Origin of the sequence: Limnohabitans sp. MMS-10A-178, assembly GCF_003063375.1 — a bacterium.
Classification (GTDB): Bacteria; Pseudomonadota; Gammaproteobacteria; order Burkholderiales; family Burkholderiaceae_C; genus Limnohabitans_A.
In genome coordinates this window covers 113,026-170,231 of record NZ_NERY01000004.1, presented here as the reverse complement: position 1 = coordinate 170,231, position 57,206 = coordinate 113,026, and the positions used below count along the sequence as shown (strand labels likewise).

Annotated in this window: 55 protein-coding genes, 1 tRNA gene, 1 other RNA gene and 1 pseudogene (2 of these 58 only partly in view); 38 read left to right on the top strand and 20 right to left on the bottom strand. The window is 48.9% G+C overall.

Annotation, left to right across the window (positions count from 1 at the left end; translation table 11 throughout):
- A protein-coding gene (locus B9Z32_RS13995; protein ID WP_108422045.1) for a hypothetical protein crosses the window boundary here: on the top strand, positions 1-721 show its 3' portion. Its footprint begins 2 nt before the window's first position; the window shows 721 of its 723 coding nt (coding positions 3-723); only part of the start codon is in view: it crosses the left edge, with 1 base visible at position 1; it ends in the stop codon at positions 719-721.
- Positions 722-854: 133 nt separating this feature from the next.
- Here the strand turns inward: B9Z32_RS13995 and B9Z32_RS13990 are convergent, their stop codons facing one another.
- The 6 genes from B9Z32_RS13990 to B9Z32_RS13960 all read right to left on the bottom strand — a co-directional run bounded on the left by B9Z32_RS13990 (position 855) and on the right by B9Z32_RS13960 (position 6,892).
- A complete protein-coding gene (locus tag B9Z32_RS13990; RefSeq protein WP_146179505.1) occupies positions 855-1,382 on the bottom strand; it encodes a hypothetical protein in 528 nt (175 codons plus the stop codon).
- Positions 1,383-1,394: 12 nt separating this feature from the next.
- A complete protein-coding gene (locus tag B9Z32_RS13985) occupies positions 1,395-2,423 on the bottom strand; it encodes an ADP-ribosylglycohydrolase family protein (RefSeq protein WP_158268233.1) in 1,029 nt (342 codons plus the stop codon).
- 149 nt (positions 2,424-2,572) lie between these two features.
- Entirely contained in the window at positions 2,573-3,196 is a 624-nt protein-coding gene (locus tag B9Z32_RS13980) for a hypothetical protein (RefSeq protein ID WP_146179503.1), read from the bottom strand.
- Positions 3,197-4,149: 953 nt separating this feature from the next.
- Complete coding sequence (locus B9Z32_RS13970; RefSeq protein WP_108422040.1) at positions 4,150-4,344, bottom strand: hypothetical protein; 195 nt, start codon at positions 4,342-4,344, stop codon at positions 4,150-4,152.
- Positions 4,345-4,728: 384 nt separating this feature from the next.
- The gene (locus B9Z32_RS13965) at positions 4,729-5,316 is read right to left on the bottom strand and encodes a response regulator transcription factor (protein ID WP_108422039.1); all 588 of its coding nucleotides are present in this window, start codon (positions 5,314-5,316) and stop codon (positions 4,729-4,731) included.
- Positions 5,309-6,892 carry an ATP-binding protein gene (locus B9Z32_RS13960; RefSeq protein WP_108422038.1) on the bottom strand — a complete coding sequence of 528 codons (1,584 nt, stop codon included), beginning with the start codon at positions 6,890-6,892 and terminating at the stop codon, positions 5,309-5,311. Before B9Z32_RS13960 ends, B9Z32_RS13965 begins: the two co-directional genes overlap by 8 nt.
- Positions 6,893-7,228: 336 nt before the next feature.
- Here B9Z32_RS13960 and B9Z32_RS13955 point away from each other — a divergent pair, with 336 nt between their 5' ends.
- From B9Z32_RS13955 to B9Z32_RS13945, 3 genes are all read left to right on the top strand, one after another.
- Entirely contained in the window at positions 7,229-8,584 is a 1,356-nt protein-coding gene (locus B9Z32_RS13955) for a site-specific integrase (RefSeq protein WP_233248334.1), read from the top strand.
- Positions 8,585-8,642: 58 nt separating this feature from the next.
- Positions 8,643-9,434: a hypothetical protein gene (locus B9Z32_RS13950; protein ID WP_146179502.1), complete on the top strand. Its 792-nt coding sequence runs from the start codon at positions 8,643-8,645 to the stop codon at positions 9,432-9,434.
- A 641-nt stretch (positions 9,435-10,075) separates the two neighbouring features.
- Positions 10,076-10,495, top strand: a complete 420-nt coding sequence (locus tag B9Z32_RS13945) for a hypothetical protein (RefSeq protein ID WP_108422036.1) — start codon at positions 10,076-10,078, stop codon at positions 10,493-10,495.
- Here B9Z32_RS13945 and B9Z32_RS14155 read toward each other — a convergent pair.
- Both B9Z32_RS14155 and B9Z32_RS13940 read right to left on the bottom strand, forming a co-directional pair.
- Complete coding sequence (locus B9Z32_RS14155) at positions 10,492-10,650, bottom strand: hypothetical protein (protein WP_158268232.1); 159 nt, start codon at positions 10,648-10,650, stop codon at positions 10,492-10,494. The genes B9Z32_RS13945 and B9Z32_RS14155 overlap by 4 nt on opposite strands.
- A gap of 81 nt (positions 10,651-10,731) precedes the next feature.
- Entirely contained in the window at positions 10,732-11,742 is a 1,011-nt protein-coding gene (locus B9Z32_RS13940) for a hypothetical protein (RefSeq protein ID WP_108422035.1), read from the bottom strand.
- Between the two features lie 166 nt (positions 11,743-11,908).
- Here B9Z32_RS13940 and B9Z32_RS13935 point away from each other — a divergent pair, with 166 nt between their 5' ends.
- Entirely contained in the window at positions 11,909-12,937 is a 1,029-nt protein-coding gene (locus tag B9Z32_RS13935) for a hypothetical protein (RefSeq protein WP_146179501.1), read from the top strand.
- A 12-nt stretch (positions 12,938-12,949) separates the two neighbouring features.
- On the opposite strand, the gene B9Z32_RS13930 is transcribed toward B9Z32_RS13935, so the two are convergent.
- Positions 12,950-13,513 (bottom strand): site-specific integrase, encoded by a 564-nt coding sequence (locus tag B9Z32_RS13930; RefSeq protein ID WP_108422033.1) that lies wholly within the window; start codon positions 13,511-13,513, stop codon positions 12,950-12,952.
- Between the two features lie 842 nt (positions 13,514-14,355).
- Between B9Z32_RS13930 and B9Z32_RS14115 the strand changes: the two genes are divergently transcribed.
- From B9Z32_RS14115 to B9Z32_RS13920, 3 genes are all read left to right on the top strand, one after another.
- A complete protein-coding gene (locus B9Z32_RS14115; protein WP_146179500.1) occupies positions 14,356-14,718 on the top strand; it encodes a hypothetical protein in 363 nt (120 codons plus the stop codon).
- 320 nt (positions 14,719-15,038) lie between these two features.
- Positions 15,039-15,479 (top strand): DUF6641 family protein, encoded by a 441-nt coding sequence (locus tag B9Z32_RS13925; RefSeq protein ID WP_108422032.1) that lies wholly within the window; start codon positions 15,039-15,041, stop codon positions 15,477-15,479.
- 365 nt (positions 15,480-15,844) lie between these two features.
- Entirely contained in the window at positions 15,845-17,038 is a 1,194-nt protein-coding gene (locus tag B9Z32_RS13920) for a hypothetical protein (protein WP_108422031.1), read from the top strand.
- A 200-nt stretch (positions 17,039-17,238) separates the two neighbouring features.
- On the opposite strand, the gene B9Z32_RS13915 is transcribed toward B9Z32_RS13920, so the two are convergent.
- Positions 17,239-17,790 carry a GNAT family N-acetyltransferase gene (locus tag B9Z32_RS13915; RefSeq protein ID WP_158268231.1) on the bottom strand — a complete coding sequence of 184 codons (552 nt, stop codon included), beginning with the start codon at positions 17,788-17,790 and terminating at the stop codon, positions 17,239-17,241.
- Positions 17,791-17,803: 13 nt separating this feature from the next.
- Entirely contained in the window at positions 17,804-18,325 is a 522-nt protein-coding gene (locus tag B9Z32_RS13910; RefSeq protein WP_158268230.1) for a GNAT family N-acetyltransferase, read from the bottom strand.
- Between the two features lie 403 nt (positions 18,326-18,728).
- Between B9Z32_RS13910 and B9Z32_RS13905 the strand changes: the two genes are divergently transcribed.
- The 6 genes from B9Z32_RS13905 to B9Z32_RS13880 all read left to right on the top strand — a co-directional run bounded on the left by B9Z32_RS13905 (position 18,729) and on the right by B9Z32_RS13880 (position 23,727).
- Positions 18,729-18,805: transfer RNA gene (locus B9Z32_RS13905), tRNA-Met, on the top strand.
- A 71-nt stretch (positions 18,806-18,876) separates the two neighbouring features.
- Complete coding sequence (locus B9Z32_RS13900) at positions 18,877-19,743, top strand: DMT family transporter (protein ID WP_108422028.1); 867 nt, start codon at positions 18,877-18,879, stop codon at positions 19,741-19,743.
- Positions 19,744-19,828: 85 nt separating this feature from the next.
- On the top strand, positions 19,829-20,842 hold the full coding sequence (locus B9Z32_RS13895; protein WP_108422027.1) for a tripartite tricarboxylate transporter substrate binding protein: 1,014 nt from the start codon (positions 19,829-19,831) through the stop codon (positions 20,840-20,842).
- Positions 20,843-21,724 (top strand): oxaloacetate decarboxylase, encoded by an 882-nt coding sequence (locus B9Z32_RS13890; protein WP_108422026.1) that lies wholly within the window; start codon positions 20,843-20,845, stop codon positions 21,722-21,724.
- Between the two features lie 53 nt (positions 21,725-21,777).
- Positions 21,778-22,671: a dioxygenase gene (locus B9Z32_RS13885; RefSeq protein WP_108422025.1), complete on the top strand. Its 894-nt coding sequence runs from the start codon at positions 21,778-21,780 to the stop codon at positions 22,669-22,671.
- A gap of 60 nt (positions 22,672-22,731) precedes the next feature.
- Positions 22,732-23,727: a zinc-binding alcohol dehydrogenase family protein gene (locus B9Z32_RS13880; protein WP_108422024.1), complete on the top strand. Its 996-nt coding sequence runs from the start codon at positions 22,732-22,734 to the stop codon at positions 23,725-23,727.
- 30 nt (positions 23,728-23,757) lie between these two features.
- Here B9Z32_RS13880 and B9Z32_RS13875 read toward each other — a convergent pair whose 3' ends face one another.
- Entirely contained in the window at positions 23,758-24,243 is a 486-nt protein-coding gene (locus tag B9Z32_RS13875) for an aminoacyl-tRNA deacylase (RefSeq protein WP_108422023.1), read from the bottom strand.
- A gap of 265 nt (positions 24,244-24,508) precedes the next feature.
- On the opposite strand from B9Z32_RS13875, the gene B9Z32_RS13870 reads away from it, so the two are divergent.
- The 4 genes from B9Z32_RS13870 (at position 24,509) to B9Z32_RS13855 (ending at position 28,691) form a co-directional block, all read left to right on the top strand.
- Positions 24,509-25,537, top strand: a complete 1,029-nt coding sequence (locus B9Z32_RS13870) for an amino acid ABC transporter substrate-binding protein (RefSeq protein ID WP_108422022.1) — start codon at positions 24,509-24,511, stop codon at positions 25,535-25,537.
- 83 nt (positions 25,538-25,620) lie between these two features.
- Positions 25,621-26,820 carry an amino acid ABC transporter permease gene (locus B9Z32_RS13865; protein ID WP_233248333.1) on the top strand — a complete coding sequence of 400 codons (1,200 nt, stop codon included), beginning with the start codon at positions 25,621-25,623 and terminating at the stop codon, positions 26,818-26,820.
- A 1-nt stretch (position 26,821) separates the two neighbouring features.
- Complete coding sequence (locus tag B9Z32_RS13860; RefSeq protein ID WP_369909976.1) at positions 26,822-27,922, top strand: amino acid ABC transporter permease; 1,101 nt, start codon at positions 26,822-26,824, stop codon at positions 27,920-27,922.
- 13 nt (positions 27,923-27,935) lie between these two features.
- Complete coding sequence (locus B9Z32_RS13855; RefSeq protein WP_108422020.1) at positions 27,936-28,691, top strand: amino acid ABC transporter ATP-binding protein; 756 nt, start codon at positions 27,936-27,938, stop codon at positions 28,689-28,691.
- A gap of 22 nt (positions 28,692-28,713) precedes the next feature.
- Here the strand turns inward: B9Z32_RS13855 and B9Z32_RS13850 are convergent.
- A pseudogene (locus tag B9Z32_RS13850) lies at positions 28,714-30,336 on the bottom strand (long-chain-fatty-acid--CoA ligase).
- Positions 30,337-30,381: 45 nt separating this feature from the next.
- On the bottom strand, positions 30,382-31,146 hold the full coding sequence (locus B9Z32_RS13845) for a trans-aconitate 2-methyltransferase (protein ID WP_108422019.1): 765 nt from the start codon (positions 31,144-31,146) through the stop codon (positions 30,382-30,384).
- A 27-nt stretch (positions 31,147-31,173) separates the two neighbouring features.
- On the opposite strand from B9Z32_RS13845, the gene B9Z32_RS13840 reads away from it, so the two are divergent.
- The 7 genes from B9Z32_RS13840 (at position 31,174) to B9Z32_RS13810 (ending at position 36,205) form a co-directional block, all read left to right on the top strand.
- Positions 31,174-31,497, top strand: a complete 324-nt coding sequence (locus B9Z32_RS13840) for a hypothetical protein (RefSeq protein WP_108422018.1) — start codon at positions 31,174-31,176, stop codon at positions 31,495-31,497.
- Positions 31,497-32,483 (top strand): succinylglutamate desuccinylase/aspartoacylase family protein, encoded by a 987-nt coding sequence (locus tag B9Z32_RS13835; RefSeq protein ID WP_108422017.1) that lies wholly within the window; start codon positions 31,497-31,499, stop codon positions 32,481-32,483. Before B9Z32_RS13840 ends, B9Z32_RS13835 begins: the two co-directional genes overlap by 1 nt.
- 34 nt (positions 32,484-32,517) lie before the next feature.
- Positions 32,518-32,906, top strand: a transfer-messenger RNA (tmRNA) gene (ssrA, locus tag B9Z32_RS13830).
- Positions 32,907-33,248: 342 nt separating this feature from the next.
- A complete protein-coding gene (locus tag B9Z32_RS13825; RefSeq protein WP_233248332.1) occupies positions 33,249-33,584 on the top strand; it encodes a DUF1924 domain-containing protein in 336 nt (111 codons plus the stop codon).
- A gap of 7 nt (positions 33,585-33,591) precedes the next feature.
- Positions 33,592-34,050 (top strand): diheme cytochrome c, encoded by a 459-nt coding sequence (locus B9Z32_RS13820; RefSeq protein WP_233248331.1) that lies wholly within the window; start codon positions 33,592-33,594, stop codon positions 34,048-34,050.
- A complete protein-coding gene (locus tag B9Z32_RS13815; RefSeq protein WP_108422015.1) occupies positions 34,047-34,706 on the top strand; it encodes a cytochrome b/b6 domain-containing protein in 660 nt (219 codons plus the stop codon). The genes B9Z32_RS13820 and B9Z32_RS13815 overlap by 4 nt, the downstream gene beginning before the upstream one ends.
- 143 nt (positions 34,707-34,849) lie before the next feature.
- Entirely contained in the window at positions 34,850-36,205 is a 1,356-nt protein-coding gene (locus B9Z32_RS13810; protein WP_108422082.1) for a Fic family protein, read from the top strand.
- Here B9Z32_RS13810 and B9Z32_RS13805 read toward each other — a convergent pair.
- The gene (locus B9Z32_RS13805; RefSeq protein ID WP_108422014.1) at positions 36,202-38,397 is read right to left on the bottom strand and encodes an OsmC domain/YcaO domain-containing protein; all 2,196 of its coding nucleotides are present in this window, start codon (positions 38,395-38,397) and stop codon (positions 36,202-36,204) included. The genes B9Z32_RS13810 and B9Z32_RS13805 overlap by 4 nt on opposite strands.
- 126 nt (positions 38,398-38,523) lie before the next feature.
- Here B9Z32_RS13805 and chrA point away from each other — a divergent pair, with 126 nt between their 5' ends.
- The 4 genes from chrA (at position 38,524) to B9Z32_RS13785 (ending at position 41,763) form a co-directional block, all read left to right on the top strand.
- The gene (chrA, locus tag B9Z32_RS13800) at positions 38,524-39,861 is read left to right on the top strand and encodes a chromate efflux transporter (RefSeq protein ID WP_108422013.1); all 1,338 of its coding nucleotides are present in this window, start codon (positions 38,524-38,526) and stop codon (positions 39,859-39,861) included.
- 75 nt (positions 39,862-39,936) lie between these two features.
- Positions 39,937-40,188, top strand: coding sequence for a type II toxin-antitoxin system Phd/YefM family antitoxin (locus B9Z32_RS13795; RefSeq protein ID WP_108422012.1), 252 nt, complete (start codon positions 39,937-39,939; stop codon positions 40,186-40,188).
- Complete coding sequence (locus B9Z32_RS13790) at positions 40,185-40,598, top strand: type II toxin-antitoxin system VapC family toxin (protein WP_108422011.1); 414 nt, start codon at positions 40,185-40,187, stop codon at positions 40,596-40,598. The genes B9Z32_RS13795 and B9Z32_RS13790 overlap by 4 nt, the downstream gene beginning before the upstream one ends.
- Positions 40,599-40,602: 4 nt before the next feature.
- Positions 40,603-41,763 carry a trans-acting enoyl reductase family protein gene (locus B9Z32_RS13785; RefSeq protein ID WP_108422010.1) on the top strand — a complete coding sequence of 387 codons (1,161 nt, stop codon included), beginning with the start codon at positions 40,603-40,605 and terminating at the stop codon, positions 41,761-41,763.
- A gap of 7 nt (positions 41,764-41,770) precedes the next feature.
- On the opposite strand, the gene B9Z32_RS13780 is transcribed toward B9Z32_RS13785, so the two are convergent.
- Positions 41,771-42,856: a P1 family peptidase gene (locus B9Z32_RS13780; protein ID WP_108422009.1), complete on the bottom strand. Its 1,086-nt coding sequence runs from the start codon at positions 42,854-42,856 to the stop codon at positions 41,771-41,773.
- A gap of 83 nt (positions 42,857-42,939) precedes the next feature.
- Between B9Z32_RS13780 and B9Z32_RS13775 the strand changes: the two genes are divergently transcribed.
- From B9Z32_RS13775 to B9Z32_RS13755, 5 genes are all read left to right on the top strand, one after another.
- Positions 42,940-43,908, top strand: coding sequence for an ABC transporter permease (locus B9Z32_RS13775; protein ID WP_108422008.1), 969 nt, complete (start codon positions 42,940-42,942; stop codon positions 43,906-43,908).
- Positions 43,905-44,759 carry an ABC transporter permease gene (locus tag B9Z32_RS13770; protein ID WP_108422007.1) on the top strand — a complete coding sequence of 285 codons (855 nt, stop codon included), beginning with the start codon at positions 43,905-43,907 and terminating at the stop codon, positions 44,757-44,759. Before B9Z32_RS13775 ends, B9Z32_RS13770 begins: the two co-directional genes overlap by 4 nt.
- A 16-nt stretch (positions 44,760-44,775) precedes the next feature.
- Positions 44,776-45,840, top strand: coding sequence for an ABC transporter ATP-binding protein (locus B9Z32_RS13765; protein ID WP_108422006.1), 1,065 nt, complete (start codon positions 44,776-44,778; stop codon positions 45,838-45,840).
- The gene (locus B9Z32_RS13760) at positions 45,837-46,658 is read left to right on the top strand and encodes an ATP-binding cassette domain-containing protein (protein WP_108422005.1); all 822 of its coding nucleotides are present in this window, start codon (positions 45,837-45,839) and stop codon (positions 46,656-46,658) included. The genes B9Z32_RS13765 and B9Z32_RS13760 overlap by 4 nt, the downstream gene beginning before the upstream one ends.
- A 63-nt stretch (positions 46,659-46,721) precedes the next feature.
- Positions 46,722-48,242, top strand: a complete 1,521-nt coding sequence (locus B9Z32_RS13755) for an ABC transporter substrate-binding protein (protein ID WP_108422081.1) — start codon at positions 46,722-46,724, stop codon at positions 48,240-48,242.
- Positions 48,243-48,268: 26 nt separating this feature from the next.
- Here B9Z32_RS13755 and B9Z32_RS13750 read toward each other — a convergent pair whose 3' ends face one another.
- Genes B9Z32_RS13750 through B9Z32_RS13740 form a run of 3 tightly spaced genes read right to left on the bottom strand, consistent with a single transcriptional unit; the run spans position 48,269 to position 50,998 of the window.
- Entirely contained in the window at positions 48,269-49,165 is an 897-nt protein-coding gene (locus tag B9Z32_RS13750) for an oxaloacetate decarboxylase (RefSeq protein WP_108422004.1), read from the bottom strand.
- A 13-nt stretch (positions 49,166-49,178) separates the two neighbouring features.
- On the bottom strand, positions 49,179-49,688 hold the full coding sequence (locus B9Z32_RS13745; RefSeq protein ID WP_108422003.1) for a 3-isopropylmalate dehydratase: 510 nt from the start codon (positions 49,686-49,688) through the stop codon (positions 49,179-49,181).
- Positions 49,685-50,998, bottom strand: coding sequence for a 3-isopropylmalate dehydratase large subunit (locus B9Z32_RS13740; RefSeq protein ID WP_108422002.1), 1,314 nt, complete (start codon positions 50,996-50,998; stop codon positions 49,685-49,687). The genes B9Z32_RS13745 and B9Z32_RS13740 overlap by 4 nt, the downstream gene beginning before the upstream one ends.
- 159 nt (positions 50,999-51,157) lie before the next feature.
- On the opposite strand from B9Z32_RS13740, the gene B9Z32_RS13735 reads away from it, so the two are divergent.
- The 4 genes from B9Z32_RS13735 (at position 51,158) to B9Z32_RS13720 (ending at position 56,047) form a co-directional block, all read left to right on the top strand.
- Positions 51,158-51,700, top strand: coding sequence for a DUF2889 domain-containing protein (locus tag B9Z32_RS13735; protein ID WP_233248330.1), 543 nt, complete (start codon positions 51,158-51,160; stop codon positions 51,698-51,700).
- Positions 51,701-51,813: 113 nt separating this feature from the next.
- On the top strand, positions 51,814-53,148 hold the full coding sequence (miaB, locus tag B9Z32_RS13730) for a tRNA (N6-isopentenyl adenosine(37)-C2)-methylthiotransferase MiaB (protein WP_108422079.1): 1,335 nt from the start codon (positions 51,814-51,816) through the stop codon (positions 53,146-53,148).
- Positions 53,149-53,157: 9 nt separating this feature from the next.
- On the top strand, positions 53,158-54,522 hold the full coding sequence (locus B9Z32_RS13725) for an aromatic ring-hydroxylating dioxygenase subunit alpha (RefSeq protein WP_108422001.1): 1,365 nt from the start codon (positions 53,158-53,160) through the stop codon (positions 54,520-54,522).
- Positions 54,523-54,532: 10 nt separating this feature from the next.
- Positions 54,533-56,047, top strand: a complete 1,515-nt coding sequence (locus B9Z32_RS13720; RefSeq protein WP_108422000.1) for a glutamine synthetase family protein — start codon at positions 54,533-54,535, stop codon at positions 56,045-56,047.
- Between the two features lie 9 nt (positions 56,048-56,056).
- Here the strand turns inward: B9Z32_RS13720 and ffh are convergent, their stop codons facing one another.
- On the bottom strand, positions 56,057-57,206 hold the 3' portion of the coding sequence (gene ffh, locus B9Z32_RS13715) for a signal recognition particle protein (protein WP_108421999.1). It continues 251 nt past the right edge of the window; the window shows 1,150 of its 1,401 coding nt (coding positions 252-1,401); its start codon lies beyond the right edge, outside the window — the gene reads right to left on this strand; its stop codon occupies positions 56,057-56,059.

Sequence of the window (57,206 nt, the reverse complement as noted above, 5' to 3'; positions counted from 1 at the left end):
GAACCAATTCATCACTAAAGCCAAAAATTTCTTTAGATCAATTGGCAAACTTTCTGCATCACTTTTTTTTGCTGCTCTTGGCGTAGTCGTGATTGTTTATGCATACAACGCAATTGGTGACGCTTACCAAAAAAAGAAAAACGAGAAATACGAGGCAGTTAGAGAATGGTCCTATGACCTCAACGATATTGGTTTCATTGCAAAAGCAAAAACCAAAGTCGTAAATGGCTCTCTTTTTGTCCAACTAAACTTTGAAGGTTACCCTGCTTATTTGACACATCCTTCACTATCTCAAAAAAACCAAGATGCAGAATTTATTTTGAATTTCACTGATGCTGACAATTTTGAATTGTTTGACCAACGCATAAAAATTAATAATTTCACTACTGTCGAAGTTGGCGGCAAGCCTGAAGGATTACGTTACCAATTCACAGTTCCTATTAGTACTGCAACATACGAAAAATTCAGTAATTTAAGCATTGGCTGGACATTTAAAACTAAGATCCCTGAAATTGTTCAACCGGCAGCTAGGCCTCCAAAAGGAGACAAACCAATTTCATCAGACTCTACAGATCATTGCGCGCCGGGCTTGAGTCGAAGTGAAAGAATGCGACGGCTCGCTCTTAATGGCACTGTAAGGGAAAATGCAAAGGAATCTTATTCAGTTGGTTCAAAGTCAGTCATGTTCTCATGGGATGGATCCGTTCTACTTTGCTCTTAAAGATATCTGATTTAAAACAAATCTATTTCCGCGACATAGCCAATTAGTTGCAGGCTTAATTTATTTCGCTCTTTTATGCCGATTAAACAAACCTGAACCTAAATTTCGGTGAAGTCTTTATTAGATTTTTTATTTAATTTTTGAAGTTGTTTAATTTTAAAGAAATAATTTCTTCAAGATTCAGCAACGCTGGTTGTCTTTTAATTGCAGCATCATATCTGCTTTGAAGATAACTAGTGGTTTCTGAATTTTCTAACTTTTCCTCTATTCGTTCTATTTCTTTTCTAGCCGCCCTACGACTTTGCGCCTCTGGTGTATTTAGACCACTTTCAATTAACGTCTTTTCCACACTAGCCTCAATTGATTTTTTTATTTCATAATTTCTGTTCTTAATTTCATTCAACTGATGACTCAAGGCAATGACCTCTTCGGGTTCTTTTATTGCCTTACGGACTTCATCAAGTTGATGTTGCCAAAATTTAGCGCCTTGTCTTAATTCCTTTTGCTTATCACTTTTTTTAATAATTTCGGCCTGCATGTTAACTACTAATCCGCTAGGTGGTTCATAACTTTCAACCAAGCCTTTGATCCAATAGACACCAAAAAAAAATATCAATAAAAATGCCATTAGATAAAAATATTTTTCTAGATCTGTTTTCATAAGTGACCTCATTTAAGTAACGACTGCAGCGTACTTTTTAATTTCTAAATTGAAATCATAAAAGTAACTCAAATATTTAGTAAGCATTGAAGCTTGAAGCTGCAATGGCCTAGATTTATTTGAATTGTTGAGCAATATTTGTACTGATCGTTTTGAAATATTGTGTGCACCAATTTTTGCTCCAATCATTCCGCCCACAATACAAGCATTTGTATCTGTATCCCCAGACTTTAATAAGGTTTGAACAATTGCTTCTTCGTAGCTGTATTGATAGGCTAAAAAGTGAAATGCCAATGTGAAGCCATGCTTTACGAAACCAATTTGCTTTGTAACTGGATCGATTTTTCCTTCCATCGCTTGGTCTAACCAACCCAGAACTGAATGGTTGTTACTAGACAGATAGCTGTTTGCAGTTTTTATTGCACCCACGTCGTCGCCATCATGCAAAATCAAATGTCGCAATGCAAGTACATATGCAACTGTTGAATCAATGCAGTCTTTGTTTGGATGCGTGAGTACAACATCCGAAGTCACCATTTCAATAGTCTCTTCAATATTGCACCCTGTTGCCGCTATTCCCAGTGGAGTTGCCCTCATCATGCAACCATTCGCTTTTGATGCGGAATTGTGTTCAAGTGCTTGGGAGCAAACAAGTTTTGCAAGAGATTTGGAATTACTCATTGCAGCCTTTGGAACACTTAATGCAGCCCTTGTAGCAAGGCCAATGTCGAATGGGTTCGACTGTTCCCACTCACAATAAGCATGTGCTGCAAGCTCCTGTCTGTAGGCTCCTTTGCCTTTATCTATTGCCCCTAACAAAGCCATTGTCATTTCACCATCATCGGTAAATTGTCCTGGAGCGAGGTCAAACACTCCACCACCGGGTAAATTAAGAGCTGCTTGAGCTTCTCGAAGTGTGGGTGGCCTACCCATGAATTCAAATATGCCGCCTGCAGCGTCACCAATAAGTGCTCCCATAACACTACCTAAAGCTCGGTCGGCATCAGTGGATAAATTGCTAAGTTCGATATGAGTCAACACGTTCCTTTGGTTATTTTTCCTTTTTTAGCAAACCATGAAATAAGTCGGTCTGTCAAATTCAGCTTAAGATTAGCTAACCATACCTACGGTATGTAATTCTTGAGTGAATTGGAAGGCTATTGAATGATTGAAAGGCGATTGCAATAGTTTCAATCGGCTTTGAATTCCTTGATTCGATCATGCAATCTACTGATAAGTTGATCTATCTGTGATCGATTACCGCCAACATCTTTTGCACCCACTTTTTTAGAAATGCGTAGGTACAAGCCGATGACATCCTGTAAGTACTGATAATTTACTTTGCCAATCCGATCTCTCACCTTTAGATGATGCTCGGATTCAATGGCTTCATGAATCTCTTTGAGTGAGATGTTTTGAAAAGCCTTCTTGTTGAAGACTTCAGCTGCATGTTTTCTTGAAGATTCCAGTAATAGTTCTGTGTCACTTGTAGCTAGGTGATATCTGTGAATGGATGATATGTGCAGTCGAACTTTCGTGCCAGTGACATATTTCCCCCAAGTGTTAGCTTTTGTGAGTTCTATGGTCACATTGAGGCAATCTGGATAGACCTTGGTACATATGCCTTCCACCAATGAGCAGTGGTTGAGTGTGGTGAAAACTATCTTTGTGCCTTCAGTGGCCCAAACTGGGCCTTGTCCACCACCGAAATAACCATCAACATTGATACACATGGACTTCTTGCCATCAATCAATGACACTTCACCAACTTTGAGTGTTTGAGCCTTTGATAGTATTAATTCAACAATTTGCATATCGATATCTCCTCGTGTGTGTGCATACATTTATTATTGCCACACTGGAAATGAAGATGTCAACAATGAACAATTGCTAGGTTCACCCACACACCCGCTGTCGTGTAAAACGACACCTGATCTCCACTCCACCCAGTAGCACGGTAGACCCGCAGAAACTAAACCTGACTCAACGATTTTTACGTTTGTCCTTTTGAAGCTCATCCTTAAAGACTTCAACCTTTATTTAAAAGTACTGAGAATCTAATCATTGCTCAAAAACTCAACTTGGATCTGCGATTTGGGTGGATCAGTTTTGGGTGTTATTCAAAAATTTAATTTTCTGTTCATTCAAATGACATATTTAGATTTTAAAAAGCAAAGAAAAGGTATGGTTATTCGAAATTCTAAATTGAACTAAGAAAATTTATCTGCTTGCTGGAGGCTGATGTGACTGCACAAAAAACCAATTTAAGCAAACTGATCTCAGACTACAGTTCAAGTTTGATTGAACGAGGATTTCATAGAGGTAATTTGAGAACGCTTAAGCCGTTTCAAAGCACTTGCTTACAGCACACAGATCGAATTATTCTAGGAATGGTTCTAACAGGGAATCTAGAAATTCAAACAGCATCAGGTACCTACAGATTCCAACTGGAGGAGGAGTTCCTACTCCCTGCTAATTTACATTTTCAAGTTTTCGCAGGCTTAAACGGCGCCACTATATTTTTGGGAAAACAAAAAAAGTAAATACACCTTTAAAAAGGTTTTAAGTTATTTTCTGACTTTTTCCTGACGTATCAAGCGAACCCCAAAACCAACTGTCGTGTAAAACGACACCTGATCTCCACACCAAGCCACGAGCACGGTAGAACCGCCGAACTCAAACCTGACTCAACGATTTTTACGCAGGGGGTAAAAATAGGTGGGCATCCTCCTAGACCCCAAACAAAAGAATACAACCTTAAAAAAATTTAGTTACTTGGTAGATTTGAGAACATAGCCATCAAAAATACTCCGCCACCAATCATAAGAATCAAGATGAGCCCTGTTTTGTCTTTAGATTCATATTTTTTATCTGTTTCTGAAGCATCAGTGGGCGGTGGAGGTAAGCGAAATTTTTTTGATTTCAGTAGGCGCATAGCGGACTGAACGACTACTTGAAACATATTGGATCCTTGAAGACGACAAAGAAGATAAATCTTTAGAACAGGATAACTTGACTTTACTTGTAACTTGTTGATCCAAACGAAACGTCCATCTGAATTACATTGAAATAGTCAAGACTTGAACTATTTGTCATCAACAAAATTTAACAGAACACCAATTACAAGAAATCCTAGCGACACAAAATACAAGCCAGTGGGATTTTCAGTCAAGAGATGAACCACTAACGAAACAACAAGAACCAAAACCCCTGACATTATGAAGCCGATGGCGGTGGGATTGGAATTTGAAGAAGGCATTTGCAACTTTCAATAGTTGCACCAATATAGAAAACCTCATCAAGTTTGTACATCCGATAATGACGTACGGGCTGCCCTTATATCAAATCAAGTTTTGATGGCAATTCGCAAGATGTCAGCTAATGTCTTGATACCAAGTTTCTCCAGTACTCTACCCTTATGAACCTCAACAGTTCTTGGGCTAATTTTTAACAACTCCCCTATCTCTCGGTGGCTTTTTCCTAGGGCAAGAACATCAAAGACTTCTTTTTCCCGAGGTGTCAGCAAACTCAATTTTTGATTATGTTGAATTGTTTCGGTAGTTGCTGATAAGTTGTGTAATGAGCGATTGATAGATTCCAGAAGCTGTTCAAGTACAAATGGCTTTTCTAAGAAGTCCACTGCATTGCCTAAAAATGCTTCGCGCATCACTTGTACATCTGCAAACGCAGTTAAAAAAATGATTTGCACTGGCACTTTTTGACTTAGCAAGCGGTTTTGCAATTCAAGTCCACTCATCCCAGTCATCTTCAAATCCAAAATGATACAAGCGGGACGATTGGGCAAACTAGAAAGGAAAGACTCTGCACTTTCATAAGTCCTGCAGTCGTAGCCTTTCAATCCAAGCACCAAGCTCAGTGAATCACGCACAGATGCATCATCATCAACAATACAAATCAGTTTGTTTTCAGACATCTATTTTGTTTCCTGTAGGTAATGAAACAACAAAACATTTTCTGGGATTTGATCTGTATGTAATTGATCCATCATTGTTTTCAATCAATGATTTACTAATGGACAAACCCAAACCTAAGCCGTCTTTCTTATCACTATAGAAGGGCTTAAAAATAATTTCGCTTTCATAAGTATCAAGAGTTTTACCAGTATCAAAAATGCTAATTTCAATGCGTTGTTGTTTATCTAATGTAAACATAACTTCAACGACACCATTTGAGTTGGCAGACTCTATAGCATTTTTGATCAAGTTACCTAATGCTGTTTTCACTTGAGTAATGTCAACCATCACCGAAACTGGTTCATTGAGCTTTTCAACCTTGATCTGCACACTTAATTTTTGCGCATAATTTTCTAACTGCGAAACTGTATCTATCACCAACCGCTCAACTTCCGCTTCTTTGATATTTGATGTGCCACCTATGAAGAAACTTCTCAATCCTCGGACAATCTCGGATGCACGAATTGATTCCTTTATGATTTGATCTAGTGTTTGACGTAATCGGTCTTTATTTTTTTGATTGACTTCTTTGCTCTCAATTGAGGACAGTAGCAAAGCCGATTCCGCATAGGTATTGATCGCACTCATAGGCTGATGCAATTCGTGAGCGAGAGAGCCAGCTAATTCGCCTGCAGCCACCAGTTGCAAAGTTTCCTTCAACTTTTCTTGCGTGTTTAATCGTTCGTCAACAACAGTTCCAATGAGCAAACCCGTCATTGACAGCGTGAACATCACAATTTGCATATCAATCAAATCACTGGGCAGCACACCCACTTGCGTAAAACTGATCACTAAAGGGACTTGCACGACTGCGGCAGCAAAAGTAGAACCAGGCAAAGAGTGAGCCGCACCAATTAAACCGACCACAAAGAACAATGGAAAAAAGTACTTCATTTGCATTTCAATTGGCAATGAAAAGACTAGGTACTCACAAATTAGAAGTCCCAAGAACAACAGCCAAAACGAATAACTTAAAAACATTTGTTTGAATTGTTCGCGCCTGAACGGGTTTATAAACAATAGCGCCAACGGCAGTACAACTATCAGTCCCAATAAATCTCCTACAAAAAAACGATAACTTGCCTCTAAGAAATCATCTTTTCCCAATTTGCCAATTAGAGTTTGCAAACCTACATATAAGATTGCAGTTATCGCCGCACCAATCACGCTAACCAAACTTAGCTTAAAAACTTCAACTCGGTTTTGAAGTCTTGGAACACCTTTCATTAGCTTGATCAATACATACGAAATAATTGCGTAGCATCCGATCAAGATCGCATTTCCAATCAAAACAGATGAAGAAAAGATAACTGAATCGCGGATTAACCAATCAGCAAATCCGATTGTGATAAACACCCACGGTGCCCACAGCAATCCCGCCCAAGTTAAGAAAAGTACTTGAACAGCGGCAGGCGGGTTCCAAGGTGTTATGTTGAGTTGCCCCATTGGATGAATGAAACTAAGCCAGTCAACGCATACATATGCAAGCGAAAACAACATCGCCAGCCTTAAGTTTTTCATTGAATGAGTCATCATTTGTAAAGTTATACCCTAGGCTGACATTAGCTCGCTAACTTAGCTACATCTATCCAAGGTCCCAAACTTTATTCAAAAGTTCTAACAATTGAACCCAATCGTTTGCTATAATTTTTGGCTCAGGCTCTTTAGCTCAGTCGGTTAGAGCGATGGAATCATAAAAAACAGTGACGACGGTGCCAATACCGTTAAGTTCACATAACAAGCCCAATGCTAGTCCAGCTTGGGCTTTTTTGTTTTCTAAAGCGCACTCGTGTTTACTTTTTCACGGTTTTTACGCTGGAAAAACTTTATCGCTCGGTTGTCCTTTTAGCAGTTCGACAATAAAGTTAGTGAATGAAACAGCGTGACGCACTTGAGATTTTTTCATTTAAAAATTACTACGGCGCCCACAGCACGACTGTGCTGTTAAACGCATCAAACAGCGTTAAGTACGCTGTTAAAACTGAGAGCATAGTCAAGCAGCACAAGCGTGTAGAAACGCTGCTCGAGCGTGATTCCATCGACGAATTGGCTGCTGCTGAAGGTAGGCTCGTCCACTTGCGAGACAGCGAAGTTGTCCTGTTCAAAGTAGCTCGCAGCAACTACTGGCAAGCAAGGTTTCGCATCTACACAGGCAAGTGGATACGCTTTAGCACCAGACGCAGAAATCTCGATGACGCCAAGCAGATTGCCTGCGACAGATATGACGAAGCACGATACAGAGAGCGTTTGGGATTTACCCCACTGGTAAAACGATTTGATGAAATGGCAAAGTGCTGTGTCGCTGAGATGAGGCGAGACATCGCAGCAGGCACAGGCAAGAAAATCTACACCGCATACATCGCTGTGATTGAAACTTATTTGATACCGTTCTTTGGGCAGATGTATTTGACCAGCATCACCAACAAGCACATCGCTGAATTTGAGGTGTGGAGAAATTCACAACTGAGACGTCCTCCCAAAGTCTCTACCCTACTCACTTTTTCTACAGCATTCACACGCATCACTAAAACCGCAGTGGAGCAAGGATGGATCAGCGATAAGGTGCCAGTGCCAAAACTCAATGTGCGTGGTGAGAAAGGAAAAGCTCGCCCTGCTTTCACCAACGACGAAGTAGCACGAATTCAACAGCTCCTGAAGAATTGGTATGTGGGCGTGGAAGGCTACACAGGCGAGATGCGGCTGATGCTGCGAGACTTGGTGGATATTTTGTGTTTGACAGGAATGCGACAAGGCACTGAGTCAATGAACTTGGAGTGGCGGCACATTGAGTGGTATGTAGAAAAGGATGTGCGCTACTTACGCATATGGGTGTCTGGTAAAACAGGCGCAAGGTGGCTTATTGCCAAACACGAATGCCTGCCTGTGCTTGAGCGACTAAAGGCAACTCACACTGACACCGCTGACTTGAATTTTGACGATTTGCTGGCGCTGAGAATGCCAGTCAAATTGTTCAGGTTCAAAGATGGACGCAAACCTTTTGAAATGAACAAGATATTTAGGCGCTTGTTGGAAGACTTGGACTTGGTAAAGGGACAGGCAGGCACAGACAGAACGCTTTACAGCTTACGCCATACCTATGCTACACAGGAACTATTAGCTGGCACTGACATTCACACACTTGCGCGGCAAATGGGAACTTCTGTGACTATGTTGGAGCGGCATTACTCTAAATTGACGGCAACGATGGCTGCTGATAAGTTGGCTTGATGTTTGTTGATTCTATTTTCGAGATGTGTATGATTGCGAAAAAATGAAAGGAAATCCTGTGGAAAAAGTAGCGATCAAAGGTGCATTGATTGGATTGCTTTTGTTGTCTGTAGTAAGTTCAACTTATGCTTCATCATTGACAGGTTTGCAAGAGTGCCAAGCAATAAAAAATGCTGCTAAAAAAGCAGATTGTTTTGATAGACAAACTAAAAAGATGATGCAGGAAGAGAATGATAGAAAACAAAAAGAGGAAGTAGCAAGAATAGAAGCAGAAAAGATTGCAGCAGAAGAGAAGAAGCTAGCAAGTGAAAGAAAAGAAAAAGAGGCATTAGCAAAAATAGAAGCAGAAAAGATTGCAGCGGAAGAGAAGCGGATAGCAAGTGAAAGAAAAAAGATTGAAAAAGCACAAAAGATATTGCAAGTAGTGAGACGAGTTCAAACGCGAGTGGGGACAGGTGTTTCATATAGAGACTATTCTGGTGTAATTTCTGATCCTAAATTTGAAGTTCAATCTTACCTTCGCGAAAGTTCAGATGAAATGCCGGAGTTTTCAAAAAGTTTATCCACGGCAATGGATTTCTATGATGTTGCCGGAACGATTTGGGCGTTTCAGTTCGAAGGACCAAGTGTATCGAGAGTGACTTGCGAACCATCTCAAGAGCGTTTCATCAGTAGTGTTCTTAAGGGAGTATTTATCCCAAAAGACTCTGATGTAAATCGTTACTGTATGGGCTTTGTCATTAACGCTGCTGTGAGAGCGTCCTGGACCAAGGCGTCGGAAAGTATAGAAGCATCTGACAGAGCCATTAAGAAAAAAAATCAAGAAATTAATAGGGATCAAATGAAATGACAACACCACAACAAAGGCTTGAAGAAATTGCAGCACTAGAGAAGCAACTGGCTGATTAAAAAGCAAAGTAATTTCAACTTGATATAGCAAGAACAGGGTGGGCTAACAACTCACGCTGTTTTTTTATGTCAAAACTTAACGGCACTTACAAAGCAAACTGACTTCACTCTAGACACAGATAAAAACAAGTTCTAAGATATTTGGAACATTTATCTGGATACAAAATGAACCACTATTTCGAGCGACCAATCTGGGACAAAACGAAATGCCCAGACTTAAGCAAACTTGCCAAAGTTAAGGGCACAGTCCATCTTCAAAATATTCGCGTCATAAAAGTGAAAAATGCCACATACAGGGGTGCCGTATTCAATGGCACTTTTCATCTTTCAAATGCGGTCAAGTTGCCTCTAGCAGCTAATGGTATTAAGCGAGTAGAGGTTTATTGCGGATGGTTTTGACACCGTTTGAAGACTCGGGGCTTAAAGTTTCAGATTGATTTATCAACAGCTGTAATTGATGACAACTTTAGTGGTGATGTCGACAACAACCTAACTAATTGATACAAGCACTTACATTTTTAAATCTTTATCGCGTTTTTTGTAAATTCAATCTAAGATCTGTCCATTGTTGATTGGACTGTCTTGCTACCTACTCAAATTGAAAACCAAAAATTCGCAGAGCGACTTGCCATAGCTATTGACTCGAAAGGGTTCAAGCAAAGCCCTACTGTCATTGCCAACTTATTCAACTCAAAGTATGAGGGCAGACTAATTACTCCTCATACAGCACGAAATTGGTTACTTGGAAAAAGTTTGCCAACTCAAGAAAAGTTAGTACTCCTTGCCAAACTGTTGGATACAAGTCCTGAACAATTGCGTTTCGGAATAGATCGTGAAAAAACTCTAATAGCTGATTTGGGTCGTGGTGAATTTGAAGTCTCAAACGCAGATCAAAAATTCATCAAGCAGTATCTAGCGCTTAGTAAAGTTCAACGTCGACTTTTACGAGAATTAGCAGCTGAATTTAAAGTCCCAGAGCTTGATGAATTGTTGATTGCTTAATCAATCCAGTATTCCAGCATCATTGATTTGCGAAGATCTTTCAATTCTTCTGGCGAATAAATCAAATCCTCATCAATTGAGAAGTCCTCACTGTAATGGCTGTAGTTTGAAAAATAGAACTCGCGTACGTCTTTGGTGAATGTATTCTTGGTCATAAGTGCTCCTGTTTATTTGACTTAATTGGGAGGGGTTTCCCCCTCCCGTTTAGTTGATGATTTGTTCTATTTGGAACAAACTTATGCTGCGTCTTTGTTATAGACAGAATTAGCAGCAACACCATAGTCCCAAGCTTCAGGTTTGATACCTGTTTCAGGAGCTTCTTGCTTTAGCTTTTGATAACGCTGATTGGCACGCTCTTTGAACATTTCGAGAACTTGCGTTTCAATACTCAGCTTGACTGGCAATCTAGCGGCAACTTCATCAAATGCTTTCTGAAGCAATCGCAGATCAACGTCATCCATCGTGCGTGTGAAATAAACTTTTGCTACGCAAATGGCGTTTTGCTTCTTATCTAACTTGAATGGCGACATCAAGTTATTGATCTGTCGAGTTTTCTTAACTAACTGATCAATTTCGCCACCAGAAAGATCACACAAACGGTACCCACTTTCAATACAACGTTCAAATTCATCGGCTGGCATTTGTGTCAAAGCGTAGATGCTTGTCCACGCTGCTGGCAATTGATCAGCATATTTGATCAATCGTGGGTACACCTTTCCTACAACTGTGAATTTCCGGATAGTGCTGCTTTTTGGTTCGTAACCAATGTTTTTACAAAACTCGTCGAAGTTTAGATCTGCTAATGACTTACTAGCTTCGTAGACAACGCGACACATTTGTAAAGAAGCGATTGCTGTACGACGCTGATGCGCTTTGAAATACCAGACATATGCTTGACGCGTCTTAGGCTCTATCTTTTCTTCTTCCTCATCTTCGTCAATCGTGTATTCCAATTTCGCAGGAACCGAATACTGTTCCTTTGGCTGCTCGTACGAAGATGTCATTTCGCTGATTTCTTTATCCAATTGCTCCTTATCTTCGTTGTCTGTGTTTTCTATCATTTCATCCCGAACTTTTTCGGCGGCAACCAATCGCTCTTCAATCGGCAAATCTTTAAATTGATTGCTTACAAACTCCAATTCTTCAACTCCACTATTGATAGTCATTTTTTGACCATTTGGCAAAGTTGTACTGAAAGTAGCTGTAGTGTTTACAGAAGATGTAGTTTTCTCAATAACTGCTGTCATTTGGTATTCCTTTATGTAACCAAGTTAAAAAGACAACCTGAACAACCTGCTCAAGTTGCCATTAACAACAGTCCCAAATCGCTTTTGCTTTCTGTTTCCATCGCTAACAGTTACACTTTGCCTGCTTAGCCGTTAAATGTTGTTTCGCGCATATGGCAGACTAATAATGAATGAAGATTTTTCACCACCTGATAACCAAGAGCACGTTCTAAAAGGACTTCGAAAACTTCGGTACAAAAAACCGGAGGAGTCACTCGTAGATGTGAGAAATAGTGTTCGACGCTGGTGGTGGGAATGCCTTCGTCTCAGCAAGGCTTACTGGCTGGTTTGTCAAACAACACAAGGTCACAACATAGCTACTCAAGATGAGAAGCTTCGCAGGGTTTACAGACGGTTCGGTGATGTATACAAAACCAACTTTGATGAATGGTGGGTAGAACGTGGTTACAGAATCTTTAGCGAAGAAGAAAAATTCCCAAAAGTAAAAGAAGTGCCCAGACGTCCTTCTGATCGAGAAAGACAATTACCCGCAGAGGACAAGATTTGGGTTGAAATACCATTGAAACTAAGCACTCGGACTATTCAAAAAAATATTGGAAAACTATTAAAAGAATACGAAAGTATTAGATTAAATAGGCGAATTGAACTGACTACTGCTGAGTTCAAAATCCAACCTGTTCAATTTGGAACACCGATTCTCCAAAAGGTTCACGAGGTATACGCCCTTCATCGAGAACTTATTGAAAAGCCAAAGTGGCTTAAGCAAAATAAACCTGAGGCTTTGAGAGAAACGTCGAAAGCGGATCTCTATCGAATTGGAAAATTACTCAAAGTAAGCCCCAAAAACGAATCGATGAGTGGTTCACCAGATGAAGTTAGAGCAAGGCACAACCGAATGAGAGTAGCCGTCAGCCGAAATATTCAAAAAGCGGGACTACTTACTGCCAATGCCGAAAGAGGCATCTTCCCAAGCTACGAAGAAGTTGCCTTAAATGGACAACGATTTACACAAAGACAACTAGATCAGCACAAAGAGCTTGAGAGTAGTTGGTGGAACCTGAACCTAATTTCAGAGCTAAGTGTGAATAAATTAGCAGGTGTAAAAGGTATCTACTACGACGAGCCCGAGAGAACAAGGCAAAACAATTTAATCATCCAACCGCGGGAAAGAATTGTCATTATTCGAGATGCTTAATTAAAGCAATTGTTAGATCATTTCAATTGCGTTCCGTTTCATATCATCATTCACGTCAATATATTTTTGCGTCACACTAATTGATTTGTGTCCCGCCAAACTTGCCAAGACTCTTACGCCAATACCTTTGGAAGCAAGATTGGTAATAAAACTACGTCTGCCGCTGTGGCTTCCAGTCTCAAAGCCTGCTTTTCGATACAGCCAAAAGAAATGCTGCGTCATCACATTCGCAGAAAAAGATTTGCCACCAGCAGTCATAAAGAATGGCTGCTTTCGATCCTTAACTGCCCGAACATCAACATAGATTTGAAGTTCCGCTCTCAATTTATCAGGGAAAAAAACAGTTCTAGCGTGATTTCCCTTTGTTTGTGAAGCATCCAATCGAATTTCGCGTCTTACTTTTCCTGATGTATCTACAACATCCTCAATTCGCAAGCTGGCAATTTCGCCAACTCGCATTCCAGACCAAAAGCTGATCAAAATCATCATTCGATTTCGCATCGCGTAGCTGCGCTTTGATACGAAGTCGAGAAGCTCTTCAAATTCCTCTTTAGTAAAAGTTTTTGCTTGTGCCATTTTTTCAATTCCTCGAAACAAATAAAAAGTCGTACACAAGTTTGTTTTCTTTTGTGAAAAAGGACAACCGAATTTAAGGGCATAAATTCTTCAATGAAATCAACACTGGTAAAGAAAATGCTAATTTTCTTTGGTGCGTGGTTTTGATAGACAGCTTTAAATGCCCTACAAGCGTTTTTGTGCCAATCCAGCTACTCGACTCTTCGAATTTCCAAAAAATAGCTGCTAAGCCCCGATAAAACAGAATGTCCGTATAAATAAGTTATACGAACAAGAAGAAGGTTGCTCGCCGATTGAATTGAGCTGCTAAACCCGTTCTGATGTGAGACGGTAAAGAAGGCGTAGCTTGTTGCGCTGATTCATCGCACTAACCTGCTGCCATAAAGATCAGCAGGATGCTTAAATGACTCCGTCTCAGGATGTAACATTTGTGATGTCTTAATAGTTGTGAAAGAGCCACATACGGCTCAATCAAAAGTGAGTGGGAAGCCACACTCGAAAGAGTAACCCACAAGGCACAGAAACATCTGACTACATAGGAATTCTGCTGCTTGCGTAAGGACACGCACATAAAAGGAGATCGCAAAACCTGCCTTTCTTGTTCAATCAAGTTGTGTATATGTAGCTATGAATACCTCAGTGAATGTCGCCGCGCTTTTTTAGCGTGGCATCTATGCTTCCTAGTGAATGACATCTAAATGTTATTTCACTTCACTTCACTTCACTTCAATTCGATCATTTCAGTTTGAAAGAAATAAATGCGATATGGATTTGCTCGAAGAGAAATCTGTATCGCGACTAGCTTTAGCTAGGCATATAAATACTTTATACAGGAGACAACTATGAGCTTTACAAAACAACTATTCGAAATGACATCAATGGCTTTACCTGAAGTAACAGCCAGAAAATTCAGTAGATATTTAGGGAAAAGTGAAGGCTATTATGGAAGTGTCAGTTCACAAAACTTAGACATCCCAACAAACAGCCTACTTTTTCTATCTGAAATACTTGAGCATAAAAATTCAACAAGTCCAAATAAAAAGATTACAGAACTTCAATCAATGATTGCTCAAGAAATCGTAAAAAGAGTTCAAAGAATAGACTCGCAAAATGAAGCAGTAAGAAAACTTGTCATTCGCTCGATCGCAAAAGTCTATATGGAAAGCGACAACAATTACACAGCACCACCAATTGTTATTTGCTGATAGTCAAATATGCGCTTAAGTGAAATTACCTCAACAAAACCCAAATCACCCGAAGAGCTTCAGGCTGACGCACTAAAGCAACGAGCAGATCAAGCAGCTAACAGACTTAAGGTGACGAAGCAGCAAAAGCGATTGGCTGGAATTCAGAAGTCGATGGCAAAACTTCAGTCAATTTAAGTTAAGAAAGGTGCCTAGGACTTATAGCTTCTCGTGCTACTTAGGCAATATCAACCAGTCAAAATGGACGGATATTGGTTGCTCACCAGCGCCAGCAGATCACAAAATTGTCTGTGCTTTATCAACATTGAAAGGAAAAGTATATGGCAACTCTATCAACACTCAAACTCAGCGCAGCTGTTAAACCCACTAGTGTCCCATCCATCCAACTTCGTCGTAACAAGTTAGTTCTTCGTTTATGGGAGCAATGCGAGTTAGCCCGAGCGCAAGCAGGTGGAACTACATTTGCCCCTGTCAAGTTTCGAAGTATCGTGGAACAGGATACTGGCATACGCCGTCAAGTAGAAACGCCCAAGCGAGTAAAGCCTTGGTGGTTTGTCACCGACACAGGCAAACTTGCTTTATCAGTACGCTATGGCACCAAGGTGCTGGAACTAGCCAAGGGCAAAGTGGCAGTGGAAGTTGGCAGTGAGAAAGACTTGGTGCCCACACTGGAGCTGATCAAAACTGCCGTGCTCAACGGGGAACTGGACACACAGATTGATGCCGCCGCCAACAAGCTCAGGGATGGCTTTGCTCAGTAAATGTTCCGAATTGAACAAAGGCACTCTTTGCGCCTTTGTCCAAAATTGTTCCGTTGATGGTCAACTCTGTGTGATTATTTTGCTTAGAATTTAAGAGATGTGTGCAATTAGCGTGTCTCAAAATTGGATGCAACTTGGCTCAGTTTTAATTGCCATAGGCGAGCCAGAGGAAAGCAGTTTCTAGTTATTTGGATAACAACACGTTACCTTCTTTACGAAGGTACCATTCAATCCTCTACATTTAATATATTTGTTAGATGATATTTTGTGTTTTGAATAATGTGGAATTTAAGTTCACGGCATTGAAATACAGCGAAAGACAGTTCAGAGAAATGCTGTAAAACCATTGCGTAAAGGAGACAAATATGGCTACTGGTTTGAATAAAGAAAACATTAAGCAGTCGATAAAAAGGCTGGGGGTGGGCTTTATTTCTGTATTTCTTGCATCGTGCGGAGCAATACAGTCAAAAAATATCGAAGAAATGATCGACTACGACAGAGTTGTTCTTTTGTCTTCACAAAGCGATGCCGATCTATGCAGCGCATACAACCACCCACTTTTAAAACCAAAAACAGAACAACAAATTGAAAAGATTCTTCGTGATCGACAGATTGGTAGATGTGATGCTCGCTCCAAAGTTCGCATTATTCCACTCAGTGTTACTTCTACAGAACTTGCTAGCAGCAGTAAAAACGATGGGTTAGTGCTAAGTAAAGTACCTTCTGAAAGTAGCACCCCTTCCTCTGTTGTACAGCCTTCTCCCGTGATTACAGCGCCTGAAAAAAAAGCCGAGCAAGCAATACCGGTAGTTTTTGGAGACAAAAATTCATTTTTGGCTGATATCAAAGCTATGCAAGGGGAAAAGCTAAGCAAGGGTGACTTTGAGTCAAAAGCCGAATACGAGCTAAGAAAACAAGCATATTCAGACCAATTCAAAAAGGGAAGAGGCTACAAGATTAGCTTTGACATAGATAACCCTCAAAATAAAAAAGAGAAGTTAGTTTATTTTGACCCAGATTCAGAGGTAATTAGGATTTCTCTTCCCTCCATAAGCCGTGATTTAGTTTGGATTAACTCTGGTGGAAAAGAAGGTTTGAAATGGCTTCATAACTCATTCATTCAAATTGAATCAATGGATCACAAGTTAAAAACCTATACGGCTAAAAATAGACTTGGGGCTTCTATTGAGGTAGTTGAAATGGGTATAACTAGATACGGTTTTGCGATATTGAGTCAGGCTACAAAAGATTACGGTGCAGACTCAAGGCAACGATTCTCGACTCCGTTTAATCGTGGCGATGCCAAAGAAATTCTTGAAACGGGAAAGATTGTTATGGAAGTCGTTTTCGATCCTCGTTACCCACTTGCCAAAGACAACCCATTCTTGATCAAGAACGAAGATAAAACAAAGCCTACCTTCGACCGTCCGATTGATGTGACCGATATTAGATATGCTGTTCCGGTCAGATTGTTAAATATTCGGTTGCTTAACAAGGCAGGTAAGGAAGTGTTTGCAGCTAGTGGGCGGCAAATTGATGTGGAGTCTTTAACTGATTAACTAACTGAATTTATAAAGAAATCCAAGCATTCGTCTAGCTTTTTCATTTCTACCATCAACCACACCACCAACTGTCGTGTAAAACAACCCTTGCCAACCAGTTCAACCTAGCAACACGGTTCTCCCGCCGAAACCAAACCTGACTCAACAATCTGTGCGCAGTGGGTAAAAATGGGTTGCACCCTTCAGGACCCCAAACTTTACAAAAAGATACGATAACGATTTGAAAGCGTTTGATCCAAATGCTTTGGTTTTGTAAATGTCTCAATCAAACGCCCATTAGATTTCTCAATCACTCTTTGTGACTTTTTATTTTCAATGTCCGTGACGACTTCTACAAACGGCATTTTCATACTTTGAGCAGTTTCACACATTGACTTCAATGCGAAAGTTGCCAACCCTTTATCTCTTTTCCACTCCACAACTTCATACCCTATGTGCCCTAAACAATAGTAGGGCAAGTCAGTTGTGCCTTTCTGCCATCGCAATGAGATTGAACCTGAGAATCCTTCATCCCAAATCCATCTTGTAATGCTTGGTAAGCGTTCAACTTTGTCCCCATTAGGCAAAGCAATCAAATCTGCTGATGCTTCTAAATCATCAAAAGTACGCACGAAAGCAGAGAAGTCATTTTTGATGATGTTTATGTCTTTGTCGGTTGTAATTTTTCCGCGCGACTTATCCACGTAGCCTTTTTCCAAAGCCTCAAAAAAACTTTCACTAATTTCAACAGATGGCGTTATGAGTTCCATAGAGTTTGCCATTTCATCTAACGATTGCCTGATTTGGATTGAAACGAGCCATAGAAACCACATCTTCAAAGCGTCCATTTCTCAGCGAATATTTGCGTAGCAAGCCTTCGTGCTCAAAACCAAACTTTTTATATAAAGCTATAGCATTCGCATTATCAGCATAGACGGTTAGTTCAATGCGTAGAAATGTTGTCCACCTATCAGCGTAGTCAATCATTGCCTTCATCAATGCTGAGCCCACACCTTTGTTCTGCGCGTGTCCAATCACTGCGAGTCCAAACATTGCGGCGTGTCTTCTACGCATTTGTGTATTTCCAAACAAACTTATCTGCCCAATAACCTCACCGTTATCAACAGCTACCAACAGAATGTCGCCCTCATTTGATTTACTTGAAAGCCTTTCACGCCAAGCTGTTTCTGTTGGGTATGGCAACTGAAGCAATCCTGCGAAGACATCTTCATTTCTCATCAATTCACAGCAGCCTGCGGCATCATTAGGTTCTGCTCTGCGAATAGAAAACTTCAAATCACTCATATCAATCATCCTTTGGGTAAGTTTTGGACAACAAAAAAGCCCGCTGAGTAAGCGGGCTTTGTGGGGTGGCATTTTGTATTGCCTTTAGTTCACTAAGTCCGCCTATAACATTTCCATCATTAGTTGCGTAGACGTGACTTGACCTGCCGTAGAAGCATTAGCAAAAGCGATTGCGTTTAACAAGTCAGTGAACATTCGTAAAAGTTTGATTGATAAAGTTGATATAGTCAAGCGTTTTTTCTCAACGCACCCACAAGCACGATCCCCACGCTGAACTCAACTTAGAACAACGGTTTTTGCCTAGCCGCGAGAAAAGCGAGCTTCAATCTAAATGACAAGGTCCCAAACTTTATTCAAAAGTTCTAACAATCTCACCAAATCGTTTGCTACAATCTTTGGCTCAGGCTCTTTAGCTCAGTCGGTTAGAGCGATGGAATCATAATCCACAGGTCCGCGGTTCGAATCCGTGAAGAGCCACCAAACTTAGAGCCCCCCGTGCATGCACAGGGGGCTTTTTTCATGATCTTGTCGTGGTCACCAGGAAGGTCTGCATGGACGCTGACAATCGCCGCGGTATTTTGGCCATGAGTCTGGCCATGGCGCTTTTCATTGCCAACGATGCGCTAGTGAAGCAGGTTAGCGCCACATTACCAGGCCACCAGCTCATTTTCATACGCGGCCTGATGGCCACCACTTTGGTGCTCATCATGGCCCAAGCCATGGGTCATCTCAAAAACTGGCGTCTTATGCTCAACGCCAAGTTGTGGCTTCGCGGTGTTGTCGATGCCGCAGCGTCTCTCACTTATCTCACAGCGGTTTTCCACTTGCCACTGGGCAATGCAACGGCCATCAATTTGGCATCCCCTTTGTTCATCACTGTGTTTGCCATCTTTTTCTTCAAAGAGCGTGTCACTGTTGTTCGCGGCGGACTCATTTTGTTAGGCTTCACTGGCGTGCTCATGGTGGTTCAACCCAGCTCTGAGGGTTTCAATGTGTACGCTTGGATTGCAGTGCTGGCCACTTTGCTTCATGCAACACGCGACACACTCACTCGGGGCATTGGCCTGCATGTGCCCGCACTTCTCATTAGCTTGTCCACCGCCGTGTCAGTGGCATTGGGCGCGGGCGGCATCACACTCACTCAAACCTGGGTGCCCGTTGACAACACTTCGCTGGCTTTGCTGTTCTGCGCCTCGGTGTTTCTTTCTGTAGCCTACTATTTTTTGATAGTGGCCATGCGCTCTGGCGAAATGAGTTTGGTGGCACCGTTTCGCTACAGTGGTTTGTTGTTTGCACTGCTCATTGGCTATGTGGTGTGGGATGAAGTGCCCAACACGCTTGCCTGGGCTGGTATTTTTCTATTGGTTATTTCGGGCTTGCTCATCCTTCGATCAGAGCGCTCTAAGGCACCACACTGATTCCAAATTCTCACAACACGACATCACCGAATGGGTCAAAATTACAATGCCATTCAAACTCACGATAAAAATTGAAGGAGACAGCATGAATCATTTACAAGTCGCCCGCAGATCCATCTTGCAAAAATCTGCAACAAGCCTTGCCTTCACCCTAGTTTGTGGACTCAGCTTGAACAGCTTGGCTCAAACGACCAACGCGGCAGCCAACTGGCCCAACAAAACCGTCAAGTTCATCGTTCCTTTTGCCGCTGGTGGTGCCAACGATTTGCTGGCTCGCGCAGCTGCCGAAGGCGCCTCCAAGGTATTGGGCCAGCCAGTGGTCATTGACAACAGGCCAGGCGCAGGCGGTACGTTGGGCACCATGCTGGGCATTAAAAGTGCGCCCGATGGCTACACATTTTTAATCAGTGCTGCGGGTGTTATATCCAACACCATGATCAAAAAGTCTGCGCCCTACAAAGACAATGAGTTGGTGCCCGTGGTCATGATTGGTTTGGCTCCTTCCATCATCGTCACTTCGTCCAAATCTAAGCACAATAATTTGAAAGAGTTCATTGAGTTTGCCAAGCAAGGTCAAGGCGCACATTTCGCCACAGCGGGCACTGGCAGCACCCCGCACTTTGTGTCCGAAATGATGAACATGCATTACGGCACCAAGCTCATTCCAGTCCCTTACAAGAGTGGCTCTGAAGGCTCAACTGCAGTCATGAGTGGGCAAGTAGAGGGCACATCTGAAGCCAGTATTGTGTCGTTGCCGCATACACAAGCGGGCGGCAAGTTCAGGGCTTTGGCCACCACCTGGACCAAGCGCATGTCTGCAGCGCCCGACCTGCCCACCACAGCCGAGCTGGGTTTTCCTGAAATTCAGATTGCACATTGGGCAGGCATTCATGCACCCGTGGGTGTGCCACCAGAAATCATGGACAAGCTGGCTTCAGCCGTCGATGCCGCCATGAAAAATCCCGCCATTACCGATCGACTCAAAGCCATGGGCATTGAACCCGTGGGTGGCACACGCGCCAGCTTCAATGAATTTGTGAATGCAGAGCGCGCCAAGTTGGGCAACATCATTCGCGCCGCTGGCATGAAAGAAGATTAAGTGACTTCTTTATCTCAGAGCCTACACCCTGGCACTTTGCTTAGGCAAAAAGTGAATGCCAAAAACGGCCTGTTGGTCGCCGGTGCTGCCAACGCATTGGCCGCAAGAGTTATTCAACAGGTTGGATTTGAAGCCGTCTACCTCAGCGGCGCAGGCATTACCAATACCTTTTATGGCATTCCCGACTTGGGCTTTATTGGCTTAAGCGACTTAGCCCAGCACACTGCCGCCACCAGAGATGCCGTTGAATTGCCCATCATTGTCGATGCCGACACAGGCTTTGGCAACGCACTGAATGTGCGCCAAACTGTGCGCACCTTAGAACGTTCGGGTGCCAATGCAATTCAACTTGAAGATCAACTGATGCCCAAAAAGTGTGGTCACTTTGCAGGCAAAGCAGTTGTTTCAGCAGAGGAGATGATTGGCAAAATCAAGGCAGCTGTCGATGCACGTCAGCACTCAGATTTCTTAATCATTGCTCGCACCGATGCACGCGCAGTGTTGGGCATCAATGAAGCGCTAGATCGAGCCGCGGCCTATGCAGAACATGGTGCTGACATGACGTTTGTGGAAGCACCTGAAAGCATCGAGGAAATGCAGCGCATTGCCAAAGAGCTGAGTTGTCCGCAAATTGTCAATGTGGTCATTGGCGGCAAAACCCCTGCTTTGGCGCAGCCCGTGTTGGCTGAAATGGGGTTTGGCTTGGTGCTCTATGCCAACGCCGCGCTTCAAGGCGCTGTTCGAGGCATGACTCAAGCCCTCACCCTGCTAAAAAATCAGGGCCAATTGCAAGAAGACGCAAGTGTGGTGGCCACTTTTGCCGAACGCCAAGCATTGGTTCAAAAACCATTGTTTGACGCTCTGGAAGCCAAATACAAATAACTTGATAATCATCATCAATGCAAAATTTTGCTCACGCCCGTTTGGAGTTTTAGATGACCTTTGTAACTCAAGAAAACATCACCGCGCAGGTTTTGGAGGTATTTGAAAAAACGCCCGACCCTCGTCTGCGTGAGGTGATGCAATCGCTTGTCAAACACCTTCACGCCTTTGTTCGCGAGGTTGAGCCTTCCGATGCTGAGTTCGAAAAAGGCTGTGAGTTTTTGGTAGGCCTTGGAAAAAACACCAGCGAGAAAAAGAACGAAGTCATTTTGGCTTCCGATATTTTGGGTGCCTCCACCCTCATCACGCTCATCAACAATGTGAAGCGCGCAGAAAAGGCAGGTCAGTATCAAACCGAGTCAGCGCTGTTGGGACCCTTTTGGCGTAAAAACGCACCCGTCTATGAGTCGGGTGGCAACATCTCGCACGGCCCAGAATCCAAGCAAACCGATCAATTGTTTGAAGTGACTGGCCATGTGCGCGATGCACAAGGCCAGCCTATTGAAGGCGCCGAAGTGGATGTGTGGCAAGCCTCCCCTCTGGGCTTTTACGAAAACCAAGACGAAGAGCAGCCCGACATGAATTTGCGTGGCCGCTTCAAAACCGATGCCACCGGCAAGTTCAGTTTCAAATCGGTGCGCCCCTCTGGCTACCCCGTGCCAGTCGACGGCCCCTGTGGCGATTTGCTGCGCGCACAAAGGCGCGACCCCTATCGCCCTGCGCATGTGCACTACATGATTTCCAAACCAGGCTACCAGGTGTTAATTACCCAAGTGTTTGCAGACGACGATCACCGACTGCACACCGATGTCACTTTCTCCGTGGTGGAAAGCTTGGTTGGCAAATTCAAAAAGCGCACTGCCCCTGGCGAGGTAGGCTACTCACTTGAGTACGACTTTGTTTTGCAGGCGGGTGAAATGCATTTTCCAATGCCACCCATTCCTTAATGCACTTAATGCACTTAATGCACTAAATAAACTTAATGCATCTACTTCTGTTCAAATTTCATGAGTTCTAATACACCCTCATTTGCACTTCACGTTGCGGCCAAAGGCAGCAGCATCGACACCCTGCAACTAGATTGCCAATCGCAAAGCAAACCCACCATTGCCGCACATGAAGTGCTTGTTCAGGTGGTGGCTGCAGCGGTCAACCCCAGCGACGTGAAAGCCACTTTGGGCATCATGCCGCATGCAGTTTTTCCAAGAACTCCGGGGCGCGATTTCGCGGGCCTGGTGGTAGATGGCCCCGAGGCATTGAAGGGGCTTTCAGTTTGGGGCTCTGGTGGCGACATTGGCATTACGCGCAATGGCAGCCATGCACGCTATTTGGTTTTGCCTATAGCCGCAGTGAAGCAAGTGCCAAAGGGCATCAGTATGGAAGAGGCTGGCGCAGTGGGCGTGCCCTTTGTAACTGCATGTGAAGGCTATAGCCGAGCCGGTGGTGTTAAAGCTGGCCAAACCGTGGTGGTGCTTGGCGCCAATGGCAAAGTTGGCCAGGCTGCCGTTCAAATTGCAGCGCGCGCCGGCGCCAAAGTCATTGCTGTTCAGCGTCAAGACCAATTAGAAGGTTTTGCATGCGCCCCCGTTGAAGTCATCAACAGCACCCACACTGAACCCACTGCACGCATCATGGAATTGACGCAGGGCAAAGGCGCCAACTTAGTTTTCAACACCGTCGACAAAGTGTATTGGGAAGTGGGTCACGCCATCATGGCCAAAGGCGCCACCCAAATTTTCATCATTGCCACCAAGGGACAAACGGTGGCCTTTGATGTGTTCAAGTTTTACCGCGGCATGCACAACTTTGTGGGCATCGACACACTGGCCCTAGATTGCGTGCGTTCTTGCGAATTGTTGGACGAGCTTCGCCCAGGTTTTGAAGATGGCACTTTGAAGCCTTTTCCAGTTGCAGCTGCCGACATGATTGGTTTGCCCCATGCCATGGAAGCCTACAAAGAAGTCTTGGCTGGCGCCAAAAATAGAATGGTCTTAAAGCCATGAACACAAATCACCTACCCATCTACACCGACTTCACACCGGCAACGCACATTGAACAGGCTGTGCACCCAACTCAGTCGTCAAAACCTTGGGGTCGATGCCCACCAAAAAACCACGTTTGCCGCCATTGATCCAAATTTTGGGCAATTCCAAAATGCTGGACTCTATGTACACGGGCATGGGTTTGCGCAATCCAAAAGGTGACGTGCCACCCACCAAATAGCCTGAGTTCTTTTGCGCCGCCTCTGGCGTGCAAGGCTCTACAGATTTACGGCCAATTTGCCGTGCCAAGTTTTTGGTGGAGGTTTTGCAATCGCCATGAATCAAAACCACCAAGCCTTTGCCTTGATCGTCTTGCATGATCAGTGTTTTGACCACTTCGTGCTCGGGCACACCCAGCTGTTTAGACGACTCTGCCGTGCCGCCATGCTCTACATACTCGTAGGGGTGCTCTGAGTAAACAATCTTTTTTTGCTTCAGCCATTGAGTGGCTGGGGTCTCGGATACGTGTTTTGCCATGAATTCATTGAATAATCTTAAGGGTACACCCTGATCCAACCTTGTCCTCATATTGAATATATTTGAGTTCTGGGTTTGAGTTGGCATAAATTATGCAAACTGGAAAACCTATCTTGTCGGTCTGCACTTTTTTGTTGCGTCGTCAAGATGAATCCCTTGTATTGCAAAAGCCTAAAAATGCTCCAGAGTAGGGGTGTTTTGATGTTTTGGCATGTAATCATTCGTGTAGCAATTGGCTACTCATAAATTTAGAAAGATTCTATTCATGAAGAAATACACACGTACTTTGATCGGATCAGTGCTGGCTGCTGCTGGCTTGATGGCTGCAACCTCTGCCATGGCCGGCAAAACGCTTGATCAAATCAAGCAACGTGGCCAAGTCGTCTGCGGTGTCAACACGGGCTTGGCAGGTTTTTCAGCTGCTGATTCCAGTGGCAACTGGTCTGGTTTGGACGTGGACCACTGCCGTGCGGTGGCAGCAGCCGTGCTGAGCGACGCCACCAAGGTCAAATACGTGCCCTTGACAGCCCAGCAGCGCTTCACAGCCCTGCAGTCTGGTGAGATCGATGTGTTGGCTCGCAACACCACCAGCACCCTGAGCCGCGATGCTTCATTGGGCCTGCATTTTGTGGGTGCCAACTACTACGACGGCCAAGGCTTTATGGTTCCTAAAGGCAAGATTACCAGCGCCAAGCAGCTCAAGGGCGCTACGGTTTGCGTGCAATCAGGCACCACTACTGAGAAAAATTTGACCGATTACTCACGCGCCAACAAGCTCAACCTGAAGCCTGTGGTGTTTGAAAAAGTTGAAGCTGCCACCGGCGCTTACTTTGCTGGCCGTTGCCAGGCTTACACCACCGACGCATCGGGCTTGGCCTCTGTGCGCGCCAAAGAAGCCAAAGACCCTGCAGCCCACGTGATCTTGCCCGACCTGGTCTCCAAAGAGCCTCTGGGCCCCATGGTACGCCGTGGTGATGACGAGTGGTTGGCCATCAACAAGTGGGTGTTGGCCGGTTTGATTGAAGCCGAAGAGTATGGCATTACCCAAGCTAACGTCGACCAAATGAAGACCAGCGACAATCCACAAGTGGGTCGTTTGCTAGGCGTGACTGAAGATTTGGGCAAGCACTTGGGCTTGGACAAAGAGTGGCTGTTGCGCGCCATCAAGGTCACCGGCAACTACGGCGAAATGTTTGAGCGCAATGTGGGTCCCAAAACCTCCATCAACCTGCCGCGCGGCATGAACCGTCAGTGGAGCCAGGGCGGCTTGCAGTACGCTGCACCGCTGCGTTGATTTTTCTGCCTCTTTGAAAGCATTGAATACGCCCCTTTGTGGGGCGTATTTTTTGTCAGTCTGTTTTAGTTTAGGCAACAAGCATGTCCCACTTTTCCATGATCGAGGCCCGGCCCTCACCAGACAAGAAAAACCGGACCATTTCGTGGCGCAGCCGTGAGGGGCGTTCGGTCATTTACCAAATCGTCGCCATTTTGTCGGCGTTTGCGCTCATCGCCTTGCTGGTTCGCAACACTCTGGCCAACATGCGTTTGCGTGGCATCCAGAGCGGATACGACTTTTTGTTCCAACCGTTTGGCTTTGACATCAGCGAAACGGTTATCGAATACGCACACAACAGCTCCTACTTTGTGGCTTTTGCCATCGGCATGCTCAACACCATCAAGGTGGCCATCATCGGAATTGCCTTGGCCACTGTGGTGGGCGTGCTCATCGGCATTGGCCGATTTTCGGCCAACTATTTGGTCAAGAAAATCTGCTATGCCTATGTTGAGTTTTTCCGCAACGTGCCTGTCTATTTGCAATTGCTAATTTGGTATTTGGTGTTTGCCGAAGCTTTGCCCGATTTAGACGGTGCTTGGAATGTCGGTCATTTTTATCTGAGCAAAAACGGTATTTCTTTCCCTTGGCCCGTTTGGCAGCTGGGGCAAACACTGGCCGTGGTGGGTGCGGGTTTGGGCCTGGTTTTTGGGCTGTACTACCGGCGCTTGGCGCGCGCACACTTCGATTTGACTGGTCAGCCGCGCCCTGTTGTGTGGGTGGCACTGGCTGCTACCCTGGGTTTGTCGGTGTTGGGCTGGCTGGCTGGGGGGGCACCTATGGAGTGGGATTTGCCCAAGGTGGGCGATTTCCAAATTGAAGATGGCGGTGCTTTTAGCCCTGAATTCATGGCCTTGTTGTTTGGCTTGGTGTTTTACACAGCCGCCTTCATTGCCGAAGTGGTGCGCTCGGGAATTGCTTCGGTGTCATTGGGGCAGCACGAAGCTGCGGCTTCTTTGGGCCTGAGCAAAAACCAAGCTATGCGCTTGGTGGTGTTACCACAAGCATTGCGCGTGATCATTCCGCCATTGACCAGCCAGTACCTGAACCTCACCAAAAACTCATCGCTCGCTGTGGCCATTGGCTACCCCGAATTGGTCTCGATCGCCAACACCACGCTTAACCAAACAGGCCGCGCCATCGAAGCGCTGTCTATTGTCATGCTGGTGTACCTCACCTTGTCTCTCATCACTTCGGCCCTCATGAACTGGTTCAACGCCAGTGCCGCTATCCAGGAGCGCTGACATGCAAGTTTTCAAATCCATCGAGGCTCGGCCCATGCCGGGCAGCAGTGCCGGCCCACTGGCTTGGCTCCGCTTCAACTTGTTTTCGAGCACCAGCAACAGCGTGATGACCTTGTTGCTGCTGGCGTTGGGCATCTGGTCGCTGGTGGCGTCCATGGACTGGGCTCTTGTGCAAGCCGTGTTTGGCGCCAACTTGCAGGCTTGCAACGACGTGCGCGGCGTAGGAGCTTGCTGGGGTGTGATTACAGAAAAAGGGCGCCTAATTGTGATGGGCCGATACCCAGAGGCCGAGCATTGGCGTCCGGTGATTGCCACTGCCCTCATGCTTGGCGTGGTGGTGGTCAGTTGCATGCCGCGTTTTTGGAACAAGGCTTTGCCTTTGGTCTGGGCCCTCATGCTGGTGGTTTATTTCATCCTCATGAAAGGCGGCTGGATGGGCCTCACCGAGGTAGACACCGACCAGTGGGGCGGCTTTCCGCTTACGGTCATGCTCACTGTGATCTCCATGACGCTGGCGTTCCCGCTGGCCATCTTTGTGGCGTTGGGCCGTCGCTCTAATATGCCCGCCATCAAGGCTTTGTGCACCCTGTATGTAGAGCTAATTCGCGGCGTGCCGCTCATTACCGTGTTGTTCATGGCCTCGTTTATGTTGCCCTTGTTCATGCCCGAGGGCGTGAAGATTGACGTGCTGGTGCGTGTGGTGGTGGGTATCACGCTGTTTTCGGCGGCTTATATGGCCGAAGTCATTCGCGGCGGCTTGCAGGCTTTGCCTAAAGGCCAAACCGAGGCGGCCGCTACTTTGGGCCTAACTTATTGGCAAACCCAGCGAATGATCGTCTTGCCACAAGCTTTGGCCACCGTGGTGCCTTCCATCATGAACACCTTCATTGGCCTGTTCAAAGACACCTCGCTGGTCACCATTGTGTCGCTGTATGAGCTCACTGGTGCTTTGGGCTTGGCGCTCAACTCCGACGCCGACTGGCGCCCCTTCAAAATTGAAGCCTACCTTTTCATCACCTTCATTTATTTCGCGTTCTGCTTTGCCATGTCGCGCTACAGTCTCTGGATCGAAGAGCGCACGGCCGTGAGTAAAGTCCGCTGAACGAAAGAGACCTATGACCTCCAACGCAACCCCCATCATTGAATTCAAAGGCGTGAACAAGTGGTATGCCAGCAATGGTTACCACGTGCTGCGCGATGTCAACCTGCAGTTCGCCAAAGGCGAAAAAGTGGTTATTTGCGGTCCCTCGGGCTCGGGCAAGTCCACCCTCATCCGCTGTATCAACGCCCTTGAGGAATACCAAGAAGGCACCCTCACCGTAGACGGCACGGTTTTAGGCGATGACCTCAAGGGCATCGACCAAGTGCGCCGCGAAGTTGGCATGGTGTTTCAGCAGTTCAACCTGTTCCCTCACCTGACGGTGATGGAAAACCTCATCTTGTCACCCACCTGGGTGGCCAAGATGCCGCGCAAGGACGCCATCGACAAAGCCATGGTGCAACTCGAACGCGTGCGCATTGCCGAGCATGCCAACAAATACCCCCTGCAATTGTCTGGCGGCCAACAGCAGCGCGTAGCTATTGCCCGTGCCCTGTGCCTAACACCCAAGATCATGCTGTTCGATGAGCCCACTTCGGCCCTCGACCCCGAGATGATCAAGGAAGTGCTGGACGTGATGATTGAGTTGACGAGCCAAGGCATGACCATGTTGTGCGTGACGCACGAGATGGGCTTTGCCAAGGCGGTGGCCGACCGTGTGATCTTCATGGACCAAGGTCAGGTGGTTGAGCAAGCACCGCCCCAGCAATTTTTTGACTCGCCACAAACCGACAGAGCCCAAGACTTTTTATCCAAGATCTTGGGGCATTGAAGACTGTTTAGCTCAACAATGTTTAACTGAACAAGCCGCCGTAGGTTTTGCGCAAGTCACCCTTTTGAACCTTGCCTGTGCCACCCACAGGCAAGGAATCTAGGAAGATCACATCGTCGGGCACCCACCACTTGGCCACTTTGGTCTCTAAGAAAGACAAGATCTCATCTTTCTCTACGGCCTGCCCTGGCTTGCGCACCACAAACATCAAGGGGCGCTCATCCCACTTGGGATGCTTCACACCAATGACGGCCGCCATGGCCACTGCAGGATGCGCAATGGCTGCGTTTTCCAAATCAATGGAGCTGATCCATTCACCGCCGGTTTTGATCACGTCTTTGGTGCGATCGCGAATTTGCATCACGCCTTGCGCATCGATGGTGGCAATGTCGCCGGTGGGAAACCAACCATCCACCAAGGGCGATTTTTCGCCTTTGTAGTATCCCGAAACAATCCACTGACCGCGCACCATGAGTTCGCCTTGTGAGGTGCCATCGCGTGGCAAGGTATTGCCCTCTTCGTCAACCACTTTAATTTCTACGCCAAACACCGAGCGGCCTTGTTTGCCAACCAATGCGTGGCGATCTGCCGCAGGCATGGCGCGCTGCTGTGGGGTCATGCTGCTCATGGTGGCCACCGCAGTGGTTTCGGTCATGCCCCAACCATGGCGCACTTCCACACCGTAGTCGTCGCTGAATTTGGCAATGAGGGCGGTGGGCATGGCCGAGCCGCCCACTGCAGTGCGCTTCATGTAGCTGAAACGCAATTTGTTTTGCTCAAGGTGCTGAATGAGGGCCATCCAAATGGTGGGCACACCGGCACTGATGGTCACTTTCTCGGCTTCAATGAGCTCGTACAAACTGGCACCATCCAGTTTGGGGCCTGGCAAGACCAACTTGGCACCAGCAATGGGCGCTGCATAAGGAATGCACCACGCATTGATGTGAAACATGGGCACCACAGGCAGAATGGCCTCTTCGGGCGACAAGTTCAAAATGCTGGGCAAGCAACCCGACAGTGAATTGATCACAATGGCGCGGTGCGAATACATGGCGCCTTTGGGATTGCCCGTGGTGCCAGACGTGTAGCAAATGGCGGCAGCCGATCGCTCGTCAAAATCGGGCCACTCAAACACATCGCTGGCAGGGGCAATGAGCTCGTCATAGCACAGCACATTGGCCACGCCTTCAATGTCGGGCATGTGGGCACGCTCAGTGAGGCACACCCAAGCACGCACTTTGGGGCAATGCGCCGCAATGCCTTTGATGAGCGGCGCAAAGGTGATGTCAAACAACACCACTTCATCTTCGGCGTGGTTGATGATGTAGATGAGTTGCTGGGGGTGCAAGCGCGGATTGCAAGTGTGCATCACCATGCCGCTGCCAGACACCGCGTAGTAAGCTTCTAAGTGGCGGTGGTTGTTCCATGCAATTGAGCCCACCACGCTGCCTTCTTTCAGGCTCAAGCCCTTCAGAGCGTTGGCCAGTTTGCGAGAGCGCTTTGCACAATCGGCGTAGGTGTAGCGAAACAAAGGACCATGCGTTTCGCGCTAAACCACTTCTTGTCCACCAAACTGCATTGCTGCGTGCTCCAAGATGCCCGACAAGAGCAAGGGGCGGTCCATCATGAGGCCGGGTTTGAGCATGAAAATCTCCGAATAGAAAGAATTCGAAGATGATAGTCTGAAGCGCTATCGTGTCACTCGGGATTGACCCGCAAAAGGCGCCTGATAAAGCCAAACGGGGCGATTGGGGCTGGCATCAGTCACAGCGGTGGGCTTTAGGTCTGCCGCCTCAAACTCCAAGCTCACCAACCAAGCACCCGGCTTCATTTCTGCTTTGGCTTTCTCTACGGCACGAGGCATGGTTTCGGGTCGTTGAAACAAATAGACCATGTCGTAGGCACCCCAATGGTCGTCCCAAATATCGCCGCACCGCACCTCGGCCCAAGGGCATCTGAACTTGGCCAGCCAGCTTAAAGGGCGACTAAACTCAATGCCAATCCACTGTGCATTGACATAAGCCAAGCGCAAGGCCTTCAGCCCATCGCCTGCGCCACAGCCAGCATCCAAAATTTTGGCTTGTGCCGGCAAAACTGCCCAGCGCGGCACTTCGCGCAATGCATTGAGGGGGGTGGGAAACACGGGGGCATCGCGCCATGCGTGCATGGGGTAAATCCAGATGATCAAAACCAGGGGCAACAACCAAACCCAAGCAGGCACAGTGGCCATGCCCATGAGCCAGAAAGAAACCGGAAAGCCCATGGCCAAAGCCGCGGTTCTGGCCTGAGAAAAACCTTTTTTCCAAGCAACGGCAGCGGCAAAAACACCACCACAGGTGGCAAACATCATGGCAACGGAAGGGTGAATGCCTTGTTCAACCAAGAACAAATAAAGGTACCAAACCCCTCCCCAAACCGCCAAAGCAGTCAATGGCCAACGGATCAAATTTGACAATTGATTCTTCTTTCCGATAATTCAACCATGTCAGACCACGACAATGGTTTTGTTCAGGTACACATCATCGCATTTTCAACCATGTTTCAAGGTTTTTTCATGACTCTTCGTTTGGCGGTACTCATTGCTTTCTTAGGCAGCTGGGTCATGGCCGGCAGCGCCTGGGCCTACAAAGTCGAAAAAATTTGTGAAAACATTCCTGCCACGTCCAAAGAGCCTGCTTACAAAAAGTGCCGAGTGGTCAAAGTGCAAGACGGCGCTGCGGCCGCAAAAGCTGATGGCAAGGGTGACGGTAAGGGAGATGCAAAGGCTGATGGCAAGAGTGCCCCCAAAGCAGACGCTAAAAAATAATGACAACAAAACAAACAATAACGCCTTTCCAAGTTGAACTCACCGCACCCGACATCAGTGCCTATCGAGCCAGCAATGTAGGCATTGACTATGTCACGCGTTACGACTCAGGCAAACCTGGCCCGCACGTGATTGTGCAAGCCTTAACGCATGGCAATGAATTGAGTGGCGCCATTACGCTGGACTATTTGTTCAATCAAAACTTTCAACCCACCTGTGGTGTTGTGTCTTTCATCTTTGCCAACGTAGCGGCCTATCAAATGTGGGATCCGGCCAACCCCGATGGCAACCGCTATGTAGAAGAAGACTTCAACCGCGTTTGGTCTGATGAAGTCTTAAAAGGCCCCCGCGACAGCGTAGAGTTGCGCCGCGCGCGCGAATTGGTGGCCTACATCGACACCGCCGACTACTTGCTCGATTTGCATTCCATGAGCGCGCCCAGCGCGCCTCTCATGGTGTGCGGTGTGCGCCCCAAAGGCGGGCAAAAATCTATCAACTTATCGGCCAAAATTGGCTTGCCCGAATGGCTGATGGTAGACACAGGCCATGCCAATGGTTTGCGCATGATTGAGCGCGGGGCTTTTGGCGACCCCAACAAACACAACACTGCTATCTTGCTTGAAGCGGGTCAGCATTGGGAGAAGGCCTGCGAGCAAATTGCGCGCGAAACCACCTTGCAATTTTTGAAAGTCACTGGCGTTGCCACAGCAGAATGGGGCGATTCACGTTGCAGTTTGCCAGCGCTTGAACAGAAGGTGGTGCAAGTGACTGAAGGCTATGCAGCCAAATCACTCGACTTTCAGTGGCTCGACATTTACAACGGCTTGGAAGTGATTGAAAAAGCAGGCACGGCCTTGGCAGAAGATGCGGGCCACACACTGCGATCGCCCTATGACAACGCGGTGTTGATCATGCCTACGCGCAGCCAGCGCTTTACGGTGGGCAGCACCATGGTGAGGTTTGGGCGGGTGGAAAGTATCGCTTGAGCAATTGACAGAACAGGCCTAAAATACAAAGCTTGGGGCTGCACTGGTTTCGACATGGGTTCGGACGCGTGGCAGGGCATGTCGAGGTTCTGATCCTCGTAAAACAGCAGAAAAAAAACTAACTGCAAACGACGAACGTTTCGCACTCGCCGCTTAATCCGGTGAGCCTTGCAACAGTTGGCCGATAGGCTGGGCAAGGGGGCAATAGGCGTTAAAACCTAAAGCTTCCAGGCTGCAAGGGAAAACATATGGGCTGGCGTCACATCGGGCATCTTGATGTGGCGCGAGAAAATAGGATGCTGGTTGAATCAATAGCGTGTCGCTGCGCGATTGGTTTGACGAGACTCAAATCAGACGACTACACATGTAGAACTGTACGAAAATGGCTTGTGGACGCGGGTTCAATTCCCGCCAGCTCCACCAGATGCAAAAACAAAAGCCGCTAGGTGTCTTCACTTAGCGGCTTTTTTCCATCTTGGCCAGTTCAAACAGCGGCAGAAAAGCTTTCACCAGCTTGATAAGGTAGTCGTGGCACCAAGCTCATCAAGACATAGCCTTTTTTCACCAAGCATTCTTTGAATGACAAGCCCCGATTGGAAGAGGTTTATCTCACGCAGCTAATCAATATCTGAATAAATTGATCTAGCGCAAATTCGCAAAAATTTAACGCGAGACACTCTAGAAATCGCCACAAAGTGCTGGCTTCTTTTTTAGATCATGACCCCACAATCGTTTTTGGTTTTTGCATTCCTGTTAGCAGCCAACATGTCGTTTGCTGCAAGCCCGCAAGATTTACTCACGGCCTACGAAGCAAAGTCAGCCAAAGCTGTACCTGCTCGCGGCGAGAAATTCTTCAATGCCAAGCATGGCAAAGAATGGAGCTGTGCCTCCTGCCACGATTCGCTGCCCAATCACGAGACCAAGCACATCGTCACAGGCAAGGTCATTCAAGCGCTCTCACCTAGCCGCAATTCAGCAAGATTTTCTGACCCAGCCAAAGTAGAAAAGTGGTTCAAACGAAACTGCAACGATGTATTGGGGCGTGAATGCGAAGCACAAGAAAAAGCGGATGTGCTTTCTTGGTTAATGACAGTCAAATGAGCGCTGCATGAAAAAATACCTTTTTCTTTCTATGGCTGTGTTAATGGCCATGCCAGCTTTCGCAGACAAGGCGCCCATGCCAACCGATGCGCCCAAGTCTTATGAGGCCGAATGCGCCGGCTGCCACATGGCCTATCCGCCCGGTTTGCTGAGTCAAAAGAACTGGCAAAACATCATGAGCGGGCTCAGCAAACACTTTGGCACCGATGCAAGTCTCGATGTCAAAACACAAACCGAAATCACCAATTGGCTGGTTAAAAATGCAGCATCCAAGTACAAATATTCAGCCTTGGCGCCAGACAACCGAATCAGCAAAAGCACTTGGTTTATCAAAGAGCACGATGAAGTAAGGGCTGAGGTTTGGAAAAGACCTAGCGTCAAGAGCGCGGCCAACTGCACGGCCTGTCACAAAGATGCTGCAAGAGGCGGCTTTAGTGCAAACAATGTTCAGGTACCAGCCAAATGAGAGTGACAACACACAAACAAGACGTCTTGGTTTGGGATATGCCGGTCAGAGTTTTTCATTGGCTCTTGGTCATCTCTTTTGCCGGGGCATGGCTTACCGCTGAAAGTGAAGCGCAACAAATGCTTCACTACGCATTTGGGTACTCTGCTTGCGCCTTGGTTTTATTCAGACTTGTTTGGGGCGTGATGGGCACTCGGTATGCTCGATTTACCCAATTCATCAAAGGCCCCAACAACACTTGGCATCACATCAAGTTGCTTTTAACTAGCAAGGGCTCGCTTCGTTTTGGCAGCAACTTGGGCCACAACCCAGCGGGTGCTTTGGCCATGATCTCGCTCATGGTCTTGGTGATGCTCATCGGCATTTCAGGCTATTGGATTGTGAAAGATTTCTATGGCGATTTCATGAGTGAGGCGCATGAAACCATCGCCAACATCACCTTGGGCGTGGTGATCATTCACGTGCTTGCAGCGGTCATCATGAGTTTCATGCAAAAAGAGAATTTGGTGAAGGCCATGGTCACTGGCAAAAAACAAGGGACACCGTCGCAAGCCATTCGGGGGCCTTTGAATTTGGTGGGCATTTTGTTGATATTGGCTTGGGCTTATTTGATGTTTCTCTTTTACACCGGCGCGATGGCATCGCTTACTCAATGAATTAATTGGTTTGCGTTATCTTATTTTGAATATTTAAGTGTTTATTTAAAATTAATCGCGCCAAAATTTAAAGAAAAACTAGCTACATTCCTCAAACTGCGCCAAAATTGCGCCAATTGAAACTCAAACTGCGCCAAACTATCTTGTCATCTACCGTTGACCTTCTCAATAGCATTCGGGCTCACAAAACTGGTTTAACGCTGGCCGAACTACTTTCTCAACGTCCAGATTTAGCAAGGCGAACGGCGCAGCGTTTGATTGCCAAGCTGATAGAAAGCGGGAAGTTAGAAGCTGTGGGGCAAGGGCGAGCCCGCCGATATTTTTCTGTTGACAACTCCCCAGATAAGGTCACGTCTACCACCCAAGCAGATGTTTTTCCAAGCTTTATTCCTCTTTCTGCTGACAGTCAGGACATTCTCCGTTACATCAATCAGCCATTACAAGCACGCAAGCCGGTGGGTTACCAGCTTGAATTTCTGGAAGCCTACCGCCCGAACAAGACTTGGTACTTGCCTGAACCGCTTCGACGTCAACTGCACAAGATGGGCAAAACAACAGACGTTGATGCGCCAGCAGGCACCTTCAGCCGCGCCATTTTGAATCGCTTGTTGATCGACCTGTCGTGGGCATCAAGCCACCTAGAGGGCAACACTTACTCTAGGTTAGACACACGTGAACTGATTGAGCACGGCAAAGCTGCACGAGGCAAAGCGGCCATTGAAACTCAGATGATTTTGAATCACCGAACTGCTATTGAGTTGTTGGTCGCAAACATAGACAGTGCAGAATTCAATCGCTACACCTTGATGAATTTACACAGTGCCCTTGCAGAAAACCTGTTGCCCAATCCGGCTGATGAGGGCCGCATTCGTCGGCATGCTGTTGATATCGGAAAAAGTGTTTACCGCCCGCTTTCTGCGCCACAGCAAATTGAAGACGCTCTGACTTCTCTGCTCAGCAAGGCCACCGACATTCGAGATCCTTTCGAGCAGTCCTTCTTCATGATGGTGCACCTGCCCTACTTGCAACCCTTTGCCGATGTCAATAAACGGACCTCACGCTTGGCCGCAAATTTGCCGCTGTTTCGCGCCAATCTATGCCCCCTGACCTTTCTTGACGTACCGGAGCAGGCTTACAGCAGCGCCACTCTGGGCGTTTACGAAATGGCCAGAGTAGAGTTGCTGCGTGACCTTTATCTCTGGGCCTACGAACGCTCAACGCAGGAGTATCAGGCCATCAAACAAGACTTGGCTGAACCCGACCCGCTTCGTTTGGCTTGGCGTGAGTTTATCAAGCAGGCCATTCGGGAAGTCGTCATGCATCCGGAAATTGACCCACTCTCGATCATCCAGAAATCGGTAGCAAAGCAAATTCCGCAGCACGAGCAAATGGATGTCAAGGCATTGCTTGTGGAAGAACTGCGGCGCTTGCATGAAGGTGTTCTTGCGCGCTATGGTTTGCGGCCGTCAGAGTTTGCGGCATGGGTTGCTAGGCATTAACGATTTGCATGTGCCCGAGCAACATGCAACTTCTTGAGGCTGTCAATCAATCGGTGATGCCTGTCTAATCCTTCTAGCTTGATGCTGGTGGTTGTGAGTCCAAAGAATCGCACACTGCCTTCCACAGAGCCCAACACGGCATCCATGCGCGCACTGCCAAACATGCGGCGGAAGTTGTGCTCATAGTTGGCCATCTCTAACTCAGGATCCAAGGCTACTTCTAGCGCCACATTCAGCGCTTGATAAAACAACTTGCGCTCTACCGTGTTGTCGTTGTATTGCAAAAAGGCACCCACCAAATCTTGCGCTGCGTCTAATTGCCTCAAGGCCAGGTTGATGAGCAGCTTTAACTCCAACACTGTTAGCTGCCCCCACTCGGTGTTCTCATCAAACTCAATGCCAATGAGGGTGGCAATGTCGGCGTATTCGTCTAGCTCGTTGTTTTCCAAACGGTCTAGCAGTGCAGTCAATTGCTTGTCGCTTAAGCGATGCAAGTTGAGGACATCTTCTCTGAACAGCAAAGCCTTGTTGGTGTTGTCCCAAATTAAATCTTCTACTGGGTAAATTTCGGAATAGCCAGGCACCAAAATTCGGCACGCTATAGCACCCAGTTGGTCGTGTACGGTGGTGTACACCTCTTTGCCCATGTCTTTCAAAATGCCAAACAGCTTAGCGGCCTCGTCTGCGTTGGCAGTTGCGCCTTGGCCCGCAAAGTTCCATTCCACAAAGTCGAAATCGGCTTTGGCACTAAAGAAGCGCCAAGACACAATGCCGCTCGAGTCTATGAAGTGTTCTACAAAGTTGTAGGGCTCGGTAACTGCATGGCTTTCGAAGGTGGGCGATGGCAAATCATTCAGGCCTTCAAAGCTTCTGCCTTGCAGGAGCTCGGTTAGGCTGCGTTCTAGTGCCACCTCCAAGCTAGGGTGTGCGCCAAAGGAGGCAAACACACCGCCAGTTTTGGGGTTCATCAAGGTGACGCACATCACGGGATATTTTCCGCCCAGAGATGCGTCTTTGACCAGCACCGGAAAGCCTTGCGCTTCAAGGCCTTCAATACCCGCCATGATGCTGGGGTACTTGGCCAGCACATTGGCAGGCACATCGGGCAAACAAATTTCGCCTTCTAGAATTTCTTTTTTAACGGCACGCTCAAAAATTTCGGACAAGCATTGCACCTGCGCTTCGGCCAAAGTGTTGCCAGCGCTCATGCCATTGCTGACGAATAAGTTTTCAACCAAGTTGGTGGGGAAGTACACCACTTGCTGGTCTGATTGCCTTACGAAGGGCAATGAGCAAATGCCACGCACCACATTGCCCGAATTGGTGTCAATCAAATGCGAGCCTTTTAACTCGCCATCGGGGTTGTAGATTTTTAAGCAGTAGGCGTCCAGAATTTCTTTGGGCAGCGCATCCTTCTTACCAGGCTTGAACCATTTCTCATTCGGGTAATGCACAAACTCGGCATTGGCCAAGTCTTCGCCCCAATAGGCACCCGCATAAAAGTGATTGTTGTTCAGACGCTCAATGTATTCACCCAAAGCAGAAGCCAGTGCACTTTCTTTGGTAGCGCCTTTGCCATTGGTAAAGCACATGGGCGAATGTGCGTCTCGAATGTGCAATGACCACACATTGGGAATGATGTTGCGCCACGAGGCAATTTCAATCTTGATGCCCAAGCCGGCCAAGATGCCTGACATATTGGCAATGGTTTGCTCAAGGGGTAAATCTTTGCCCAAAATGAAGGTGCTGCTGTCTGCGTTGGGTTGAAGACTTAGCAAGGCTTGTGCATCGGCATCGAGGTTGGCTACTTCTTCAATGACAAACTCAGGACCCTCTTGCACCACCTTCTTCACAGTGCAGCGTTCAATAGAGTTCAAAATGCCGCGGCGGTCTACTTCTGAAATATCGGGTGGCAACTGCACCTGAATTTTGAAAATCTGAGCGTAGCGGTTTTCAGGATCAACAATGTTGTTTTGTGAAAGGCGAATGTGTTCGGTGGAAATGTTGCGAGTGTCGCAGTACAGCTTCACAAAGTAGGCGGCACACAAGGCAGACGATGCGAGAAAATAGTCAAAAGGCCCAGGTGCAGAGCCATCGCCCTTGTAGCGAATAGGCTGGTCGGCAATGACCGTGAAGTCGTCAAACTTGGCTTCAAGGCGAAGTTTGTCGAGAAAATTGACTTTGATTTCCATGGTTTTTATTCAATCACTGTTTGCCCAACGATAATGCAAATTCATCTGAAATTTGCGATCTCATTGGTTTACTGCTTTAAAACTTAAACAACAACTGCAAATGTATAGAGCTATTTCCTCACCAATATGAATGTTTCGCTGAAATCAGAATCTGTGAGTTTCTGGCAAGCCTTCATGTTTTGGCTCAAGCTGGGCTTCGTCAGTTTTGGCGGCCCGGCAGGTCAGATTGCCCTCATGCATGAAGAGCTCGTAGTACGCAGAAAGTGGTTGTCTGAAAAACGTTTTCTACACGCACTCAATTACTGCATGCTGCTGCCTGGGCCTGAGGCACAGCAACTGGCCACCTACATCGGTTGGTTGATGCACAAGACCCGGGGTGGCATTGCTGCTGGCGTTTTGTTTGTATTGCCTTCGCTGTTCTTGTTGATAGGCTTGTCGTGGCTTTATATTGCTTATGGACAAGTCACTTGGGTGGCTGGCTTGTTTTACGGTATCAAGCCCGCGGTAGCAGCCATCGTTCTCCAAGCGGCATACCGAATTGGCTCTCGCGTTCTTCAAAACAATTTGCTCTGGGCCATTGCCGCTGCCAGCTTTGTGGCCATCTTTGCCTTGAATGTGCCCTTTCCCCTCATCGTCTTGGCTGCTGCACTCATTGGTTTTGTGGGCGGCCGCTTATCTGCCAATTCATTTCAGGTAGGTGGCGGTCATGGTGCAGCATCGCAGTCTTCAGGTTCTGCAATCATTGACGATGACACACCCGCACCTTCACATGCCATTTTTACTTGGAAGCGTTTGTGGCAGGTGTTGTTGGCAGCTGCCGTGTTGTGGCTGGTGCCAATGGGCGTTTTAGTGTTGCAATTTGGCTGGGATCACACCTTCACGCAAATGAGTTGGTTCTTCACCAAAGCCGCGCTTCTCACTTTTGGCGGCGCCTATGCTGTTTTGCCATATGTGTTTCAAGCTGCGGTAGAACAGTTTGGCTGGGTCACAGTCACCCAAATGATGGATGGCTTGGCCTTGGGAGAAACCACACCCGGCCCTCTCATCATGGTGGTGGCCTTTGTGGGTTTTGTGGGTGCTTATGCACAAGCCCTGCTAGGACCCGACAGCTTGTTTCTAGCGGGTGCATTTGCAGCCACGCTGGTCACATGGTTCACGTTTTTGCCTTCGTTCGTATTCATTTTGGCGGGCGGCCCCTTTGTAGAGAGCACCCACAATGATTTGAAATTCACAGCCCCCCTAACGGCCATCACAGCGGCGGTGGTAGGGGTCATTTTGAATTTAGCCTTGTTCTTTGGCTATCACACAATGTGGCCGCAGGGCTTTGACGCACCCTTCGATACAAGCGCTGCACTGATTGCCATCGCAGCAGCTGTTGCCCTGCTCAAACTCAAGCTCAATGTGATGCAGGTCATTGGGGCTAGCGGATTGCTTGGCATTGGCTTGCAATATGCAATCAAATAAGCCTTGCCTATTTACACAATGCGCCAATTCCTGTAAATTCTGACCAATATAGTCAGAATTTTCTGAGGAGCATATATGCAGATGTGGCAAATGCAAGAAGCCAAAGCTCGGTTGTCCGAGGTCATTAAATGCGCAGAGACCTTAGGCCCACAAAACATCACGGTGCATGGTCAACCCGTAGCCGTTGTGGTGTCTCAAGCCATGTTTGAAAAGTTAACTGGTAACCAGCAATCATTGGTCAGTTTTATGCGTGCATCGCCTATGTACGCCATGGAAGATGTGCCGCTAGAAAGAGACAAAAGTCCAACTCGCAAGGTGTCGCTTTGAGCTACCTCATTGACACCAATGTTTTGTCAGAAATACGGCGAAAAACGCCAGACGCCAATGTTGTGAAATGGGTCAACAGCAGGCCACCTACCTCACTTTATCTGAGTGTGCTAACTTTGGGTGAGTTGCGCAAAGGCATCGACAGTTTGGCTGATTCAAAACGCAGACTGAAGTTAGTGGACTGGCTTGAAACTGAACTTCCTTTGTTTTTTGCTGGGCGCATACTGGCTATCGACGAAGGCGTTGCCGATGAATGGGGCAAGTTACTGGCGAAGGCTGGCCGAACAGTGCCTGCCATTGACAGTCTGCTCGGCGCAACAGCTTCACACCACGGATTGACCATGGTGACACGCAACAGCAAAGATTTTGAAAACTTAGGACTAGATGTCCTCAACCCTTGGAAAGATTGAAATAATGACCAAAGAATTTGACATCGTGGTGCATGGCGCCACTGGCTTCACTGGCCGCCTCATTGCAGAGTATTTACTCACCCGCGCAGACACCGGTCTCACTTGGGCCATGGGAGGTCGAAGCTTAGACAAACTACAAGCTGTCCGAGACGAAATTGGTGCACCTGCTACCACCCCCTTGGTAGTGATTGAAAGCAGCGACGAAGCTTCTTTGAAATCGCTCATGTCCAAAACCCACTTGGTCATTTCAGCGGTGGGCCCTTACCAGCTGTATGGCAATGAACTCATCAAAGCCTGTGCTGAATCGGGCGTCGATTATGTCGACTTGTGCGGCGAGCCCGCATGGATGCGCCACATGATTGACCAACACCAGGCTGCTGCACAAAAAAGTGGTGCACGCTTGGTCTTCTCTTGCGGCTTTGACTCCAGCCCTTTCGACTTGGGCGTGTTGATGGCGCAAAACGAAATGACCCAACGTTTTGGCAAACCTGCACAGCGCGTGCGAGGCCGCGTTCGCAAAATGAAGGGCACATTTTCGGGTGGCACAGCAGCCAGCTTCAAAGCCACCATGGCAGCAGCAGCCACTCAGCCAGGCGTTATTGACTTGCTCAAAAACCCCTTCTCACTCACACCCGGCTTTGAAGGCCCGCGCCAACCCACTGGCCACAAACCGATGGTGGATGAAGTGATGGGCGTGTGGGTTGCCCCCTTCATCATGGCCACCATCAATACGCGCAACGTTCACCGCTCCAACTTCTTGTTGAACCATGTGTGGGGCGCTGATTTTGTGTACGACGAAATGATGGTCACTGGTGCTGGCGAAAAAGGCGAAGCCATTGCCAACGCCATTGCCCAAGACAAGAGCATGAGCGAAGACAAGCTCAAACCCGGCGAAGGCCCTTCCAAAGCCGAGCGCGAAGCCGGTCATTACGACGTTTTGTTCATTGCCACCAACGAGCAAGGCCAATCTGTTCAGGTGGGTGTCAAAGGCGACCGCGATCCAGGTTATGGCAGCACGTCAAAGATGATTGCCGAAGCAGCCATCTGCCTGTTGAAAGATGCCACTGCAACCAAGGGTGGATTTTGGACACCGGCTTCAGCCATGGGCACAGCGCTCATTGCGCGCCTGCAGTCGCATGCTGGCTTAACTTTCACGGTGGAATAAAACCCGTTCAACCTGAAGGGCTGAGTTCCATTGCCGATGGCAAATAGCCCTTCAAACTGTGCACGCCATTGGCAAACAAAATGGCGTTCACCGTGGCCTGTGCAGTGGCCTCTGCAGCCATTACGGTAAGGAGCAACATGTCGGGTGCGCTGCTTTCAGCGCAGGTGGCCATGGCAAACAAGGTATCGCCATCCAAGGTGGTGTGTGCAGGTCGAATGCTTCGGGCAAAGCCATCGTGCGCACTCATGGCCAAGCGCTTGGCCTGCGCTTTGTTCAGGGTGGCATTGGTGGCCACCACCCCAATGGAGGTGTTGGTGCCGGCCAAGGGACTGGCAGAACTTTGACCCGCCAACAAGGCTTGCTGCGAATTGAGCAGGCGTGTGCCGTCGGCCGTGCGGGCACCTGCCAACACCTGGCCTGTGGCTGGATCGATCACATCGCCCACCGCATTGCACGCCACCATGGCACCGACTTGCCATGGGCCTACTTTCACCAAAGCATGGCCCACACCGCCTTTCATGGCACGGTTTAAACCAAACAATTTACCCACCACCGCACCGGCGCCAGCGCCGACATTGCCAGACATGGGTGGCACCACCGAACGCAGGGTGCTGGCAGACATAGGCTTTTGATACAGCGCATCGTCGCAAGCTGCATAGCCGGCAGCGGCGTCGGGCCTGATTTTGGGGTTGTCGCCATCACGCACCAAAGGCAAATCAAACAGCACCGCGGCCGGCACGATGGGCACACAACCATGGCCAGTTTGAAATCCTAAGTTGCGTTCGTCTAACCAACGCATGACACCACTGGCGGCGTCTAGGCCAAAGGCACTGCCACCCGACAACAACACGGCATGCACTTTGTCGACCAGATTGGTAGGGTCGAGTAAATCGGTTTCGCGGGTGCCCGGGGCAGCACCGCGCACGTCGACACCGCCCACAGCGCCTTGGGGCGCCAACACCACCGAGCACCCCGTTAAGCGTTGGGCCGAGGTAAAGTGGCCCACGTGCAAGCCTGCTATGTCGGCAATGCTGCCGTAGTGCGGATTGGCTCTTTCGCTCAAACGGGTGTTTACAATCTTCTGAGATGTCATATACAAGCCTTTTATCAATGCCCCCGCCCTATCTTGCCAGCACGGCCGATGGGACGCCAGCCCTGAAGACGCAAGGATAACGCGTGTCTTCGTTTGTGCTCCAACGTTTCTTAAGCTTTTTCGCTACTTTGGCGGTCACGTCCATGGTGGTGTTTGGCGTGCTTGAATGGTTGCCGGGCAATGCCGCTCAAGTTATTTTGGGCGAAACCGCAACCCCCGAATCGTTGGCCGCCATGGAAGAAAAATTGGGCCTCAACCAGCCCGCGCTATCGCGTTATGCGGCGTGGGTGGGCGGTTTGCTTCAAGGCCAATCGGGCATCAGTATTTCCTACGACACGCCCACTGCGGTGCTCATGATGGAGCGCATGCACGTCACCTTGCCTTTGGCCATCATGGCCATGGGCATCACTATCTTGGTGGCCTTGTGTCTGGGCTTGTATGCCGCCTCCAAACAAAATACGGCTGGCGATGTAGGGGTCATGACACTCAGCCAATTGGGTTTGGCCGTACCCAATTTTTGGTTGGCTATTTTGTTGATCTTGCTTTTTGCCGTTCACCTGCAATGGGTGAGTGCAGGCGGTTTTCCTGGCTGGTCTGTAGACGATGGAGGTGGCTTTTGGGCCGGCATTGCCGCCTTGATTTTGCCGGCCATGGCCTTGGCAGCGGTGCAAACGGCCATCCTCACACGCGTCACACGCTCGGCGGTCATTGAATCGATGTCGGAAGATTATGTGCGCACTGCGCGCGCCAAGGGCTTGTCTAAGCAACAAGTGCTTTGGAAACACGTGCTGCGCAACGCCATGATTCCGGTGGTCACGGTTATGGGTTTGCAGTTTGGCAACCTCATCACCAGTGCCATAGTGATTGAAAACGTGTTTGTGCTTCCCGGTATTGGCCGTCTTATTTTTCAGGCCATTGCCAACCGCGATTTGATTGTGGTGCGCGACGTGGTCATGCTGCTTTCTGCCATGGTCATTTTGATCAACTTCTTCATTGATGTGCTTTACGCCCTGATAGACCCGCGCTTAAAAACAGGGGCAGCAGCCTTATGAGTTCAGCGCCATCTTTCTCAGGCCGTGTGCAGCAAGCTTTCAAGCACCGCAGTTTTGCCGCGGGTGCTGTCATCGTCACTTTGCTGGTCTTCAGCGCAGCCTTGTCTTTGTTTTGGACGCCCTACCCCGTGGCTGACATTGACATTCCCAACAAATTGGCAACTGCCAGTGCCCAGCATTGGTTTGGCACTGACAGCCTAGGGCGCGACATTGCGTCCCTGTTGTTGGTGGGCAGTCAAAACTCTTTGCTGGTTGGTTTCATTGCTGTGGGCATTGGCTTGGGGTTTGGAGTTCCGCTGGGTCTTTTGGCATCGGCCCAAAGAGGTTGGGTGGAAGAGGTGGTTATGCGCATTGCCGACTTCACCTTTGCTTTCCCAGCGTTGCTCTCGGCTATTTTGCTCACTGCCATTTATGGTCCGGGTTTGGTGGTCAGCATCACCGCCATTGGTATTTTCAACATCCCTGTGTTTGCACGCATCACGCGGGGCGCTGCCAATGCCATTTGGTCGCGCGACTTCACCTTGGCAGCCAAGGCCGCCGGTAAAACCAAATGGGCCATTACTTGGGGGCATGTGTTGCCCAACGTGGCCAGTGTGCTCATTGTTCAAGCCACCGTGCAATTTGCCATTGCCATCTTGGCCGAAGCCGCTTTGTCTTACTTGGGGCTGGGCACCCAACCCCCCAACCCCAGTTGGGGCCGCATGCTCAATGAAGCGCAATCACAAATGTTTCAAGCACCCATGTTGGCGGTGTACCCGGGCATGGCCATTGCTCTGGCGGTGCTGGGTCTTAACTTGATGGGCGATGGACTGCGTGACCTGCTCGACCCTCGTTTGTCGAGAACTCGATAAGCGGCCAAGCTTGAACATGTCTACCCACCACGCATCCCCTTTGTTGTCTGTGCGCAATTTGCGCGTTGCCTTGCAAACTTCGCACGGCCAACTCGAAGCTTTGCGTGGGGTCGATTTTGAAATGCAACGTGGCGAAACATTGGGCTTGATTGGCGAAAGCGGTTGCGGCAAATCACTCACAGCCTTGGCCATCATGGGCTTGCTGCCCGATCACGCTTCCGTTTCAGGCTCGATTGCCTTGCATGGCACTGAGCTCACTCAAATGAGCGAAGACACCCTGTGCACTTTGCGCGGTGCGCGCATGGCCATGATTTTTCAAGAGCCCATGACAGCGCTCAATCCTTTGCATCCTATTTGGAAACAAATTGCCGAGCCGCTCCAATTGCATCAGGGCATGGACTTGGTCTCTGCCAAAGCACGAGCGCTTGAATTGTTAGACCGCGTTCAATTGCCAAGAGCGCGTGAACGCTTAAACAACTATCCTCACCAACTCTCAGGAGGGCAGCGCCAGCGCGTCATGATTTCAATGGCCTTGGCCTGCCAACCCGATATTTTGATTGCCGACGAACCCACTACGGCTCTGGATGTGACGGTGCAAAAAGAAGTGCTGGCCTTGATTCGCCAATTGGTGGCCGAAGATGGCATGGGCCTGCTTTTGATCAGCCACAACTTGGGCCTCATGCACGATCAAGTTGAGCGCGTCATGGTGATGTATGGCGGTGCTGTGGTTGAAAGTGCGTCCACCAAAGACCTTTTTGAAAGGCGCCTACACCCTTACACCCAAGGACTGTTTGCAGCCCGACCCCAACTCGGTTTGAAACGAGGCACTCGATTGCAAACCATTGCTGGCAATGTGCCAGAAATTTTCAACTGGCCAAAAGGCTGCGCATTTGCCGATCGCTGCGCTTATGTCAAAGACAGTTGCAAAGAAGGCTTGCCGCCCATTGAACTTGTGCAGCAAATAGTGCACGTCAACGAAAGCAAAGACAAGGACGGGGGCGAAGAGACTGACAAGCCAAGGCATCTTGCCGAGCATTGGGTGCGCTGTCCTGAATGGCAAAAATTGGAGGCTGCAGCATGATCAGCTCCCCAGATATTTTGCTGGACGTGCAACATCTGAGCCAGCAATATGCTTTGCCAAAGGCCTCCTTGTTTGCCAAGGCAGGGCACATTCAAGCCCTGAATGATGTCAGTTTTCAATTGGCTGCTGGCAAAAGCATGGGCGTTGTGGGCGAGTCGGGTTCGGGCAAGTCGACCTTGGCCCGCTTGGTCATGGCCCTTGAAAAACCCACGCAAGGCAAGGTGATGTTCAAAGGGCAAGATTTGAACGCATTGCCGCAAGATGCATTGCGCCGCGCTCGCAGCGATTTTCAAATGGTTTTTCAAGATCCCTATGGTTCACTCGACCCACGGCAAAAAGTTTTGCGCATTGTCTCAGAGCCCCTAAGCAGCACCTTGAACAACCCTTCAGGGCAAGCTTTAAGCCCACAAGATTTAAAAGACCGCGCCGCCCAAGCCCTCACAGAAGTTGGTCTGCGGGCCTCAGACCTCGACAAATACCCCCACGAATTTTCGGGGGGACAACGCCAGCGCATTGCCATTGCCAGAGCACTGATCACCCGCCCCTCGCTGATTGTGGCCGACGAGCCTGTGAGCGCCTTGGATGTGTCGGTTCAGGCGCAAGTCCTCAATCTCATGATGGACTTGCAAGAGCGTTATGGCTTGAGCTACTTGTTTGTCAGCCATGATCTTGCCGTGGTCAACCTGATGTGCGACGATGTGCTCGTTTTACAGCACGGGCAATTGGTGGAAGCAGGCTCAGCCGAGGATATTTTTCTACGCCCACAACACCCCTACACCCAAGAATTACTATCCGCCAATACAGGCCTTTCGCATTGATAGACAATGCTTCAGTTCTTGCATTTCAAGATGAAGTCTAATTTTTTGATCAAGGAGTTTTTCATGACGCAGTTACCACGTTCAACACGTCGCCAACTGGGCCAATTTGGTTTTGCTCTGGTGGCTGTGGCCAGCATGGTGCTTGTCAACCCTGGCGCACATGCACTGTCCAAGAAAGAAAGTGTGGTGGTGGGCATGATTTTGGAGCCTACCAGCCTTGATCCCACCACGGCACCTGCCGCGGCCATTGGTGAAGTGGTTCACTACAACATCTTAGAAGGCCTCACCAAAATCAATGTCGATGGCTCAGTCACGCCTTTGCTGGCTGAAAGCTGGACCATGGACGCTGACGGCAAAGCCTTTACCTTCAAACTGCGTAAAGGCGTGAAGTTTCAAGACGGTGCTGCTTTCGATGCGGCTGCTGTGAAGTTCAGCTTTGAGCGTGCCAAGGCCGAGAAAAGCACCAACAAAGCCAAAGGCGCGGTGTTCAACAACATCAGCCACATCTCTACGCCCGACGCCCACACAGTGGTCTTGGTTTTGACCAACCCCGATGGCAATTTCTTGTTCCGCATGGGCGAGAACACCGCGGTTATTTTGCACCCCAGCTCTGCCGATTCTGCGGCCACCAAGCCCATCGGCACTGGCCCTTACAAATTAGAAAACTGGGCCAAGGGCACAGCCGTCACGCTCACCAAATGGGACGGCTACCGCGATGCAGCCAATGTGAAGTTGAAGAAGGTGACCTTCCGTTTCATCAACGATTCATCGGCACAAGTGGCGGCACTTTTGGCAGGCGATATCGATGGCATGCCACGCTTTCAGTCTCCCCAAAGTTTGAAACAATTTCAAGCAGACAAGCGCTTCATGGTTGAAATGGGCAGCACAGCCGGCAAAGGCATCATGACCATCAACAACAAAAGAAAGCCCTTTGACGATGTGCGCGTGCGCCGCGCTTTGTCTCATGCCATTGACAAAAAGGCTTTCATTGATGGCGTGTTCGAAGGATTGGCCAAGCCCATTGGCAGCCACATGGCCCCCACCGATGCAGGCTATGTAGACCTTACAGGTCAATATGCTTTTGACCCCGAAAAAGCCAAGGCATTGCTCAAAGAGGCGGGCGTGCAAACGCCCTTGAATGTGACGCTCACCTTGCCACCCCCACCCTATGCGCGCAAAGGCGGCGAAATTTTGGCTGCGCAGTTGGCCAAAGTGGGCATTGTTGCAAAAATTGAAAACGTCGAATGGGCTCAATGGCTGAGCGGTACCTTCAAAGGCAACTTTGACCTCACCGTCATCAACCACGTGGAGCCACTCGACTACATGGCCTACGCCAACCCCAATTACTACTGGGGCTACGACAGCAAAGCCTTCCGCGACTTGGCGGCCAAGCATTCAGCCACAACAGGTGCCAAAGACCGCACCAAGCTATTTGGTGACATGCAGCGCATGATTGCCAACGATGCAGTCAATGTGTTTTTGTTCAACGCCACCAACACCGCGGTTTACAAAAAGGGTTTGAAGGGCTTGTGGTCCAGCTCACCCATTTTTGCCAACGACATGGCGGCGGTGTCCTGGAATTAAGCACAAGCACCCCAATAAGGCGATGCCTATTGGCCCTCGTAATGCTTTCCGAGGGCCAATAACTCGGGTGTCCCAATCAATTGGTTCAGCTCATCAAAGTTGAGCATTTGATCGCGCCAAGGGTTGGTGGTTTGGTGGGTTTTTAAACTGCCATAGTAAGCTTGCAGCGAGCGGGCAACAGCGCGTGCTGTACCCCCTGGAAAAATCACAATTTTGAAACCGCGATCACCCAATTCGGAAGCACTCTGAATGGGCGTTTGACCGCCCTCCACCATGTTGGCCAACAAAGGAATGCGGTGTGCAAACTGATCGCAAGCTTGTTGCATATGTTCAGGCGTGCGCAATGCCTCAATGAACAAAGCATCTACGCCACATGCCAAGTAAGCCTCTGCGCGCTCTAAGGCCGACTGAATGCCCTCCACAGCCAATGCATCGGTCCGCGCCAAGATCAATGTGTTGCGATTGTGCCGAGCATCCAATGCCGCTTTCAATTTGCCTTGCATCTCTGCCACAGGCACCACCCCTTTGCCATCCAAATGACCACAGCGTTTGGGAAAAGTTTGGTCTTCAATTTGAATCATGGCCGCGCCTGCACGCTCAAAATCGCGCACGGTGCGCTGCGTGTTGAGTGCGTTGCCAAAGCCGGTGTCGGCATCCACAATAATGGGCAGCGCCACGCGGTCGGTGATGTTTGACAAAGTTTGCGCCACTTCTGTGGCTGTGGTCAGGCCAATGTCAGAGCGTCCCAAGCGGGTGTAAGCAATGGATGCACCCGACAAATACAAAGCCTCAAAACCAGCCTGCTCGGCAATCAAGGCACTGAGCGCATCGTAGACACCTGGGGCCAACAAAGCTTTGGGTTGTTGTAACCGATGGCGCAAAGGAGATGTGCCGGAATTTTCATCGTTCAAATTGGATTTCATCGGGTTTATTCCATTAATTTTTGAGCAACTGCATGCGCAGTTTGAGGACATTCACCAAGCCCCCGGCACTCACCATGTCCATTAAAAAAGAGGGCACTGAATGACACGTGAGGATTTGACCTTGAGCCGTTTTCACTTCAGGCTGGGCTTTCAAATCGAGCTGTACGAGCTCGTTTTCTTGTAGCCTTTCAGCTTCGGGGCAGGTGAGCAACAACAAACCCAAGTTGAAAGCATTTCTAAAAAAGAGTCCGCTATAGGACGGCGCAATGACAGCGGCAATGCCCAGTTGTTTGAGTGCGCCCGCAGCTTGCTCGCGCGACGATCCAATGCCAAAGTTGGGGCCTGCTACCAACACATCGCCAGGTTTCACAGCCGACGCAAAATCTGGGCGGTGAACTTCCAAACAGTGCGCTGCAATGACCTCAATGTCATGCTTCATGTAGGCGCCTGGCGCCAATGCATCGGTATCGATGTTGGCCCCCACACGCCATACTTTGTGAAATTCTCTGCCGCCTTGCGTCATGCCAACACCTCACGCACGTCGGCAATATGGCCCTGCAGGGCAGACGCCGCCACAGTAGCGGGCGATGCCAAATACACCTGCACGCTGGCGGGCCCCATGCGGCCTTGAAAGTTTCTGGCCGTGCTTGAAATGACCGTGGCACCTTCTTCAAAAGTACCGCCATAACCAGCACACGCACCACAGGCATTGGGCAATACGCGGGCACCGGCATCCGTCAATATTTGCATCACACCTTCGCGCTGTGCCTGCGCCTGATCTCTTGCACTTGCTGGTGCAATCATGAGTTGCACGCCGGCGGCCACTTTGCGGCCTTTCAAAACTTCGGCAGCAGCCCGCAAATCAACCAACTTGGCACCTGTGCAGGCGCCGATGTAAGCCACACTGGGCTTAATGTGCGCAAACTCACTCACAGCTTTGGTGTTCTCGGGGCTGTGCGGCGCTGCCACCTGCGGGCTCAACTGGGAGGCTTCGAAATCAAAGCGTTGAAAGTCGGCTGTTTCATCGGTTTCGAAATAATCACACTGCTCTATGTCAGCCTGCGAAACACCCACCGATTTCAAATAGTCGCGGGTGATGCTGTCGGCAGCAATCAAGCCCACCTGAGCGCCCATCTCTGCGCTCATGTTGGACAGCGTCATGCGCTCTTGCATGCCAAGGCCGCGAACTGTGTCACCTGCAAATTCAAGGGCTTGGTAATTGCCGCCGTTCATGCCAAATTTGCCAATCATGTGCAGCATCATGTCTTTGGCGCAAACGCCTTTTTGCAGTGCGCCGTGCCACACCATTCTGAGCGTTTGCGGCACTTGCACCCAAATTTCGCCAGTGGCCACCACGCCCAGCATTTCAGTGGCGCCAATGCCAAACATGTAGGTGCCAAATGCACCGCCAGTGGGTGAGTGAGAGTCGCCCCCCACACAAAAATGACCAGGCTTGAGGTGGCCGCGCTCTGGCAAGACCACGTGGCAAATGCCCTCCGAATCGATCACATGCGGCAGCTGCCATTCTTTGGCCACGTCTCGGGTAATGCGAATGATTTTTTCGGAATCTGAATCTTTGGCAGGCACATAGTGATCGAGCACCAAGACCACTTTGTTGCGATCCCAAATTTGAGCGCCAATGTCTGCCAGCATGGGCTTTAATCGACGCGGCCCAGAGGAGTCGTGAAACATGGCCAAGTCGACTTGGCAGGTAAGCACATCTCCCACATTGACGTGGGACTGAGCTGCCGCGCGTGCAATCAGTTTTTGCGCCAAGGTAGCGCCTGAAGCTGGCGCGCTGCGAGCAAGCGGTGATTCAATTTGTTTTCTCATATCAGCACTAACTCACCCAGCAATCCAGAATCAAATTGACCCTCCAGCAATTCTAGATGCTTTGTCATTCAAAAGCCCCTGTTTAAATCGATAATGCTGCCATTGAACTTTAAATTGATGAGGCCGACATTGGCACTTCCAACACCCTCCCCCCGAAAATTGTCACACACACGCACGGTGGTCTATTCCGGTTTTGAACGGGAAGACGGTATGTGGGACATAGAAGCTGCACTCACTGACGTCAAAACCTACAACTTTGTGATTCCCAGCCAAGGCCCGCGCGAAGCAGGACAACCCATTCATGGCTTGAACATTCGCCTCACGGTAGACGACCAGTTCATCATCCACGAGGTGTTCACCGACATGGCTCACATTCCGCATCCAGAATGCGACCAGGCACCCCAAGGCATGCACCTATTGATTGGCTGCAAATTGGGTTCGGGCTGGCGCAAAGCCATTGACGCTCGAATTGGCGGCACCGCAGGTTGCACCCATTTGCGCGAAATGTTGTTCAACATGGCCACTGCGGCCTACCAAACCATTCCCTCTGCGCGCCAATTTAGAAACCAGCAAGCTGGACTGCCCGACGAGGTGCCCACCACGCCGCCGCCCCATGTGGGCAAGTGCATGTCTTGGGCCCTAGACGGTGCTGTGGTTCAGCGTCATTACCCCATGTTCTATCAAAAACCAAGCGATGCCTAAATTTCAAAGGGCACCACAGTCCCTGCGATAATCAGCCATTCTTCTGCGCGCTGCCATGGCGCACACCTTCCATCAGCCCCTGGATATAAACCAGTCACCGCTTGGAGTCTCTTGTGAGCAAAAAAGTATTTATCAAAACCTTCGGTTGCCAAATGAACGAGTACGACTCGGACAAAATGGCCGACGTCATGAAAGCCGCTGAGGGCTACGAGCCCACCCAAGACGTCGAAGAAGCCGATCTCATTTTGTTCAACACCTGCTCGGTGCGTGAACGCGCGCAAGAAAAAGTTTTCAGCGATTTAGGCCGCGTTAAGCACCTCAAAGAACGCGGGGTGCTCATTGGCGTGGGCGGCTGCGTGGCCAGCCAAGAAGGTGCCGATATCATCAAACGCGCGCCCTATGTCGACGTGGTATTTGGCCCGCAAACTTTGCACCGTCTGCCCGAACTCTTGGCCGCACGCAGCGCCAAAAAACGCCCGCAAGTAGACATCAGCTTCCCAGAGATTGAAAAGTTCGATCACCTGCCACCCGCCAAGATGGACGGCCCTACCGCCTTCGTATCCATCATGGAAGGTTGTAGCAAATATTGCAGCTACTGCGTGGTGCCTTACACGCGCGGCGAAGAGGTGAGTCGCCCCTTTGAAGACGTGTTGGTAGAAGTAGCAGGCTTGGCCGAACAAGGCGTGCGCGAAATTACCTTGCTGGGTCAAAACGTCAATGCGTATCGCGGCAAGATGGGCGACACCGCCGAGATTGCCGACTTTGCCCTGCTCATTGAATACGTGGCCGATATGCCAGGCATTGAACGCATTCGGTACACCACCAGCCACCCCAATGAGTTTACACAGCGCCTCATTGATGTGTACGCCAAGGTGCCCAAACTGGTCAGTCATTTGCACCTGCCAGTTCAGCACGGTTCCGACAAAATTTTGATGGCCATGAAACGCGGTTATACCGCGATGGAATACAAAAGCACCATTCGCAAATTGCGCGCCATCCGACCCGACATGGCCATGAGCAGCGACTTCATTGTGGGCTTCCCCGGCGAGACCGAAGAAGACTTCAACAAAATGATGAAGCTCATTGACGATGTGGGCTACGACACGAGCTTCAGCTTTATCTTCAGCCCACGTCCTGGCACGCCCGCTGCCAACTTGCACGACGACACACCGCACGACGTCAAGCTCAAGCGTTTACACCATTTGCAGGCCACCATTGAAGCCAACGTCAAACGCATTGGTGACACTCGCCTTAACACGGTGCAACGTATATTGGTAGAACGCCCCGCGCGCAAAGACGCCACCGAAATGGCGGGCCGCACAGAATGCAATCGGGTGGTCAACTTTCCAGCTGGCCCCAACGGCATGCGCCTGGTGGGTCAGATGGTCGATGTGCGCATCAACACTGCGCTGTCACACTCTTTGCGTGGCGACTTGGTTTTGCCTTAAAGTGGAATCATGAGAGCAGAACAAAATGAGCGCTTCACGCGCATTGGTCCAAGCACAGCATGTGGCGAAATGCTACGCCATTACTGGCACCCTGTTGCCCTGATGGACGAATTCAACCCCCAACTCGATCCACGCATGGCTGTCCGACCCGTCAAAGCGGTTCGGTTGTTGGGCCAAGATTTGGTCTTGTTCAAAAATGCGCAAGGTGAGTTTGGTTTGCTCGACCGCGACTGCCCACACCGAGGCGCCGATCTGGCCTTTGGACGCAACGAAGGCGATGGCCTGCGTTGTCCATTTCACGGCTGGAAATTTGACGTCACAGGTCAATGCCTCGAAACCCCTGCCGAGCCCAAGGGCAGTGTTTTGTGCACACGCATCAAACAGCGCAACTACCCTTTGCAAGAACGCAGTGGCATTTTGTTTGCCTGGATGGGGCCTGAAGGCAGTGCACCACCACCCCTGCCTGCTGTCGATTGTTTCGAAGCACCTGGCACCCACACCTTTGCCTTCAAAGGTTTGTGGAACTGCAATTGGCTCCAAGCCTTTGAAGTGGGCATCGACCCCGCTCATGCGTCTTTTTTACACCGCTTCTTCAACGACGCGTCTTTGGAAGACACCTACGGCAAACAATTTCGCGGTGCCAGCGCGGGCGAAATCGAGGGTGAAAAATGGCCCATGACCCGGGTCATGCGTGAGTTTGACAAGCCCGATATTGCTTACACAGAACAGCCTTATGGCTTGCAACTCACCACCCTCAGACACATGACAGACAAGTTGACGCATGTGCGCATCACCAACTCTTTGTTCCCCAACACCTTTGTGATTCCTTTGTCGGAAACCATGACCATCACGCAAATGCATGTGCCCGTGGACGACACGCACACCTATTGGTATGCGGTGTTCACCAGCTTTTCCGACCCCGTCAACAAAGAAGCCATGCGCAATCAGCGATTAGAGGCTGTCAGCTTGCCCGACTACATCCCCAAATCAGGTCGTCAAAACAATTGGGGCTTCAACCCAGAAGAACAAATGACCCGTACTTTTTTAGGCATGGGCGAGGACGACATCAATGTGCACGATCAGTGGGCCTGCGAAAGCATGGGCGCCATTCAAAATCGAACGCGTGAACACCTGGGCACTTCAGACAAAGTCATCATTGCCAACCGCCGCATGCTGGCCAAAGCCATCGACGATGTGGCGGCGGGTGCTTTGCCACCGGGTTTTGCCAAGCCTGAAGTTGCCGCCACTCGCTTTGGGCCCGACACGGTCGACGGCATCGCGCCTGCAGCAGACTGGGCTATTTGGGCACAGCAAACCATGCAAGCCAAACGCGATGGCGCACCTTGGGATGCAGCGGCACCCAAGCAGGTTTGAGTTCGGGCAGATGAGCACATTACCCGCCATCACTTTTGCCGACAAATGCGGCATCCAATCTCCAGAAAGACAAGCTCAAGTGCAGCGCGTTCTGGCTCTGGCTCAAGCCTCTGGCCTCGAATGGATCCGCTTGGTGTGGTGCGATGTGCACGGCAGTTTGCGCGGCAAAACTTGGGTCACTTCTGAATTGGCCAATGCTTTTTCTCAAGGCATGGGCATGGTCAGTACCTTGATGCTCAAAGACACTTCCGACCGCACCGTGTACAAGGTGTTTGAATCGGATATTAAAAACGACCTGCCTGGTTTTGAAGGCGCAAGCAATGTCATGCTGCTGCCCGATCCAAGCACCTTCAAAATTTTGCCTTGGGCGCCCAATACCGGTTGGCTGCTCTGCCAACCGTGGTTTCCCAGCGGTGAGCCTGTCAAGTACGACACCCGCCGAATATTACAAAGCGCAATTGAAAAATTGGCCGCCAAAGGCTGTGGCATGCGTTGTGGCCTTGAAGTTGAGTTTCACATTTACAAACTCAAAGATTCAGACCATGGTGCCGATGCCGATCCTGCGCAGGCCTCATGGCCTGGGCCCGCCCCTCTGGTCAGCATGATTCACCCTGGCTTCAACTTGCTCAACGAGTTGTGGTTTGACCGTGCAGAACCTGCACTGCGCATCGTCAAGCAAACCGCGCAAGACTTGGGCTTGCCCTTGTTGTCACTTGAAATTGAACTCGGCCCGAGCCAAGTGGAGGCCGTTTTCAAAGCCACCGATGCCCTCACCGCCGCCGACAACATGGTGTTGTTTAGAAGCGCAGTGAAGCAAGCCCTCAGACGCGCGGGCTACCACGCCACCTTCATGTGCCGACCGCCCTTTGACAACATCATGAGCAGTGGTTGGCACTTGCACCAATCGCTGTATGACTTGCCAACAGGTCAAAACTTATTTGCACGCACATCAACATCAGACATTCAAGAAGCGCAAGCCCACACCGCTCACGATGCGCGTCACACCCTGTCCAACATGGGGGCACATTATTTGGCAGGCTTGATGGCGCATGCCCAAGGCATGACCTCTTTGTGCACCACCACAGTCAATGGTTTTGGTCGCTTCAAGCCCAATGCGTTGGCGCCCCAAAGTATTTTGTGGGGCCGCGACAACCGTGGTGCCATGCTGCGTGTGGTGGGCGGTGCGGGCGATGCCGCAACACGCATTGAAAACAGACTGGGAGAGCCCGCGGCCAATCCTTACCTGTACATGGCCTCGCAAATTTTGGCGGGCCTAGACGGTATCGATAAAGCTTTGTCAGCACCGCCTGCAACAGATGCCCCTTATGACGCTAAAGCATCTCGCTTGCCCCTTACTTTGGGCGAAGCCATTGGACATTTGGGCGAAGACCAGGTTTTAAGCGCAGGATTGGGCCCTGACTTTGTACGCTATTACCAGCGCATCAAGCAGTCAGAACAAAGTCGTTTTAACGATGCTGAGGACAAAGTGGAATTTCAGCGGCGTGAGTACTTCGGCCGCATCTGATTAATAAGCTTAGCGCTTCATGCCGGGGAAGCCGCCCCCGCCACCCAAGCCGCCAAACCCGCCCATGCCCTTCATGCCGCCTAGGCGCTTCATCATTTTCATCATGCCGCCGCTCGACATTTTTTTCATCATGTCTTGCATCTGCTCAAACTCTTTGAGCAAGCGATTGACATCTTGCACTTGAACTCCGGCACCAATGGCAATGCGGCGCTTGCGTGTAGCCTTAATGAGCTCAGGCTTGCTGCGCTCTTTGGGTGTCATGCTGTGAATGATGCCTTGCTTGCGCGCAATGTCTTTTTCGGCTTTGCCTAAATCCATGTTGCCAGCTTTGGCGGCCAACTGAGACGGCAGCTTGTCCATCAAACTCGACAAGCCCCCCATTTGCTTCATCTGCTGAATTTGGGCCAAGAAATCGTTCAAATCAAAACCAGTACCGCTTTTGACTTTGGCCGCCAGTTTCTGAGCGGCCTCCATATCGACACCAGCCGTGACTTGCTCCACCAAGGCCAAAATATCACCCATGCCCAAAATACGGCCTGCATGCCGCTCGGCATCAAACACTTCGAGACCGTCAATTTTTTCGCTGGTACCGGCAAATTTAATGGGCGCACCCGTAATTTGGCGCACTGACAGCGCCGCACCACCGCGCGAATCGCCATCCATTTTGGTGAGCACAATGCCTGTGAGCGGCAAGGCATCTTTGAAGGCCTTGGCTGTGTTGGCAGCGTCTTGACCTTGCATGGCATCGACCACAAACAAGGTTTCGACTGGCTTCAATACAGCATGCAGCTCGCGAATTTCAGCCATCAGCGCTTCGTCAATGGCCAATCGACCTGCCGTATCGACCAGCAGCACATCAAAGAAATGTTTGCGCGCGTAATCAATGGCGGCGCGAGCAATGTCCAGGGGCTTTTGATCGGGGGAGCTGGGGAACCACTCAGCGCCGGCTTGCGCAGTGACGGTTTTCAACTGCTCGATGGCTGCGGGGCGGTACACGTCACCCGACACCGTCAGCACTTTTTTCTTGCGTTTTTCAATCAGGTGCTTGGCCAACTTGGCCGTGGTGGTGGTTTTACCTGCACCCTGCAAACCAGCCATCAAAATCACGGCGGGAGGTTGTGCCGCCAAGTTGATATCTGCCACGCCATCGCCCATGGTG

Coding starts and splice junctions, on each gene's coding strand:
- B9Z32_RS13915 (WP_158268231.1), bottom strand. CDS start 17,790: ATGGAACTCATAACGCCATCTGTTGAAATTAGTGAAAGTTTTTTTGAG.
- B9Z32_RS13805 (WP_108422014.1), bottom strand. CDS start 38,397: ATGGAAATCAAAGTCAATTTTCTCGACAAACTTCGCCTTGAAGCCAAG.
- B9Z32_RS13740 (WP_108422002.1), bottom strand. CDS start 50,998: ATGAGAAAACAAATTGAATCACCGCTTGCTCGCAGCGCGCCAGCTTCA.
- B9Z32_RS13880 (WP_108422024.1), top strand. CDS start 22,732: ATGAGTTCTAATACACCCTCATTTGCACTTCACGTTGCGGCCAAAGGC.
- B9Z32_RS13750 (WP_108422004.1), bottom strand. CDS start 49,165: ATGAAATCCAATTTGAACGATGAAAATTCCGGCACATCTCCTTTGCGC.
- B9Z32_RS13760 (WP_108422005.1), top strand. CDS start 45,837: ATGATCAGCTCCCCAGATATTTTGCTGGACGTGCAACATCTGAGCCAG.
- B9Z32_RS13980 (WP_146179503.1), bottom strand. CDS start 3,196: ATGCAAATTGTTGAATTAATACTATCAAAGGCTCAAACACTCAAAGTT.
- B9Z32_RS13785 (WP_108422010.1), top strand. CDS start 40,603: ATGACCAAAGAATTTGACATCGTGGTGCATGGCGCCACTGGCTTCACT.
- B9Z32_RS13910 (WP_158268230.1), bottom strand. CDS start 18,325: ATGAGTGATTTGAAGTTTTCTATTCGCAGAGCAGAACCTAATGATGCC.
- B9Z32_RS13780 (WP_108422009.1), bottom strand. CDS start 42,856: ATGACATCTCAGAAGATTGTAAACACCCGTTTGAGCGAAAGAGCCAAT.
- B9Z32_RS13885 (WP_108422025.1), top strand. CDS start 21,778: ATGACCTTTGTAACTCAAGAAAACATCACCGCGCAGGTTTTGGAGGTA.
- B9Z32_RS13960 (WP_108422038.1), bottom strand. CDS start 6,892: ATGATGACTCATTCAATGAAAAACTTAAGGCTGGCGATGTTGTTTTCG.
- B9Z32_RS13745 (WP_108422003.1), bottom strand. CDS start 49,688: ATGACGCAAGGCGGCAGAGAATTTCACAAAGTATGGCGTGTGGGGGCC.
- B9Z32_RS13920 (WP_108422031.1), top strand. CDS start 15,845: ATGGCTACTGGTTTGAATAAAGAAAACATTAAGCAGTCGATAAAAAGG.
- B9Z32_RS13855 (WP_108422020.1), top strand. CDS start 27,936: ATGACCTCCAACGCAACCCCCATCATTGAATTCAAAGGCGTGAACAAG.
- B9Z32_RS13725 (WP_108422001.1), top strand. CDS start 53,158: ATGAGAGCAGAACAAAATGAGCGCTTCACGCGCATTGGTCCAAGCACA.
- B9Z32_RS13820 (WP_233248331.1), top strand. CDS start 33,592: ATGAAAAAATACCTTTTTCTTTCTATGGCTGTGTTAATGGCCATGCCA.
- B9Z32_RS13870 (WP_108422022.1), top strand. CDS start 24,509: ATGAAGAAATACACACGTACTTTGATCGGATCAGTGCTGGCTGCTGCT.
- B9Z32_RS13955 (WP_233248334.1), top strand. CDS start 7,229: ATGAAACAGCGTGACGCACTTGAGATTTTTTCATTTAAAAATTACTAC.
- B9Z32_RS13720 (WP_108422000.1), top strand. CDS start 54,533: ATGAGCACATTACCCGCCATCACTTTTGCCGACAAATGCGGCATCCAA.
- B9Z32_RS13965 (WP_108422039.1), bottom strand. CDS start 5,316: ATGTCTGAAAACAAACTGATTTGTATTGTTGATGATGATGCATCTGTG.
- B9Z32_RS13990 (WP_146179505.1), bottom strand. CDS start 1,382: ATGAAAACAGATCTAGAAAAATATTTTTATCTAATGGCATTTTTATTG.
- B9Z32_RS13840 (WP_108422018.1), top strand. CDS start 31,174: ATGTCAGACCACGACAATGGTTTTGTTCAGGTACACATCATCGCATTT.
- B9Z32_RS13940 (WP_108422035.1), bottom strand. CDS start 11,742: ATGACAGCAGTTATTGAGAAAACTACATCTTCTGTAAACACTACAGCT.
- B9Z32_RS13795 (WP_108422012.1), top strand. CDS start 39,937: ATGCAGATGTGGCAAATGCAAGAAGCCAAAGCTCGGTTGTCCGAGGTC.
- B9Z32_RS13930 (WP_108422033.1), bottom strand. CDS start 13,513: ATGGCACAAGCAAAAACTTTTACTAAAGAGGAATTTGAAGAGCTTCTC.
- B9Z32_RS13925 (WP_108422032.1), top strand. CDS start 15,039: ATGGCAACTCTATCAACACTCAAACTCAGCGCAGCTGTTAAACCCACT.
- B9Z32_RS14115 (WP_146179500.1), top strand. CDS start 14,356: ATGAGCTTTACAAAACAACTATTCGAAATGACATCAATGGCTTTACCT.
- chrA (WP_108422013.1), top strand. CDS start 38,524: ATGAATGTTTCGCTGAAATCAGAATCTGTGAGTTTCTGGCAAGCCTTC.
- B9Z32_RS13895 (WP_108422027.1), top strand. CDS start 19,829: ATGAATCATTTACAAGTCGCCCGCAGATCCATCTTGCAAAAATCTGCA.
- B9Z32_RS13755 (WP_108422081.1), top strand. CDS start 46,722: ATGACGCAGTTACCACGTTCAACACGTCGCCAACTGGGCCAATTTGGT.
- B9Z32_RS13970 (WP_108422040.1), bottom strand. CDS start 4,344: ATGTTTCAAGTAGTCGTTCAGTCCGCTATGCGCCTACTGAAATCAAAA.
- B9Z32_RS13860 (WP_369909976.1), top strand. CDS start 26,822: ATGCAAGTTTTCAAATCCATCGAGGCTCGGCCCATGCCGGGCAGCAGT.
- B9Z32_RS13935 (WP_146179501.1), top strand. CDS start 11,909: ATGAATGAAGATTTTTCACCACCTGATAACCAAGAGCACGTTCTAAAA.
- B9Z32_RS13815 (WP_108422015.1), top strand. CDS start 34,047: ATGAGAGTGACAACACACAAACAAGACGTCTTGGTTTGGGATATGCCG.
- B9Z32_RS14155 (WP_158268232.1), bottom strand. CDS start 10,650: ATGACCAAGAATACATTCACCAAAGACGTACGCGAGTTCTATTTTTCA.
- B9Z32_RS13765 (WP_108422006.1), top strand. CDS start 44,776: ATGTCTACCCACCACGCATCCCCTTTGTTGTCTGTGCGCAATTTGCGC.
- B9Z32_RS13865 (WP_233248333.1), top strand. CDS start 25,621: ATGTCCCACTTTTCCATGATCGAGGCCCGGCCCTCACCAGACAAGAAA.
- B9Z32_RS13875 (WP_108422023.1), bottom strand. CDS start 24,243: ATGGCAAAACACGTATCCGAGACCCCAGCCACTCAATGGCTGAAGCAA.
- B9Z32_RS13835 (WP_108422017.1), top strand. CDS start 31,497: ATGACAACAAAACAAACAATAACGCCTTTCCAAGTTGAACTCACCGCA.
- B9Z32_RS13825 (WP_233248332.1), top strand. CDS start 33,249: ATGTCGTTTGCTGCAAGCCCGCAAGATTTACTCACGGCCTACGAAGCA.
- B9Z32_RS13900 (WP_108422028.1), top strand. CDS start 18,877: ATGGACGCTGACAATCGCCGCGGTATTTTGGCCATGAGTCTGGCCATG.
- B9Z32_RS13770 (WP_108422007.1), top strand. CDS start 43,905: ATGAGTTCAGCGCCATCTTTCTCAGGCCGTGTGCAGCAAGCTTTCAAG.